This is a genomic window from Siminovitchia sediminis (genome assembly GCF_042680885.1).
Lineage (GTDB): Bacteria > Bacillota > Bacilli > Bacillales > Bacillaceae_C > Siminovitchia > Siminovitchia sediminis.
Genome location: NZ_JBHUEO010000009.1, coordinates 1 through 57,671, shown reverse-complemented (window position 1 = coordinate 57,671; position 57,671 = coordinate 1). Strand labels below are relative to the sequence as shown.

The 57,671-nt window shown below is 44.7% G+C and carries 56 protein-coding genes, 1 pseudogene, 1 riboswitch and 2 other annotated features (1 of these 60 running past the window's edge); of the genes and pseudogenes, 16 read left to right on the top strand and 41 right to left on the bottom strand.

What is annotated here, in order from left to right; all coding sequences use genetic code 11:
- The 5 genes from trpB to brnQ form a co-directional block, all read right to left on the bottom strand.
- Window positions 1–620, bottom strand: the 5' portion of a protein-coding gene (gene trpB, locus ACFSCZ_RS05430) for a tryptophan synthase subunit beta (protein ID WP_380772777.1). The gene continues 586 nt to the left of window position 1, outside the view; 620 of the gene's 1,206 nt are visible here — the first part of the coding sequence; the start codon lies at window positions 618–620; its stop codon lies beyond the left edge, outside the window.
- Between the two features lie 16 nt (window positions 621–636).
- Complete coding sequence (locus tag ACFSCZ_RS05425) at window positions 637–1,245, bottom strand: phosphoribosylanthranilate isomerase (RefSeq protein WP_380772775.1); 609 nt, start codon at window positions 1,243–1,245, stop codon at window positions 637–639.
- Complete coding sequence (gene trpC, locus ACFSCZ_RS05420) at window positions 1,246–2,034, bottom strand: indole-3-glycerol phosphate synthase TrpC (protein WP_380772774.1); 789 nt, start codon at window positions 2,032–2,034, stop codon at window positions 1,246–1,248.
- Window position 2,035: 1 nt separating this feature from the next.
- Window positions 2,036–3,061, bottom strand: a complete 1,026-nt coding sequence (trpD, locus tag ACFSCZ_RS05415) for an anthranilate phosphoribosyltransferase (RefSeq protein ID WP_380772772.1) — start codon at window positions 3,059–3,061, stop codon at window positions 2,036–2,038.
- Between the two features lie 71 nt (window positions 3,062–3,132).
- Window positions 3,133–3,382: a binding site (T-box leader), on the bottom strand.
- 39 nt (window positions 3,383–3,421) lie between these two features.
- Window positions 3,422–3,676: a binding site (T-box leader), on the bottom strand.
- A gap of 80 nt (window positions 3,677–3,756) precedes the next feature.
- The gene (gene brnQ / locus ACFSCZ_RS05410) at window positions 3,757–5,112 is read right to left on the bottom strand and encodes a branched-chain amino acid transport system II carrier protein (protein ID WP_380772771.1); all 1,356 of its coding nucleotides are present in this window, start codon (window positions 5,110–5,112) and stop codon (window positions 3,757–3,759) included.
- 197 nt (window positions 5,113–5,309) lie between these two features.
- On the opposite strand from brnQ, the gene ACFSCZ_RS05405 reads away from it, so the two are divergent.
- The 5 genes from ACFSCZ_RS05405 (at window position 5,310) to wrbA (ending at window position 9,159) form a co-directional block, all read left to right on the top strand.
- Window positions 5,310–5,759, top strand: coding sequence for a MarR family winged helix-turn-helix transcriptional regulator (locus ACFSCZ_RS05405; protein ID WP_380772770.1), 450 nt, complete (start codon window positions 5,310–5,312; stop codon window positions 5,757–5,759).
- Window positions 5,756–6,709: a ring-cleaving dioxygenase gene (locus tag ACFSCZ_RS05400; protein ID WP_380772769.1), complete on the top strand. Its 954-nt coding sequence runs from the start codon at window positions 5,756–5,758 to the stop codon at window positions 6,707–6,709. The genes ACFSCZ_RS05405 and ACFSCZ_RS05400 overlap by 4 nt, the downstream gene beginning before the upstream one ends.
- Window positions 6,710–7,324 carry a flavin reductase family protein gene (locus tag ACFSCZ_RS05395; protein WP_380772768.1) on the top strand — a complete coding sequence of 205 codons (615 nt, stop codon included), beginning with the start codon at window positions 6,710–6,712 and terminating at the stop codon, window positions 7,322–7,324. It abuts the gene before it with no gap.
- A gap of 18 nt (window positions 7,325–7,342) precedes the next feature.
- Complete coding sequence (locus ACFSCZ_RS05390) at window positions 7,343–7,951, top strand: alpha/beta hydrolase (RefSeq protein ID WP_380772766.1); 609 nt, start codon at window positions 7,343–7,345, stop codon at window positions 7,949–7,951.
- Between the two features lie 596 nt (window positions 7,952–8,547).
- The gene (gene wrbA / locus ACFSCZ_RS05385) at window positions 8,548–9,159 is read left to right on the top strand and encodes an NAD(P)H:quinone oxidoreductase (RefSeq protein WP_380772764.1); all 612 of its coding nucleotides are present in this window, start codon (window positions 8,548–8,550) and stop codon (window positions 9,157–9,159) included.
- Window positions 9,160–9,307: 148 nt separating this feature from the next.
- On the opposite strand, the gene ACFSCZ_RS05380 is transcribed toward wrbA, so the two are convergent.
- The 16 genes from ACFSCZ_RS05380 to ACFSCZ_RS05305 all read right to left on the bottom strand — a co-directional run bounded on the left by ACFSCZ_RS05380 (window position 9,308) and on the right by ACFSCZ_RS05305 (window position 25,329).
- Entirely contained in the window at window positions 9,308–9,529 is a 222-nt protein-coding gene (locus ACFSCZ_RS05380) for a hypothetical protein (RefSeq protein WP_380772763.1), read from the bottom strand.
- A 58-nt stretch (window positions 9,530–9,587) separates the two neighbouring features.
- Window positions 9,588–10,373, bottom strand: coding sequence for a TatD family hydrolase (locus ACFSCZ_RS05375; protein ID WP_380772762.1), 786 nt, complete (start codon window positions 10,371–10,373; stop codon window positions 9,588–9,590).
- Window positions 10,370–11,125 carry an ABC transporter ATP-binding protein gene (locus ACFSCZ_RS05370; RefSeq protein WP_380772760.1) on the bottom strand — a complete coding sequence of 252 codons (756 nt, stop codon included), beginning with the start codon at window positions 11,123–11,125 and terminating at the stop codon, window positions 10,370–10,372. Before ACFSCZ_RS05370 ends, ACFSCZ_RS05375 begins: the two co-directional genes overlap by 4 nt.
- Window positions 11,126–11,887 (bottom strand): ABC transporter permease, encoded by a 762-nt coding sequence (locus tag ACFSCZ_RS05365; RefSeq protein ID WP_380772759.1) that lies wholly within the window; start codon window positions 11,885–11,887, stop codon window positions 11,126–11,128.
- Window positions 11,887–12,177 (bottom strand): thiamine-binding protein, encoded by a 291-nt coding sequence (locus ACFSCZ_RS05360; protein WP_380772758.1) that lies wholly within the window; start codon window positions 12,175–12,177, stop codon window positions 11,887–11,889. Before ACFSCZ_RS05360 ends, ACFSCZ_RS05365 begins: the two co-directional genes overlap by 1 nt.
- Before the next feature lie 13 nt (window positions 12,178–12,190).
- Window positions 12,191–13,186, bottom strand: a complete 996-nt coding sequence (locus ACFSCZ_RS05355) for an ABC transporter substrate-binding protein (protein ID WP_380772757.1) — start codon at window positions 13,184–13,186, stop codon at window positions 12,191–12,193.
- A gap of 177 nt (window positions 13,187–13,363) precedes the next feature.
- Window positions 13,364–13,474, bottom strand: a riboswitch (TPP riboswitch).
- A gap of 229 nt (window positions 13,475–13,703) precedes the next feature.
- Window positions 13,704–14,942 (bottom strand): helix-turn-helix domain-containing protein, encoded by a 1,239-nt coding sequence (locus ACFSCZ_RS05350; RefSeq protein ID WP_380772756.1) that lies wholly within the window; start codon window positions 14,940–14,942, stop codon window positions 13,704–13,706.
- 60 nt (window positions 14,943–15,002) lie between these two features.
- Complete coding sequence (locus tag ACFSCZ_RS05345; RefSeq protein WP_380772755.1) at window positions 15,003–15,941, bottom strand: TIGR01777 family oxidoreductase; 939 nt, start codon at window positions 15,939–15,941, stop codon at window positions 15,003–15,005.
- Window positions 15,942–16,145: 204 nt separating this feature from the next.
- Window positions 16,146–16,601 carry a hypothetical protein gene (locus tag ACFSCZ_RS05340; protein WP_380772754.1) on the bottom strand — a complete coding sequence of 152 codons (456 nt, stop codon included), beginning with the start codon at window positions 16,599–16,601 and terminating at the stop codon, window positions 16,146–16,148.
- A 213-nt stretch (window positions 16,602–16,814) separates the two neighbouring features.
- Window positions 16,815–18,146, bottom strand: a complete 1,332-nt coding sequence (locus ACFSCZ_RS05335) for a (Fe-S)-binding protein (RefSeq protein WP_380772753.1) — start codon at window positions 18,144–18,146, stop codon at window positions 16,815–16,817.
- The gene (locus ACFSCZ_RS05330; protein WP_380772752.1) at window positions 18,143–19,549 is read right to left on the bottom strand and encodes an FAD-binding oxidoreductase; all 1,407 of its coding nucleotides are present in this window, start codon (window positions 19,547–19,549) and stop codon (window positions 18,143–18,145) included. Before ACFSCZ_RS05330 ends, ACFSCZ_RS05335 begins: the two co-directional genes overlap by 4 nt.
- 160 nt (window positions 19,550–19,709) lie before the next feature.
- Window positions 19,710–21,587: a sigma 54-interacting transcriptional regulator gene (locus ACFSCZ_RS05325; RefSeq protein WP_380772750.1), complete on the bottom strand. Its 1,878-nt coding sequence runs from the start codon at window positions 21,585–21,587 to the stop codon at window positions 19,710–19,712.
- A gap of 127 nt (window positions 21,588–21,714) precedes the next feature.
- Window positions 21,715–22,437 carry an amino acid ABC transporter ATP-binding protein gene (locus tag ACFSCZ_RS05320; protein ID WP_380772797.1) on the bottom strand — a complete coding sequence of 241 codons (723 nt, stop codon included), beginning with the start codon at window positions 22,435–22,437 and terminating at the stop codon, window positions 21,715–21,717.
- Window positions 22,438–22,451: 14 nt separating this feature from the next.
- A complete protein-coding gene (locus ACFSCZ_RS05315) occupies window positions 22,452–23,075 on the bottom strand; it encodes an amino acid ABC transporter permease (protein ID WP_380772796.1) in 624 nt (207 codons plus the stop codon).
- 114 nt (window positions 23,076–23,189) lie between these two features.
- The gene (locus tag ACFSCZ_RS05310; RefSeq protein ID WP_380772748.1) at window positions 23,190–24,017 is read right to left on the bottom strand and encodes a transporter substrate-binding domain-containing protein; all 828 of its coding nucleotides are present in this window, start codon (window positions 24,015–24,017) and stop codon (window positions 23,190–23,192) included.
- Between the two features lie 157 nt (window positions 24,018–24,174).
- The gene (locus ACFSCZ_RS05305) at window positions 24,175–25,329 is read right to left on the bottom strand and encodes an aminotransferase A (RefSeq protein WP_380772746.1); all 1,155 of its coding nucleotides are present in this window, start codon (window positions 25,327–25,329) and stop codon (window positions 24,175–24,177) included.
- A 374-nt stretch (window positions 25,330–25,703) separates the two neighbouring features.
- On the opposite strand from ACFSCZ_RS05305, the gene ACFSCZ_RS05300 reads away from it, so the two are divergent.
- Window positions 25,704–25,856 (top strand): hypothetical protein, encoded by a 153-nt coding sequence (locus ACFSCZ_RS05300; protein WP_380772745.1) that lies wholly within the window; start codon window positions 25,704–25,706, stop codon window positions 25,854–25,856.
- Between the two features lie 47 nt (window positions 25,857–25,903).
- Here the strand turns inward: ACFSCZ_RS05300 and ACFSCZ_RS05295 are convergent, their stop codons facing one another.
- From ACFSCZ_RS05295 to ACFSCZ_RS05250, 10 genes are all read right to left on the bottom strand, one after another.
- Window positions 25,904–27,544, bottom strand: coding sequence for a thiamine pyrophosphate-dependent enzyme (locus ACFSCZ_RS05295; RefSeq protein WP_380772744.1), 1,641 nt, complete (start codon window positions 27,542–27,544; stop codon window positions 25,904–25,906).
- Window positions 27,545–27,573: 29 nt separating this feature from the next.
- Window positions 27,574–29,157: an amidohydrolase gene (locus ACFSCZ_RS05290; RefSeq protein WP_380772743.1), complete on the bottom strand. Its 1,584-nt coding sequence runs from the start codon at window positions 29,155–29,157 to the stop codon at window positions 27,574–27,576.
- A gap of 23 nt (window positions 29,158–29,180) precedes the next feature.
- Window positions 29,181–30,464, bottom strand: coding sequence for a TRAP transporter large permease (locus ACFSCZ_RS05285; protein WP_380772742.1), 1,284 nt, complete (start codon window positions 30,462–30,464; stop codon window positions 29,181–29,183).
- Window positions 30,465–30,498: 34 nt separating this feature from the next.
- On the bottom strand, window positions 30,499–31,008 hold the full coding sequence (locus ACFSCZ_RS05280; protein ID WP_380772741.1) for a TRAP transporter small permease: 510 nt from the start codon (window positions 31,006–31,008) through the stop codon (window positions 30,499–30,501).
- 40 nt (window positions 31,009–31,048) lie between these two features.
- Window positions 31,049–32,098: a DctP family TRAP transporter solute-binding subunit gene (locus ACFSCZ_RS05275; protein ID WP_380772740.1), complete on the bottom strand. Its 1,050-nt coding sequence runs from the start codon at window positions 32,096–32,098 to the stop codon at window positions 31,049–31,051.
- Window positions 32,099–32,143: 45 nt separating this feature from the next.
- Entirely contained in the window at window positions 32,144–33,091 is a 948-nt protein-coding gene (locus ACFSCZ_RS05270; RefSeq protein ID WP_380772739.1) for a D-2-hydroxyacid dehydrogenase, read from the bottom strand.
- A 26-nt stretch (window positions 33,092–33,117) separates the two neighbouring features.
- Window positions 33,118–34,773: a M20/M25/M40 family metallo-hydrolase gene (locus ACFSCZ_RS05265; RefSeq protein ID WP_380772738.1), complete on the bottom strand. Its 1,656-nt coding sequence runs from the start codon at window positions 34,771–34,773 to the stop codon at window positions 33,118–33,120.
- A 5-nt stretch (window positions 34,774–34,778) separates the two neighbouring features.
- Window positions 34,779–36,200: an NAD-dependent succinate-semialdehyde dehydrogenase gene (locus ACFSCZ_RS05260; RefSeq protein ID WP_380772737.1), complete on the bottom strand. Its 1,422-nt coding sequence runs from the start codon at window positions 36,198–36,200 to the stop codon at window positions 34,779–34,781.
- A 4-nt stretch (window positions 36,201–36,204) separates the two neighbouring features.
- On the bottom strand, window positions 36,205–36,906 hold the full coding sequence (locus ACFSCZ_RS05255) for a FadR/GntR family transcriptional regulator (protein ID WP_380772736.1): 702 nt from the start codon (window positions 36,904–36,906) through the stop codon (window positions 36,205–36,207).
- 105 nt (window positions 36,907–37,011) lie between these two features.
- Window positions 37,012–37,977: a hydroxyacid dehydrogenase gene (locus tag ACFSCZ_RS05250; protein ID WP_380772735.1), complete on the bottom strand. Its 966-nt coding sequence runs from the start codon at window positions 37,975–37,977 to the stop codon at window positions 37,012–37,014.
- A gap of 392 nt (window positions 37,978–38,369) precedes the next feature.
- Here ACFSCZ_RS05250 and sspO point away from each other — a divergent pair, with 392 nt between their 5' ends.
- Together sspO and ACFSCZ_RS05240 are read left to right on the top strand one after the other, a co-directional pair.
- The gene (gene sspO / locus ACFSCZ_RS05245) at window positions 38,370–38,510 is read left to right on the top strand and encodes a small acid-soluble spore protein O (RefSeq protein ID WP_380772734.1); all 141 of its coding nucleotides are present in this window, start codon (window positions 38,370–38,372) and stop codon (window positions 38,508–38,510) included.
- A 178-nt stretch (window positions 38,511–38,688) separates the two neighbouring features.
- Window positions 38,689–40,359, top strand: coding sequence for a SulP family inorganic anion transporter (locus ACFSCZ_RS05240; RefSeq protein WP_380772733.1), 1,671 nt, complete (start codon window positions 38,689–38,691; stop codon window positions 40,357–40,359).
- Between the two features lie 97 nt (window positions 40,360–40,456).
- On the opposite strand, the gene ACFSCZ_RS05235 is transcribed toward ACFSCZ_RS05240, so the two are convergent.
- Entirely contained in the window at window positions 40,457–40,945 is a 489-nt protein-coding gene (locus ACFSCZ_RS05235; RefSeq protein WP_380772732.1) for a histidine phosphatase family protein, read from the bottom strand.
- A 150-nt stretch (window positions 40,946–41,095) separates the two neighbouring features.
- Here ACFSCZ_RS05235 and ACFSCZ_RS05230 point away from each other — a divergent pair, with 150 nt between their 5' ends.
- Window positions 41,096–41,725, top strand: coding sequence for an SGNH/GDSL hydrolase family protein (locus ACFSCZ_RS05230; RefSeq protein WP_380772731.1), 630 nt, complete (start codon window positions 41,096–41,098; stop codon window positions 41,723–41,725).
- Window positions 41,726–41,840: 115 nt separating this feature from the next.
- Here the strand turns inward: ACFSCZ_RS05230 and ACFSCZ_RS05225 are convergent, their stop codons facing one another.
- Both ACFSCZ_RS05225 and ACFSCZ_RS05220 read right to left on the bottom strand, forming a co-directional pair.
- Window positions 41,841–44,972 (bottom strand): MMPL family transporter, encoded by a 3,132-nt coding sequence (locus ACFSCZ_RS05225; RefSeq protein WP_380772729.1) that lies wholly within the window; start codon window positions 44,970–44,972, stop codon window positions 41,841–41,843.
- Window positions 44,969–45,418 (bottom strand): MarR family winged helix-turn-helix transcriptional regulator, encoded by a 450-nt coding sequence (locus ACFSCZ_RS05220; protein ID WP_380772728.1) that lies wholly within the window; start codon window positions 45,416–45,418, stop codon window positions 44,969–44,971. Before ACFSCZ_RS05220 ends, ACFSCZ_RS05225 begins: the two co-directional genes overlap by 4 nt.
- A gap of 137 nt (window positions 45,419–45,555) precedes the next feature.
- Here ACFSCZ_RS05220 and ACFSCZ_RS05215 point away from each other — a divergent pair, with 137 nt between their 5' ends.
- Complete coding sequence (locus tag ACFSCZ_RS05215; protein ID WP_380772727.1) at window positions 45,556–45,837, top strand: hypothetical protein; 282 nt, start codon at window positions 45,556–45,558, stop codon at window positions 45,835–45,837.
- A 413-nt stretch (window positions 45,838–46,250) separates the two neighbouring features.
- Here the strand turns inward: ACFSCZ_RS05215 and ACFSCZ_RS05210 are convergent, their stop codons facing one another.
- Together ACFSCZ_RS05210 and ACFSCZ_RS05205 are read right to left on the bottom strand one after the other, a co-directional pair.
- Window positions 46,251–46,805 (bottom strand): nitroreductase family protein, encoded by a 555-nt coding sequence (locus ACFSCZ_RS05210; protein ID WP_380772726.1) that lies wholly within the window; start codon window positions 46,803–46,805, stop codon window positions 46,251–46,253.
- 77 nt (window positions 46,806–46,882) lie between these two features.
- Complete coding sequence (locus ACFSCZ_RS05205; RefSeq protein WP_380772725.1) at window positions 46,883–48,175, bottom strand: pyrimidine-nucleoside phosphorylase; 1,293 nt, start codon at window positions 48,173–48,175, stop codon at window positions 46,883–46,885.
- Window positions 48,176–48,326: 151 nt separating this feature from the next.
- On the opposite strand from ACFSCZ_RS05205, the gene ACFSCZ_RS05200 reads away from it, so the two are divergent.
- From ACFSCZ_RS05200 to ACFSCZ_RS05190, 3 genes are all read left to right on the top strand, one after another.
- Window positions 48,327–48,860: a YceI family protein gene (locus ACFSCZ_RS05200; RefSeq protein ID WP_380772723.1), complete on the top strand. Its 534-nt coding sequence runs from the start codon at window positions 48,327–48,329 to the stop codon at window positions 48,858–48,860.
- Window positions 48,861–49,068: 208 nt separating this feature from the next.
- A complete protein-coding gene (locus tag ACFSCZ_RS05195; RefSeq protein ID WP_380772721.1) occupies window positions 49,069–50,397 on the top strand; it encodes a hypothetical protein in 1,329 nt (442 codons plus the stop codon).
- Window positions 50,397–50,630, top strand: coding sequence for a hypothetical protein (locus tag ACFSCZ_RS05190; RefSeq protein WP_380772720.1), 234 nt, complete (start codon window positions 50,397–50,399; stop codon window positions 50,628–50,630). The genes ACFSCZ_RS05195 and ACFSCZ_RS05190 overlap by 1 nt, the downstream gene beginning before the upstream one ends.
- A 255-nt stretch (window positions 50,631–50,885) precedes the next feature.
- Here the strand turns inward: ACFSCZ_RS05190 and mscL are convergent, their stop codons facing one another.
- Window positions 50,886–51,287 carry a large conductance mechanosensitive channel protein MscL gene (gene mscL, locus ACFSCZ_RS05185; protein ID WP_380772719.1) on the bottom strand — a complete coding sequence of 134 codons (402 nt, stop codon included), beginning with the start codon at window positions 51,285–51,287 and terminating at the stop codon, window positions 50,886–50,888.
- A 158-nt stretch (window positions 51,288–51,445) separates the two neighbouring features.
- On the opposite strand from mscL, the gene lepB reads away from it, so the two are divergent.
- The gene (lepB, locus tag ACFSCZ_RS05180; protein ID WP_380772717.1) at window positions 51,446–52,009 is read left to right on the top strand and encodes a signal peptidase I; all 564 of its coding nucleotides are present in this window, start codon (window positions 51,446–51,448) and stop codon (window positions 52,007–52,009) included.
- Between the two features lie 223 nt (window positions 52,010–52,232).
- On the opposite strand, the gene ACFSCZ_RS05175 is transcribed toward lepB, so the two are convergent.
- The 3 genes and pseudogenes from ACFSCZ_RS05175 to ACFSCZ_RS05165 all read right to left on the bottom strand — a co-directional run.
- Window positions 52,233–53,717 (bottom strand): GGDEF domain-containing protein, encoded by a 1,485-nt coding sequence (locus tag ACFSCZ_RS05175; protein ID WP_380772716.1) that lies wholly within the window; start codon window positions 53,715–53,717, stop codon window positions 52,233–52,235.
- Window positions 53,718–54,052: 335 nt separating this feature from the next.
- On the bottom strand, window positions 54,053–54,514 hold the full coding sequence (locus ACFSCZ_RS05170; protein WP_380772715.1) for a hypothetical protein: 462 nt from the start codon (window positions 54,512–54,514) through the stop codon (window positions 54,053–54,055).
- Window positions 54,515–54,619: 105 nt separating this feature from the next.
- Window positions 54,620–54,841 (bottom strand): annotated as a pseudogene (locus ACFSCZ_RS05165) (S-Ena type endospore appendage); the annotation flags it as partial.
- Between the two features lie 348 nt (window positions 54,842–55,189).
- On the opposite strand from ACFSCZ_RS05165, the gene ACFSCZ_RS05160 reads away from it, so the two are divergent.
- A complete protein-coding gene (locus ACFSCZ_RS05160; protein WP_380772794.1) occupies window positions 55,190–55,633 on the top strand; it encodes an S-Ena type endospore appendage in 444 nt (147 codons plus the stop codon).
- Window positions 55,634–55,694: 61 nt separating this feature from the next.
- Here ACFSCZ_RS05160 and ACFSCZ_RS05155 read toward each other — a convergent pair whose 3' ends face one another.
- Window positions 55,695–55,820 carry a hypothetical protein gene (locus ACFSCZ_RS05155; protein WP_380772714.1) on the bottom strand — a complete coding sequence of 42 codons (126 nt, stop codon included), beginning with the start codon at window positions 55,818–55,820 and terminating at the stop codon, window positions 55,695–55,697.
- Window positions 55,821–56,257: 437 nt separating this feature from the next.
- On the opposite strand from ACFSCZ_RS05155, the gene ACFSCZ_RS05150 reads away from it, so the two are divergent.
- Entirely contained in the window at window positions 56,258–57,520 is a 1,263-nt protein-coding gene (locus tag ACFSCZ_RS05150) for an N-acetylmuramoyl-L-alanine amidase (RefSeq protein ID WP_380772713.1), read from the top strand.
- Window positions 57,521–57,671 lie beyond the last annotated feature (151 nt).

Sequence of the window (57,671 nt, the reverse complement as noted above, 5' to 3'; positions counted from 1 at the left end):
CGGACAATTTGAGGAAACGGATGCGGTCCCACAACCGATCCTAAAATATAATGGGTGTCTTCTACATGTGCGACCCAATAGCGAAGCGCTTCGTTCACGGCATCTTTCAGGGTGCCGCTTCCCTGGGACACACTTCTTACTTCTGCTCCGAGCAGCTCCATTCGGAACACATTCAATTGCTGGCGCCGAATGTCCTCCTCTCCCATAAAGACGATGCATTCCAGACCCAGCAAAGCACAAACCGTAGCCGTTGCCACACCATGCTGGCCGGCACCTGTTTCAGCGACCACCTTCTGTTTGCCCATTCGCTGTGTCAGCAATGCCTGGCCGATGGTATTGTTGATTTTATGGGCGCCTGTATGGTTTAAATCCTCACGTTTCAAATAAATTTTTGCTCCGCCCAATTGTTCCGTCAGATTTTCTGCAAAATATAACGGGGTTTCCCTGCCGATATATTGTTTTAAATAATAGCCCATTTGTTTTTCAAATTCGGGATCTTCCATCGCCTCATGATAGGCTTCTTCCAATTCCAATACTGCCGTCATGAGTGTTTCTGGGACGAAACGTCCCCCAAATTGTCCATATCTGCCTTTTTGATCAGGTAACACATTCGCTGCCATCGCCTTTTCTCTCCTTTTAATCAATTGATTTTGCTGTTTGGATAAAATCAATGATTTTTTTCGTGTCTTTTTTTCCGTTCGTTTCTACCCCGCTTGATACATCAACAGCTGCGGGCTTCACCTGTTTGCAGGCATCTTTCACATTGTTTTGATTCAACCCTCCGGCAAGTATCAGCTTTTCCCGCTGCAGGTTTTCCCCCTGCAGCAGGCTCCAGTCAAAAGTGTTTCCGCTTCCTCCGCGGTATTTCATTCCGGGACTGTCTACAAGATAGTAGTCACAATCATAGGCAGCAAGTCTCAGTACGTCTCCTTTTTCACGGATCGTAAACGCCTTGATCACGGGATAGGAAAGTTGTTTACACAGTGCCGGAGACTCATCTCCGTGAAGTTGAACAACATCCAACCCGACAGTGCGGGCGATGTGCTCTATGGTTTCGACCGTCTCGTTGACGAACACCCCGACTGCCGAAACACGGGCAGGCAGTTGATCGACGATGGCCTTCGCTGCTTCAGGATCTATTCTTCTTGAGCTCTCAGCAAATACAAATCCGAGCATATCCACTCCTGATTTACAGGCCGTATCAGCTGCTTCCTGCGTCGTTATGCCGCATACTTTTACCTTCATTCAGCGCACCGCCCGCCCCAGCGGAATGCGTATCTCTCTCATGGTCGCCTTAATATCGTCTGCACGCATCAATGTTTCCCCGACAAGGATCGCTTTTGCTCCGGCAGCTTCTGCCTGCAGCACATCTTTCCTCGTGCGGATTCCGCTTTCGCTGACAAGCGCAATCCGTTCATCTTTGATCAAGGCAGCCACCCGTTCTGTAACAGACAAATCAACTTCAAAAGTTTTTAAATCACGATTATTGATTCCGATCATATCTGCACCGATCTTTAAAGCTGTTTCTGCCTCTTGTTCATTATGAACTTCAAATAATACGCCCACTTCCAACGACTTTGCATAATCATACAGATCTTTAAGCTGTTCTTCTTTTAATGCTGCTGCAATCAGTAAAATAATACTGGCTCCGTGATCGACGGCGGTGTCAATCTGGACTCGGTCAATCATAAAATCCTTGCACAGGAGCGGAATTTCCGGAAGTGCTGCTGCTACTGCGGACAAGTCCGCCATGGATCCGTTGAAAAACTGGCGGTCCGTTAAAACCGAAATCGCCGCGGCACCGGCTTTTTTATATTGCATTGCCTGGGCTATGGGGTCCACTGTCTGGTTGATGTCCCCTTTAGAGGGCGAAGCTCTTTTCACCTCTGCAATTACACTTATTGTATCGGATCCTTGAATTTGATCGTATAAAGATTTTCTTTTTTGCTTCGGCTGCTGTTTATAAGCATAAATGGCTTTCAGCTCGTTTACTTCTTTTTCTTTCTGTGCAATGATTCGATCCAATATGGTCATCTCATACCACTCCTCTGCTGATACGTTCACTTCGTTTGATTAAGTATTCCAATTTGCTTAGAGCTGCTCCGGAATCAATACTTTTCTTTGCCAATTGAATTCCTTCCCGGATCGTCTCTGTTCTCCCGCTTGCAAATATGCCTACACCCGCATTCAGTAAAACCGTATCGCGGAAAGGGCCATCATCCCCGCGCAAAATGCTCATCATGATCGCCGCATTTCTTTCTGCGTCTCCTCCGATAATCTCTTCCAGTGAATAAGATGGAAGACCGGCTTCTTCCGGAGTCAGGGTGACAGATTGCAGTTTTCCTTGATCTAAAATAACCATGTGATTTTCACCCGAAAGTGACAATTCATCCAGATGCCCGGCGCCATTGACAATGACTGCCCGCTTTCTTCCGAGCCGTTCCAGCACTTCTCCCATCAGCTGCAATTTATCACGGCGGTAAATTCCCATCAGCTGCGTTTCCAATTCAATCGGATTGGTCAATGGACCAATCAGATTGAATATCGTCGGTACACGCAAATCTTTTCTTACTTTCATCACTTGCTTCATGCCCGGATGGACGTATGGAGCAAATAAAAAGGCGATATGGTTTTCTTCCAGCAGTTCTTCCGTCTCTTCGGGAGAGAAATCCAGCGATACACCCAAATATTCCAATACATCTGCACTTCCTGTCTGGCTGGATACACTTCGGTTTCCGTGTTTTGCCACCTTGATTCCGGCTCCGGCAATGACGAATGCGGATGTTGTACTGATGTTAAAGCTTTTCGATCCGTCTCCGCCTGTTCCGCAGTTATCCATAATACTGCCGGCAACTGATTTGACCGGAACCGATTTTTCCCTGATGGCCTGAACGAGTCCTGCAATTTCGTCCGCTGTCTCTCCTTTTAGCGCCAAAAGTCCCAGCAGCGCCCCAGCTTCACTATCAGAAGCTTTTCCTGTAAAAAGAAGCGCCGCTGCCTCTTTCATCTCATCGATACTTAAATTTTCACCAGCCATCAATTTCTGGAGTTGATCCTTCATGTATATGACCTCCTGTTTATACGATTTTTCCATAAAAAAAGCCCTCTATAAACGCGCAAAAATATGCGTTTATAGAGGGCGGGATTTGCCGCGGTGCCACCTCTAATTGAAGATAATAGAGTAATGATCTTCATCTCTTTCGGGTACAGGATTTTTTTCCGATACCCTATCCCTGTAACGGGGGAAACCGTCTTTCCCTACTTGGTTCGGGAAATCTCTCATAAGCCCATTCCACAAAGCAGTCCGTGCCGGATTCCCACCATCTCCGGCTCTCTGAATTTGTCACCTGCCAAGTGTACTCTTCTTATTCATCGATTTGCTTATTCATTTTTTCTGACAAAACAAAAAGGGTTCCATCATCCAAAGGACGAGGGAACCCGTGGTACCACCTTTATTAGCTGAAATATCAGCCCACTTTGCCGGCAGCAAGCATCAATGCTTATTACCGCTCTCTTGTAACGCAGAGATTTACGTCAACACCTACTGGCTGCCTAAGGCAAGGTTCAGGTTGATGGCTCGGAAGTCCATTCACTGCTCGTGCACACCAGTTTGCACCACCCACTGGCTCTCTTGAGTGCTTCCAAAACAGCTACTACTCTTCGTCACTGCCGAATGATCCGATAAAGTTAATAATTAATTACAAGAATAACTCGTTGTATTTCAGATGTCAATAGAAATATGAAAAAATCGTCTTATCAGCTCTCTGCAGGCCGCTGATTTGCCATTCTCACCAATACGGCTGTGATGACCAAGACAATGAGGGCAGGCAGCAGCCAGCCAAGGCCTTCCGTATATGCCGGCAGATAACGATCATAAAACGAAACGATCGAAGCCAGCCAAGTGGGATAGGTGATCTCAAAAATATCGTAAAATGTTTTGATTCCGTCCACAATACTGATCAGAAACGTCACCGCAATGACCGCTCGATAGACCCATTTGGAATGGTTGAACAACGGAGACAAGAACGCCAGCAGCACTAATACAATGGCCAATGGATACAGGAACATCAATACTGGAATAGAGTAGTTGATGATGTTTGCAAGTCCAAAATTGGCAATCGTAAATGAAATCAAAGTAAAGATCACCGCGTACGTTTTATAGCTGATATTGGGCAGTAAAGTATGAAAATACTCTGCACATGCTGTCACCAGCCCAATGCTTGTTGTCAGGCAGGCCAAGAGTAAAATGATGGCCAGGATCACTGCTCCCAACCCTCCAAAGTAATAGTCAGACGCACTGCTCAGAACGGGTCCTCCTGTTTCAAAGATGCCAAACCTCTCGACACTGATTGCGCCGAGATAAGCAATCCCAACATATATGACACTTAAAAGGACAACTGCAACCAAGCCCGTTTTCAGGGTTGCATTCAGGATTCCTTTTTTCGTGGTGACGCCCATACCCTTAATGGCATGAATAACAATAATACCAAAGGCCAGGGCGGCGATCGCATCCATTGTATTATATCCTTCAGTGAAACCTTTCATAAAGGCTCCGCTGGTATAGGCTTCCTGAGGAGATTGAAAGGATCCCATCGGATTAAACAGCGCAACAATAATCAATACCCCTAATAATATAACAATTCCGGGAGCCAGCATTTTTCCGACACGGTCCACAATTTTGGATGGATTCAAAGAAAGCCAGAGCGTAATCGCAAAGAATAGGAACGAAAAGATGATCAGGCCGATTTGCTGCATGTCTTCACTTACGTAAGGAACGAAACCGATATCATAGGCTACAGTTGCTGTACGCGGGGTAGCAAAGAACGGACCGATCGTCAAATAGAGCAATGCGGTAAAAAACACGGCGTAAACCGGATGGACGCGGCTTGCCAGCTCTTGAAGATTCCGGCTGCCCGAGAATCCCATAGCCAGTACGCCAAGAAATGGAAGGCCGGTCCCCGTGATGAGAAAGCCAAAAACAGCAGGCCAGAGGTTCTCACCCGCATTTTGGCCGAGTGAAGCCGGAAAAATTAAATTTCCCGCACCGAAAAACAAAGCAAATAACATAAAGCCGATGGCCAGGTATGACGAAAAAGGAAGTTTTTCTTTCATAAATCATTCCTCCAAATAAAAGTAGCAATTTGTCGAAAATTGATAAAGAAGACTTTATTATCTTACTCTATTTAGGACTCAGATTCAATTCCAGGAATACTTTACAAGTTTGGATAATTGACAATTCGAGAAATGAAAGGTAAATTATTCTCAATTCAGGATATATGAATTAAAAATATATACCGGAGGTTTTCCTGATGGGGCAGGATTCGTCCTTAAAAGCTTTTGTTATCTTGATGAAAGCTGCTAAGTCGATACAAGAAAGAGTCAAACAGGATATGATTCGCTACGGGTTGAACCATTCGGAATTTGTAGTGTTGGAGGCCCTCTTTCATAAAGGACCCATGACCGTTCGGCAAATTTGCAGCAAGGTACTCATCGCCAGCGGTTCCATAACGTATGTCATTGATAAACTGGAGAAAAAAGGGATGCTCGACCGCAGGCCATGCCCTGATGACCGAAGGGTTGTCCATGTTATTCTGACAGATGCAGGAGAGGAGTTTATGAAAAAGGTCTTTCCTGAACATCAGCGATTCATTAAGCACCTGTTTGGGAATTTATTGGAAGAGGAAAAAGAAAGGCTGATTGGACTTTTGAAAAAAGTTGGACATCAGGCAAGTGAAACAGGAAAGGAGCCAAAATCATGAGCAAAAGCACAGCAGGTATTCACCATATTACAGCCATTGTGGGACAACCGCAGGAAAACGTTGATTTTTATGCAGGAGTTCTGGGGTTGCGACTCATTAAAAAAACAATTAATTTCGACGATCCCGGGACTTACCACCTATACTTTGGAGATGAGGGCGGACATCCCGGTACCATCATTACATTTTTCCCATGGGCCGGAGCTTATCCGGGAAAAACCGGAGACGGCATGGTAGGTGTCACAAGTTATGCAGTGCCGGAAGGTACTCTTCCCTTCTGGAGAGCAAGACTGCAGAAGTTTAAACTCTCTTTTAACGAAAAGGAGCGCTTTGGCGAGAAGGTTCTTACTTTCTCCGATCCCCAGGGCCTTCAGCTGGAATTAGTTGAGCGAAAAGCGGGAGAGCCGAACACATGGACATTTGATGGTATAGGCCCTGATGTGGCGATCAAGGGATTTGCCGGAGCTTCATTAAACTCTTCCAATCCGGCAAGTACTGCTCAGCTGCTGGAAAACATCATGGGGCTGGAAAAAATCGGAGAAGAGAATGGCTTGATCCGTTTCCGCTCTTCAGCTGATATCGGAAATGTTATCGACTTGAAAGCTTCAGCCGGCGGACCGGGTCAAATGGGCGTCGGTACCGTCCACCATATTGCCTGGCGCGCCGTGGACGATGAAGACCAGCTGGACTGGCAGAAATACATTGCAGAACACGGGTACAGCGTTACATCTGTGCGGGACCGCAACTATTTTAACGCCATCTATTTCAGGGAAAGAGGGAATATTTTATTTGAAATTGCAACGGATCCTCCAGGATTTGCGATTGATGAACCCTATGAAGCGATGGGCAAAGAACTGAAACTTCCTCCTCAATATGAAAAGTATCGTGAAAGACTGGAAAGAGAATTGATCCCCATTAAAGTAAGAAAGCTGGATAAGAAGGAGGCAGATTGAGTGATATCCATCGATCCGACCCAAAACAGCGAAAGAGATAATTACAAGCTGATGACCGGCAGCATTATACCGCGGCCGATTGCATTTGTGACAAGCCAGGCAAAGGATGGGACCCTCAATGGCGCCCCATACAGTTATTTTAATATTGTATCTTCCAATCCTCCGCTGATTTCTGTATCTGTCCAGCGGAAGAAAGGTGAACCGAAAGACACAGCCCGCAACATACAGGAACGGAAAGAATTTGTTGTTCATATCGTCGATCAGCAAAATGTACATCCGATTAATGAAACAGCAGCCTCCCTTCCTCCCGATCAAAGTGAGGTAGAGACCGCACAGTTAACCGCAGTGAAAAGCAGCAAGATTTCAGTACCGGGAATTCAGGAAGCCAAAGTCCGCATGGAATGTGTACTTGAACAGCTGATTGAATTGGGCGGTGACGGAATTACCGCCGGTACAGATCTGATCATAGGGAAAATTGTCCAATTCCATATTGATGACCAAGTATACTATGACCACTGCAAAATTGATCCGGACGCATTGGGGGCCGTCTCCCGATTGGCAGGAAACAGTTATGCAAACATCGGAAAAAACTTTGAGATAGAAAGACCCAAATAACCGAAAAAGGAGATCAACATGAAACATATTTTTAAAGAAGGAAACAGCTCTAGCCCAACCTTGCTTCTTTTGCACGGAACAGGAGGAACAGAAAAAGACCTGCTTCCGCTGGCAGAAATTGTTGACAAAGACGCCTCTGTTTTAAGTGTGCGCGGTAATGTTCTCGAAAACGGCATGCCCCGCTTCTTCCGCAGGCTGGCTGAAGGGGTTTTTGATGAGCAGGATTTAATTTTTCGTACACAGGAGCTTTATGAATTTTTAGGGGAGGCCTCAGAAAAATATGGTTTTGACCGCAAACGGGCCGTTGCCATCGGTTATTCCAATGGGGCCAATATTGCTGCAAGCCTATTATTCCATTATAAAGATGCCCTGAGCGGAGCCATATTACATCACCCGATGGTGCCGAGAAGAGGAATAAAGCTTCCGGATCTAAGTGGAACATCCATATTTATTGCAGCGGGAGAAAACGATCCCATGTGCCCTCCGGCTGAATCTTCGGAGCTTCAAGACCTGCTGGAAGGCGCTTCGGCCAATGTGTCCATTCATTGGGAATCAAACGGACACCAATTGACTATGACAGAAGTTCAAGCAGCAGCATCATGGTATAAAAACATTTACCGCTCATGAAGCAAAAGAAGGCCTAAAGAGAGGCCTTTTTTTACATAAAGGGCCCGGTCCGTCTGCCTATTGGGTTTGGATACCGTGGAGATGTTTCATATTTCGTATGTTATCCTCCGATCGTTTGCATCTGTCAAAAGGACTGTTTAGAAATTCAATGTAAGCAAAAAGCGTTTGTGCAATCAGGGGGAGGACAAAGCTTTTGTTAGAAACCCAAGCATCCCCAGCCGATAAAGAACTAAATGGAAAAATGACAGGTTCGTTGCTTATGGCCATTGTATCCATTTTCAGATGTTTCTAATAGGATTTGGGGCGATTCTTAGTACAGCCGGGCTATTACTTGGGATGACAGGCTGAAGAGAAACGAAAAAACGCAGGCAAAAGGGGATGAAATTAGCAGCCGCAGGCATCACTTTCAATTTTATAGGCATTGCCTGTTCATTCAATTAATTTCATATGCAGCGTTAGGACCTCTTGATAACTGAGGGTTTCACTGCTTTTGAAAATGAACAACATGAATGTTTAACAGCCCCTGCATAAAAGTGGGTTGAGTTTATGTAAAAAGGGAAAACATGACGTGTACAACGTTCAAGGAGGAGATTGGTATGCCCAATATTAAACTGGCAGTCATCTATTACAGCTCAACCGGAACAAACTATCAATTGGCCCAATGGGCTGAAGAAGCCGGAAAAGATGCTGGTGCGGAGGTTAAACTGTTAAAGGTGCCTGAACTGGCTCCGCAGGCAGCCATTGAGTCCAACCCGGCATGGAAAGCTCATGTAGAGGCAACGCAAAATGTCCCTGAAGCCACTTCGGACGACCTGGAGTGGGCAGATGCCATCATTTTCAGTGTACCGACACGTTTTGGAAATGTTGCAAGCCAAATGAAGCAGTTCCTTGATACACAGGGAGGACTCTGGGCTCAGGGAAAATTGGCAAACAAAGTCGTCAGCGCCATGTCTTCTGCCCAAAACCCCCATGGCGGACAAGAGGCTACGATCCTTTCCTTGTATACGACCATGTACCATTGGGGTGCGATCGTTGCACCACCTGGTTACACAGACCCTGTTCTCTTTGAAGCTGGCGGGAATCCTTATGGGACAAGTGTTTCTGTTGATCAGGACGGCAATATGATAGAAAACGTGGAAGGTGCAGTCAAACATCAGGCAAAACGTACAATTACCGTAGCAGAGTGGATGAAAAACGGAAGCCGGTAAGGGGATTTGCCGAGTTTGCATATATCGGCAAAACTCAGGACTTCCGTGGATAGTACTGTCTTACGCTTTTGCCGTCGAGGACCTTTAAGAAACTTCAACCATAATCAACCATAAAAAAACTGACCGGCGTACGGTCAGTTTTTTCCATTTATTCATCTTCCAAATCCCGCGGCTGATAGGTAGCGTCCTTGTCGTTTTCATATTTCTCCTGTTTCTCCAATAATTCATTGGAGACATCATCCACAGGCATGACGAGCTGGTCACGCTGTGCCTGCTTCTCTTTATCTCTATAAAAGGCTTCTTCTTTGTTGTTCCGTTCCTTTAGTGCTTTAGCTCTGTCAATCTGATCTTGGGCAGATTTTGATTCCATATTTATCCCTCCACTTCTTTACTGTTCTTTTTCCGTTAAATGGGAGGTTAAAACATGCTCACCTGCCGTTTAAGCGGTAAAATTCCTTTGTATTTGCGTACAAAGTCTGATACACAGCCTCTGGAGGACAACCCTTGATCGAGGAGATCTGGTCCACCGACTGGTGGATCATACGCGGATGGGTCATTTTTCCGGAGAAAATCCCTTCAAACCGCCAGGGCCCATCCGTTTCTACCATCATTTGTTTTAATGGATACCGCTGTACGAGTCCCCGGATTTCCTGCTCATAAAGCACATCAGGCGTGACTGATATAAACCAGCCATTTTCAGCGATGCGCTCAGTGGTTGGGGCATCACCTTTAAACCAATGAAAATGCGCCTTTTTCACTCCATGTTTTTCTAACAAATCACAAGCAGCAGGTGCATCATCATACACAGCATGCAGGACAATGGGCTTATTCCAACGCTTGGCTCCCTTAATAAATTCTTCGAGGAGCTCCATATAGCCCTGGAGTGAAAAGCCAGCCCCCTGCTCCATTCGCATGTAATAAGGCAAGCCGACTTCTCCAACCGCCACCATATCTTCTGCATGATTTTCCATCCATGAAAACAGCTGCGAAATCTCATGGTCTGACGGGAGTTCCTGCTCCGGATGAAATCCGAATGCCGGCCGGACTTGATGGTATGTCTCTGCCAGCTGTAAATTAATCCTGCACGAATCCAAATGATAAGAGACCGATATGACATCTGTACATTGTGCATTCTCCAAACCGGCCATGATCTCCTCTATCTCCGCAGCCTCATACAAATCCAAATGGATATGGGCATCAATGATTGGCTTCACTCTGCTCCCCCTCTGCTTTTTTCCCTGACAATCCAGCTGCCGATTTCCTGTTTCCACTCAAAAAATTCTTTTGAAAAAACGAGCTCTTTTGGCCGGGGCCAATCAAAAGGAAGAGTGAACTCCTTCCTAACGGATGCGGGCTTCGTTGATAAAATAATGATCCGGTCTGATAGAAAAAGCGCTTCTTCAATATTATGGGTGATAAATAAAATCGTCTTTTTGTATTCCATCCAGATAGATTGCAGCCACTGCTGCATATCCTGACGGGTAAAATCATCCAGGGCGGAAAAAGGCTCATCCAGCAATATCAGCGGCTGCGGACTTAACAACGCGCGGATAAAAGCAGCCCGCTGTTTCATCCCGCCCGACAAGGCATCCGGCAGCTCATGTTCATAGCCGGATAGGCCCGCTTTATCAATCATTGCCATCGCACGCTGTTCATCTTTTTGCCCGGTAATCTCCTGACCCAGCAGGACGTTTTGTAAAATGCTTCTCCACGGGAAGAGAGAATGCTGCTGAGGCATGTAGCTGATGTGTCCGCGCTCTCCCGTAATTTCTTTCCCATCCAAAAAAATACCCCCACCGTCAGGTGCAAGCAATCCGCCGATCAAATGGAACAGCGTACTTTTCCCGCTTCCGGAAGGTCCCAGAATTGTAACAAATTCCCCTTCTGCCACATGCAGTTGAATATCTTTGAGCACTTCTTTTCCCGCAAAGCTTTTGGTCAGATGCCTGATTTTCAAATGACTCATCTATTCGACCTTCCTTCTTCTCCATTTGACAAGTGCAGCTTCGGCTGCAGAAATCATCGCAAAAAACAGGAGGCTTAAGATCATAATTATAAAAATAGCTACAAACACCCGCTCTGTCCGAAAAGAGGAGGAAGCCAGCGTCATATATACGCCAACCCCGTTTTTTGCACCAAGCCACTCGGAAATTACAGCTCCCATCACGCTGTATGTAGCAGATATTTTCAATCCCGAAAAAACGGAAGATAAGGCGTACGGCCATTCCAGCTTTGTAAACATCTGAATTTTGGAAGCACCGGCCATTAGCATGTAATGTCTCATGTCAGGCGGCACGTTCCGGAATCCGTCCATGGCAGCAACGGTGACAGGAAAGAAACAGACGAGAGTGATCACGATCAGTTTGGGAAGCAGTCCAAAGCCAAACCAGATAACGAGCAGCGGAGCCAACACGATCGTCGGTACATTTTGCGACAGGATCAGGAGCGGATACACTGATTCCTGCACACCCGGCAGAAGGTGCAGGATGACGGCAGTCAATATCCCGACGGAACAGCCGATGATAAATCCGCCCACAGCCAGCATTGCCGTGGACTGGAGGTGCGGAAGCAGTTCCTGAAATCCCTGTGAGGCTTCCGATGCTATAACGGTCGGTGCCGGAAGAAGCCAGCCTGGAATATCGAGAATGTTCACCGCCACTTCCCATATACATAATAAAAGGAGGAGGACCGCTGCCGGCCTCCATCCTTTTTTTGCGATCCTGTCCATTATCGATATTTCTCCGTTAACTGGTCCATCGTTATTCCATCCGGCTGGTACAGTATTTTTACTTGGGAAATGACATTGGAACTCCCCAGCTCAATCATTCTTTCATTCATTTTCTGAATGACTCCCATCAGGACAGAAAAGTCCCCTTCCATTGTCGTCTCCAGCGGATGCACTTCGTGCCTGACGCCCGACTCTTGAATCACTTTGATTGCTTCATCCACATACGGGATGACATCTTCCCCATTCTTCGACTTTGGGATTATCTGAATGCTTACAAGTGTATCAGCCATGCCGGCTTGCCTCCTATTCGGGTAAAAATTCATTGGTAAAAGCTTGTTTGACGTCAATTTCTTTTTCAAGCAGATCTTTATCGAGCATCCAATCCATATAATTTTGCCATACTTCGGCTTTTTGCTCTCCCCAGCGGGCTGCATCATCCTGATAACGTGGAGCCAGCCATTTTTGGCTTTCTTTTACGAGTTCCGGATCTAAATCTGGTACAGCTTCAATTAAAATATCCGCTGCTTTCTCCGGTTCTTCGATGGCAAATTCATAGCCTTTTGTCACTGCAGCCATAAAAGCCCTGACCGTCTCGGGATTTTCTTCTATCATTTTTTCACTCGTTGAAATCACCGGAGTATAGTAATCCAGCTTGTCCGAATAATCTGTCAGGTAAATCATGTTGAGGTCCTCACCCCGGAGTTCGGCTTCCACTCCGGTCCATGCATAATAAATCCAGGCAAAATCAATATCCCTTTGGACAGCTGTAAAAAAGTCGGTATCCCCCATGTTGACAATATCCACTTTTTCAACATCGGCTCCTTCAGTATCCATCAAAGAAGCAATCACTGCTTTTTCAAGAGGCGCCCCCCAGCCGCCATAAGTTTTACCCTCAAAGTCCTTTGGTGACTCAATATTTTTTTCTGCAGGTGACGCAAATCCGGAAGTATTGTGCTGGATGACCGCTCCGATCGACACGATCGGTACATCCTGAACACGTGCTTCCGTGATGGCCTCCTGATAGCTGACGCCAAATTCAGACTTGCCTGAAGCCACGAGCTGATCAGTACCGGATTCCCCAGGCAGGATAATCTCTACATCCAATCCTTCTTCTTCAAAAAACCCTTGGTTCTGTGCTGCATATAAACCGGTATGGTTTGTATTGGGCGTCCAATCCAGCACAACGGACACTTTTTCCAGACTTTGTTCCTTGTCTTCCGAATCACTTGGAGCTTCTTCCTGCCCGCTGCACCCGGCAAGCACTCCCATCATGATCAAACCAACGATCCATTTTTTCATGTATAAACTCCCCCTTCTAAGCTGAACAAGAATAGCGCAAGGTATGCAGTCAGGGCAGCACTAACCGGAAAATGGAAGACCTCCTGTCAGCCCCTTCAAATCCCTTGCACCCTGCCTGGAGTCAGAGATGTATGAGGCGAAAAAGGCGCCCGGGAAGTTGAACCCAGGCGCCATCGCTTGTGTAAAATAGGCGTTCCCTTCGCTGGTATAAGCCAGATCAGGTTCAAAGGGTCAGCATTTTCCCGAATGCTATCTCAACCGGCCCCACCGGTTCCCCTACTGCATGATTTATTCAAATATCATTATACATTACAATCCGGTGGAACCAAAGCAGAAGCGCCTGTTCCCGTTTTGACGCAAATAAAAAACGCTCCTAAAAAGGAGCAGTGTTCCAACCGTTTTTTAGATTGGCGGGAAAATTGGCGGTGACTGTGGTCCAACACCACCTCCGATAATCGGAGCAACGTAAATCGCCCAGGCAACGCCTGCTGTCAGCATAAGCTTTCTCATTTTCTCATCACCTTTCTGCTATTTTTTTATAATAATAGAGTGCTTTATCTGTATCTATTGCTGCATAATATGAAGCCAGAGATAAAGCAAACTTATTATAATCCTCAATATAAAAGAATTTATCCAAATAGGGGAGGACTTCTTCCTCTAAATAATTCATCGCCTTTTCTTTCTGGCCTTTTAATGAATACTGATAGTACCTGAAAATAAGCTGCTGCTTCTTCATGGTACTCGCCTTCGTTTCGCGCAAGATTTTCGTGATATTTCGAAGCGCTTCTTCCTTTTTCCCCTGTGTGATCAGCAATTCAGTATAACTGCACAGGCTGAGCAAATATTCATAATCGGTTTTGGCATGTTCCATGGACAGAAGATAATATTTGAATGCATCTTCAATTTTCCCTGTTTTCTCCAGCAGCAAGGCATAGTTGTTATACATGGCAGATATTAGTTCATCCGCATTAATTAAATTCATATTTTTAAATATATAACTATACTGTTCTTCGGCATTATCATACAATCCCAAGTCAGTGTAGGCGATTCCCAGTAAAAATTGAGTATGCAAAATTCTCAAATAATTGAATGTCCTGGAATATTCCTCCAAAGCCTTAAGCCCATAGGCCACACAACTGCTGTTGTCTTTCAGATTGCCAAAGTTGAATGCGATAAAATAATACAGTTCCGCTTTCCACGAGGATGGGAGCAAATCATTGGCTTCCACCTTTAACAGGATATCCAAGGAAGTTTTATATTCCCCTTTGAACATGAAGAAAATCGCATTTAAATATTCGCTGAGCTCTCTTTCCTGGGCAGCAAGTGAGTTGGCAATCTGCCTGATGATCTCCTGCTCCTTCTCAGCGCTCTCAATATCGTTAACAAGAAGAAAGTATCTGTATAAATATAAATGGTAGCGTGCTATGTAATTGGAGAAGGTGATATATTCCCGCTGCTCTTCCACACGGTGATAACATTCCGTTGCCCGTTTTTTGTCGTAGGACAGAACAGCATCCAGCAAATGAGAGAGATCGGCTGCAATTGATTTTGATGCTCTTTGAATCGAATCCAACGAAATACCCAAACGCTCAAGCAAGAGCATAATCGTTTCCTGATTTACCTCTTTGTTGTAATTCTCAAATTTGCTCAAATGAGTGACTGAGCAGATGCCCTGACATAGTTCGGACTGGGTCATATTTCGCAGTTGGCGGTGATACTTAATCAAAGCTCCGATATTTATTTTCTCCAAATCCATTGTTTCATCCTCTAGTCATGCTACTTATAGATAAATAGTAGCATATTTTGGTAGATAAATCTATTTTTTCTTAAAAAACCTGTATTTTTCATCATTTTGTAAAGTATCTGAAAGGGCCTCGTTCAACTTCGGAAATTGAAAATCATACTGAAGTTGGATTGCTTTTTCAGGGATTACCTGCTGTCCTTGAACGAGCATGCTGCTCATTTCACCAAGAGCCAGCTTTATGATTCCTTCCGGGACCGGAAGCCAATGAGGCTTTCTTAGAGAAGCACCGAGTATCTCTCCAAATGTTTTCATCGTCACAGGATGTGGAGCGGTTACATTGAAAGGGCCTTCAACTTCCGGCGTATGGATGGCGAACTGAATTATCCTTGCAGCATCCTTGACGTGAATCCAGGATACCCATTGTCTGCCCGATCCCAGCGTGCCGCCTATTCTGAACCGGTACGGAAGAGCCATTAACGGCAGGGCTCCCTTTGTACCCAGGACAAGTCCAAAACGGGCAAAAACGGTACGAACACCCAGCCGGTTGGCCTCAGCAGCCCGTTCCTCCCACTTTTGAACCGTTTTTGCCAGAAAATCATCTGCTGTACTTTGGTGTTTCTCCGTATAACAGCCGGTTTCGGACATGCCATAATAACCAACAGCAGAAGCATTCACCAACACTTTTGGTTTAGGCTCCAGCTTTCCGAGCAGTTCCAGAATCTGATCTGTTGCTTTCAGGCGGCTTCGGACAATCCGCTTCTTTTTTTGAGTTGTCCATCTGAGTCCGTTTATGGACTCTCCAGCCAGATTGACCACAGCATCTACATCGTTTAATTTTTCTTCGGGCCTGCTCCCTTCATTCAGCCACTCTACAGCTTTCAGCCGATCCGACTGTTCAATTTTTTCCGGATTCCGTGATAAGACCGTCACATGATTCTCACGATGAGACAGCAGCGTTTCCTGCAAGGCCTGTCCGACGAACCCGCTTCCGCCGGCAATAACAACGTGCATCGGCACTCCCCCTTTGCTGGCCATATCCATGCAGACATAGCGCAGATACATTCCCTCTACCTATAACATACTACTAATTCATGAAAATTCCAAAATTTAACTATCCTGCATGACACTTTCGACAATATTCGATGAATTTCGGGGCGTGACAGGCACCTGTCGAAACGAAAAAAGCCGGCCCCTAAGTAAGGGCCGGTCCCAGTATTAGGCTATGGTGATGGTTTGCAGTTCTTCCTGTGTTTTTTCCGTGATCGTGAATCCCAGGTTTTCCAGTGAGCGGATGATGTCATGGCAATATTCTCTGTGGGCAATGAGGAAGGTTCGATCTGTTTCGATTTGTTCTTTGACGCTGGACAGCATGGAAAACAGCGCAGCGGTTTTTTCATAGGTTTCATCTTTCGGCATATCTTTCAAAAGAGATGTGGCTTCCTCTGTGACCGGCAAAATCCATACTTCGCAGGGATGCGGCAAATCCAGCAGCCGGTTAAATACATCCATTTTCTCCAATGGTGTCCTCAGCGTATAATCGGTCAGTTCATACACGCAGGTTGTTGAATAGTCGATATGTGGAAAAGGCGAAGGATCACCTTTTACAAAAGATTTGATCATTAGATTTGCTTCCTGTTGTTGATCAAGATAGTGAGATTGCGTTGTACTCACTGTAATGCCCCCTCTCCATATTTGTACAACTTGGGGCGACGGGGTTGCGGCCAACCCGGTTTGCTTGCCTCAAGCTGTTTGATCCGCCGTATGGCTCTTTCTTTAAAATACTACATACCCCTCTATTAAAAACGTTAAACATGAGGTGCCGGAAAGTTTCATAATAATAAAAGAGCCCTGTGCTGCAGTTCCCTGCAGCACAAGGCTGAGTAATCAATGAATATCACAGGCTTCCGCCAGCACTTCCACAATATGCAATGCTTCGGTCTCTTCCGCACCGCTTCTTTCCACCCCGAGTCTCATCTGCAGTAAGCAGCCGGGGTTCGTCGTGACAATCGTTTGAGCTTTCGTTTCTTTCGCCTTCTCCATTTTATCATCCAGTATTTTCATAGATTCATCAAAATGGATGAGGTTATAAATTCCTCCCGAAGCGCAACAGCGGTCACTTCCCTCCATTTCCACATACGTGGCACCCGGAATGGAGCGAAGGAGTTCCCTCGGCTGGTCCGAGACCCCTTGAACATTTCTCAAATGGCATGAATCTTGATATGTGATCATTCCCTCCCAATTTTTTTTGAACGGAAGAGGCCCGAGTTCAACAAGAATTTCCGTGATATCTTTCGTTTTTGCAGCAAAGTCTTTTGCCCGCTCATGCCACTCAACGTCTTCTTTAAATAAGTCATCATATTCCCGAAGCATCGCCCCGCAGCCTCCGGCATTGTTAATAAAATATTCCGCCCCCGATGATTCAAATGCTTCAATATTAGCTTTTGCCAGCTCCTTGGCTTCTTCCATACTGCCCTGATGGGCATGAAGAGCACCGCAGCAATTCTGTCTTTTCGGAATAAAAACTTCACAGCCGACGCTCTGGAGAAGTTCAATTGTCAGCCGGTTGATTTTGGACATCACCGCATCCATAATGCAGCCAGGAAAAAAAGCCACAGTCATTTTTTTCGATCCTTTGGGAGCATATACATCCCCGAATTTATATCGTTTCCAAGGCGACTCAACCCTAGGCAGCACCTTTTCAAATTGCCCCATCGGCTGCGACACCTTTTCCACCAGCTTCAGATTTTGAGCCATTTTATTGACGCCTGTTTTTTGGTAAAGCCACGTGGCATTGCCAAGAAACCGAAGGCGGTTTTTGTGGGGAAAAAGGTTGTTCAATACTTGGTTCCGCATTTTCATTCCGGCTGAAGTTTCTTTCTGTTCTTCTTTTTGCTGTAACGTGATGACTTCTTTTGCTGCCTCGTAAATATGGCCATATGGCACATTCACTGGGCAGGCTGTCTCACAGGCACGGCAGCCCAGACATAGATCGATCGGCTCTGCAAGGTCTTTTTGTAAATCTATTTTCCCTTCTGCAGCCATTTTTACAAGATTGATACGGCCGCGGGGGGACTGAGCCTCACTTCCCATGGATTCATACGTCGGGCAGGCCGGCAGGCAGTATCCGCACTGTACGCACATATTTGCCGCTTCATACGTAAGGTCATGAAGAAGTGAGACATATTTATTTTCTTGTTTGTCAGCAGTGATTGTCATAATAACGCCACCTTTGTCTGGCCGGGCTCAGGAAAAATTTTTCCCGGATTTAAAATTCCATTCGGATCCCAGGCATCCTTGATTTTTCGCATCATCATGAGACCATCCTTGCCCAGCTCCATTTCCATATACGGAGATTTGAGCGTACCGATTCCATGTTCACCGGATAAAGTGCCGCCCAGTTCAATGGCCGCCTCAAAAATTTCACTGACTGCGTTCTCCACCCTTTTCATCTCTTCCACATTACGTTTATCGGTAATAATGTTCGGATGCAGATTCCCATCACCGGCATGGCCGAATACAACGAGATTCAAATTGTATTTATCCCGGATCGCATGCAGCTTTTCCATCATTTTCGGGATTTCGCTGCGCGGAACAGTGGCATCTTCAGATATTTTTGTCGGTCCCATCTGTGTAATCGCAGGAGACACCATTTTCCTCGCTTTCCAGATGCCTGCCCTTGATGCCTCGTCCTTGGCAACCTTGACTTCTGTTGCTCCTTGTTCAAAACAGATTTTTTCACATCTGCTGATTTCTTCTTCAATGGCAGCTTCATGGCCGTCGATTTCCACGATGATGATCGCTTCTGCCTCGACAGGCAAGCCGCTCGGGGTGTAATTTTCCACTGCCCGGATACACGCATTGTCCATTAATTCCATGGCACTCGGCAAAATGCCTGCAGCCAGAATCTGCGTAATCGCATGACCTGAATCAACCAGTCTATGAAATGACGCCAATAATGTTTTTCTTGCCTGCGGTTTGGGGATGAGCCTCAAAGTCGCTTCTGTCACAATTCCAAGCGTCCCTTCGGATCCAACGATGAGCCGGGTTAAATCATAACCCGTCACATTTTTCACCGTTTTCCCGCCGGTTCTGATGATTTCACCAGTGGGGGTAACTACCTCGAGACCAATGACATACTCTTTGGTAGTTCCATATTTCAATCCCTTGGGGCCACTGGAGTTTTCCAGCAAGTTCCCGCCGATCGTCGATACATGTGAACTACTCGGATCAGGCGGGTAGAAAAGTCCGGCTTCTTCGGCCTGCTGATGGATATCGCCCGTAATCACACTCGGTGTCACAATGGCCAATAAGTTTTCCCGATCGATGACCAGTTTCTTGGTAAACTGTGACATATCCAGGACGATGCCGCCTTTGACAGCAAGCGAACCGCCGCTCAAGGAAGTGGCCGCCCCTCTCGGATATACCGGAATTTTATATTCATTTGCCAATTTGATCAAAGCAGCGATTTGTTCTTTATTCTCGGGCTGCACGACCAAATCGGGCAAATATTCCCCAAAGGAGGCATCAAAGCTATACGAATATCGGTTGGCTAAATCTGTTAAGATCCTCTCTTTAGGAAAGATCGTTTGTAAGGATTGAAGAATTTTCTCTGTTTGCATATCGGTCACTCCATCTATCAGTCAAGTGAATCATTCACCCTTTTAATAATGCAAATACCATGCCAATAAAAAATATTGCCACAGCCCGGCGAAACATTCACACTGTTGTTTCAAAAATTAACATTATGTTTCACAACGTTTCACTTCACCGCAAAGAGTTTCAGTCAATATCGATGTTCCACTTTTTCAGTTTTCTCCAAAAAGTTGTCCGGCTCATACCTAATGAAGAAGCAGCTTTGCCTTTATGAAAATGATGCTGTTCAAGAGCTGCCAATATTCTTTCTTTCTCGGACATGTAGGTGATTTCGGCACTTTGTTCAGCAGATCGAATGGGCAGATGTTTCTCAATGTCATGGACATCAATGACAGTCCCCTTAAAAAGAACAGTCAAGCGTTCGCAAAAATTTTGCAGTTGCCGGACATTCCCCTCCCATGGTTCTTTTTTTAATCTTTCTTTGGCTTTTTCCGTCAGCCTTTTGTGTTTCATAAAGGCTTCGGCCAATACGGGGATATCCTCGGGATGTTCACGGAGAGAAGGCAGAAGAAGGTCCAGAACACTCAGGCGGTAAAATAGATCCGCCCTGAATTCATTGTTTTTCACCATTTCCATCAGGTCCCTGTTGGTTGCTGCGATAATCCTCACATCAACAGGAATTACTTTATCATCGCCGATTCTCATAATTTCTTTTTCCTGCAATACGCGGAGAAGACGGCTTTGAAGGCTGGGAGATATTTCTCCAATCTCATCCAAAAAGAGCGTTCCCCGGTGGGCAAGCTCAAAAAATCCCTGCTTTCCTCCCTTCATAGCACCTGTAAATGCACCTTCCGCATATCCGAACAACTCGCTTTCAAGAAGGCTTTCCGGGAGTGCAGCACAGTTGATGGCAACAAAAGGCTGATTCCTCCGGGTACTGTACTGATGAATACTTTGGGCAAACATCTCTTTTCCTGTTCCGGTTTCACCGACAATCAAAATGTTGGAGTCCGCTTCGCTATATAATTTTGCAGTTTTCACGGTCTGCCCGATCAAATCGCTTTCATATAAAATATCTTCAAAGGTATACTTTGCCGTAAGTCCCCGTGAATGAATTTTTTTCCGTATTTTCCCTTCCATTTCCTGGATGCCGGTAACATCCTGAAAGGCCACCATATCTCCGGTTCGTTTTCCTTTTAAAAAAATACCGGCTTTTTTCACAGACAATTGTATGGAGTTATAGGTCACGATTTCTTCTTGAAAAGGATCGCCGCTCAACAACAGGTCAAGGAATTTTCCCTTCTTTAAAATCTCATCAATCGGGCGGCCAATCAAATTCTCGTTGGATATGGATAAAATTTGTTGTGCGGAAGAATTGAACACCGAAATTCTCTTTCTTAAATCCACCGCAATGACACCTTCGTAGGCATGATCCAGAATCGTTTGGTAACGCCTCGCCTTTTCCTGTTCTTTTCTACTGACCACTGCCAGGCGTTTTGCTTCGACAAGGGCTTGACGGAAGGACTCCTTTCCTGTTTCAATGAGCATCGTCTGAATCCCGATTTGTTTGGCATATTTATTCGTATTGAGCCCGCTTAATATAATTTCACAGCCATCTTTTACTGCCTGGTCAACGGTTTTGTCAGAAGACGTAATGTCGTCTAAAATATATTTTTGAATCGGAAGATCAATGATCTCTTCCAAATTTTCCACTCCGTAGATCATATTCGCCGCTCCGATCACTGCTACTTTTTTCCTGCCGAAACGTTTTTTGGATTCAACCAGACTTCGAATCAAGTCAATGCCCTGCACAGGGATATCCACTATGGGGACCGCTTCATGGTACTCTTTTAGAAGTTTTGTCACCAACCCCCTTGAGATGATAACGTCCGCATCCAATGTGGTTTCCCTGATCTGATCTGTTGGAATCACCACTTCCTCCAGTTCAAATTCCAGATGTTCCTCCGGGGATTCCTTGGCTTCCTGGCGAATAAATTCTTCAAAGCGGTCCTGCGCATGTTTGATATAGTTTTCAGCAGGCACAACCAATTTAATTTTGATCAAAGGTATCTCCCCCAACTTGCTTCTATCCCTAGTGTAAACCGTCTGAACAAGCGCTGCCAGTCCCATACATACAAAAAAACGCCTGTCCATAGGGATGGAGCAAACGTTTTGATAACAAATGACCCATTTACAGTACTTTACTTAAAAATGCCTGAGTACGTTCTTCCTTCGGATTTCCAAATATTTGTTCCGGAGTACCTTCTTCCACAATGCGCCCCTGATCCAGGTACAGTACCTTATCCGCAACTTCTCGGGCAAATCCCATTTCATGGGTAACGACAACCATAGTCATTCCTTCTTCTGCCAGGCTTTTCATTACGCCCAGCACTTCCCCTACGAGTTCTGGATCCAACGCTGACGTGGGTTCATCAAAGAGCATCACTTTTGGCTTCATGGCCAGGGCCCGCGCAATGGCAACCCGCTGCTTCTGTCCTCCGGATAAAGTCCCGGGATATTGATTGGCTCTGTCCAGCAATCCGACTTTTTCCAAATATTCCTCAGCAATGTCAGTTGCTTCATTTTTGTCCATTCCTTTGACATGAACTGGGGCTTCGATCGTATTTTCCAGTACGGTCATATGAGGAAACAGATTAAAGTGCTGGAAAACCATTCCAACCTGTTCCCGAACTTTATTTAAATTATCCTTTTTTACATCAATCAAATTGTTTTCGATATAAATTTCTCCGCTGTCTTTCATTTCCAGAAAATTCAAGCAGCGCAAAAATGTGCTTTTTCCCGATCCGCTGGCACCGATCAATACAACGACTTCACTCTTTTTTACTTCCAGATCCACGCCTTGCAGAACTTTGAGAGAGCCGAAGCTCTTATGCAGATTGTTCACCCGGATAATGACGTCTTTCTCACTCATGCTGCCATTCCCCTTTCACTCTTGGACATTCTGTGTTCCAGCCGGTTGACAAGGAAGGTTAAAATGAGAACTAATATCAAATAATAGATTCCTACAATAATATAGTTTTCCATGGCCAGACCCGTTGATGAGGTAAGCCGCTGAGCGCGGTTAAACAAGTCTTGGAATCCGATAAATGCCACGAGAGAAGAATCTTTTAAAGCAATAATGAACTGGTTGCCGAGCGGCGGCAGAGCTCTTCTGAGCGCCTGCGGCAATATAATGCGCCGCATAGCCAGATTCGTTGGCATTCCCAAGCTTCTTGCAGCCTCCGTTTGCCCTTTATCAATGGATTGGATGGATCCCCTGAATATTTCCGCAATATAGGCCCCATTATGGACTCCAAGGGCAATCCCCCCAGCCCACAGCCGGCCTAGGTCCACAAACTCTACGAGCCCAAAGTATAAAATAAAGATTTGTACAATGAGCGGAGTTCCGCGAATAATATATATGTATATATCAGCGATAATCTCCAATACTTTGATTTTAGAAACTTTTAAAAAAGCAAAGAACAGTCCGATAACCAATCCAATGATTAAACCAAGCAGTGTAATTTTAACCGTAGCCCAAACCGCATCCATATAACCGGGAATCGTTTGAATAAGCAAGTCCCAAAAACTCAACACCAGTCCCCCCTTTTATGAAAACGGGTGTGCGCTGCTTTCTTGCACACCCGAGCCCTTCGATGTAATAGATTATTCTAAAATGTTTTCCCCGAACCATTTATTACTGATTTCGTCATATGTCCCATTGTCGATAACTGCTTGCAAAGCACGGTTAAATTCCTTCACCAGTTCCTCATTGCCTTTCTTAAATCCGGCTCCGATTTCTTCGTCATTTAACCTTTCGCTGATCGGTTTAATAGGCATATCTTCTTCTTCAATTTGCATATGTCCCACAAATTTATCAACGATGGCTGCATCAAGCCGGCCTGTCCCGGCAGCTAAATCCTGCAAGGCAACAACGTCACTGCTGTATGTAGCCAGGGTGTCCTCCGTAATAAATTCCAGGGCGGATTGCTCATGAGTACTTGAGGCAATTACTCCAATTGTTTTTCCTTCCAAATCGTCAGTTGACTTGATGTCATTATTGTCTTTATGAACGTACACGACACCGCCGCCACGGTAATATGGATCGGAGAAGTCAATGGCTTCTGACCGCTCTTCCGTGATCGTCATGCTCCCCATAATGGCATCCAGGCGCCCGCTGTTCACTTCTTCAATCAAAGCACCAAAGTCCTGAGTCGCTACCGGATTCGGCTCCAATCCCATTTCTTTGGCGATGGCTTCTCCCAATTCCACTTCAAACCCTGTAAGATTTCCATCGATATCTTCGAAATTAAACGGTTTGTATAAGCCGCTGAATCCAAAAGTAAACTTTCCTTCTTCAATTGTTTCTACCGTCGGTTCTTTGCTGCTTGTTTCCTCTCCGCTTGTCTCCGATGCCTCTTCGCTTGATCCTCCACAGGCTGCCAGCATGAAGAGCAGACTCACTCCCAATATCATCATCCATATCTTTTTCATTTCCATTCTCCTTTCATATGTTAATTGTTTATAGAAACAGCATATATCCTCGTCTTCACCACCTCCTTTTTATAAGCGCTTACATCTTTTGCTATTCAGCACTATCCTTCATACTCAGGGAAGGAGAAAAGTGCTGTAGAATGAGGACAGTCCGTTATTAAACTGTGACCGTACGTTTTACAAATCTCTCCAGCCGGTCTGCGCCTTCCGATAGTTTCTCCATGGAGCTTGCGTAGGAAATCCGTATATACCCTTCTCCATAGCGGGAGAATGCATCGCCGGGCACGACAGCCACTTTTTCTTCTTCCAGCAGCTTTAATGCGAAATCCATAGATTGATAGCCAAATTCCTTAATAGAAGGGAAGATATAAAAAGCGCCTTCAGGCTTACTTACCTTCAAGCCCATCTTGATTAACCTGTCATACATATAGTCCCTTCTTTTCTTATATTCTGACTGCATACTGTCCAGATCTCCGGTTTCTTTCGTTAAAGCTTCCAGTGCTGCATATTGGCTGATGGAACTGGCACATGTCGTGCTGTAAAGCTGAAGCTTGGTCATTTCTGAAATAATCTTTGCCGGCGCCATAGCCATCCCCAGTCTCCAACCCGTCATCGCGTGGGACTTGGAAAGACCGTTCAGAATAATTGATTTCTCCTTCATCTCAGGTATGGAACCGATTGAAAAATGCTGTTTGTCATAAAGCAATTCACTGTAAATTTCATCCGATAACACGTAAACATTTTTATCTTTTAACAGATCGGCAATATCATAAATTTCCTGTTCGCTCAAAGTGCGCCCTGTCGGATTGGACGGGTAAGAAAGAATGACGCAGCGCGTTTTATCCGTCAGCTTCTCTTTGATCATGTCAGCATTCACTTTAAAGCCGTTTGGAGCGGTATCAATATACACAGGAACAGCACCGGATAAAGTGGTCCCAGGCTCATAACTTGGAAAAAATGGAGCCGGAATAATTACTTCAGAACCCTCTTCCAGAATAGTCCTTAATGCCAAGTCAATCCCCTGGCTGGCACCTGACGTAATTAAAATTTCATCTTCCGCCCGATAGGAAAACCCATATTTACGGTTCATGTATCGGCTGGCTGCTTCTCTTAATTCAATCATTCCCGCGGTATTGGTGTAGGCGGTCATGTTATTTTGTATGGCCTTCACGCCGGCCTCCTTAATGTACTCGGGAGTAGGAAAATCCGGCTGCCCCATCGTGAGGTTAATGACATCGGGGTCCTTTTCAGCCAAGCCGGCAATCACGCGGATTCCCGAGATATGAACATTATGTAAGCGGGGGTTTATCATTTATATAGATCCTCCAATAATTATAGAAATAATATATAGTTTGTAATATTTTCGTAATATTATAATGTTTCATTCTATGAATGTCAATGAGGTGTTGTCAAGAATAGATTTCCAGTAAAAATCCGTATACACAGTACCTGTCACGAGACACGCTGCCCTGCAACCGGATATCCCATCTACAATTTCGAGGAGCTTGCTTCTGCTATCGGAATTTCTCACACTACTCCCGCCGATTAAGCGGAACTTCTCTCTTGATCGGGAGGGGTTCTGTCCTAATCCCTATCGAGCGGCAGATTTCTTATTTGCTCTGTAAGATTTACACCTTAATCCTACCGAGTAACTGGATCCCTCTCTTGATCGGGAGGGTTTACACCGTGATTACCGATTTAGCAGGTTCCTCTCTTGACCGGGAAGGTTTCCACCATATTTCTATCGGGTTAGTATCCTCTTTTACCCTGCATCAGCTGATTGGGATTATGAAATATATCAAAAAGCATATCACCGCAATATTTGTATTTTCACGATGATATGCCCTATCAAAGCAATCTTGGATGTGTCCGTTAACCTATCAGATTTATTTTGCAGCCTGCGCAGCTGACATGATGTTTGGGTCTGTCTGAACCTCGATGACAAACGGTTTATCGCTTTGAAGAGCACGCCTGAAAACAGGAAGAAACTCTTCATTTGCTTGGACCGTCTCCCCTTCACAGCCAAATTGCTTAGCCACTTCTGCAAAGGAAGGGTTTGTGAGAGGTGTTGCCATGACACGGCCCGGAAAATGGTTTTCCTGGTGGGCACGGATCGTTCCATACATATTGTTGTTGACTACGATGGCCACCACTGGAAGGTTTCCCCTGACGGCTGTTTCCAATTCAACCAGCGTCATCATAAATCCGCCGTCACCCGAGAATGAAATAACGGTTTTGTCCGGGCACGCCGCCTTTGCGCCGATGGCAGCCGGCAAACCATAGCCCATTGCCCCTGAGGTCGGTCCAATGTATTGCTTTTCATCCGAGAATCGGAAATATCTGGCAAGCCATCCATAAAAGTTCCCGGCGTCACTGGTTAAAATACTATTGTCGGGAACTTCAGACATCACATCGGCCATCACCGCATTCATCTCTGCAAAATTTCCAGACTCCGATGGAGCTGGCGGTGTGGAAAAGGCCAGATACGCTTCATGACGTTCCTGTACCAATTGTTCACGTTTTGCATCTTTTACAGGTTCCGCAGTCTCCAGACACTTCTGCAAAAATTTCTTTGCATCAGACACAATCCCCATATCCGCCGAGTAAGCTTTTCCTATCGAATCCGGCGATATATCCACTTGAATCAGTTTGGACTCCTCATTCAATAACGTATAGTCCTGTGTTGTTATTTGAGAGAAACGAGTACCGACAGACAACACAAGATCTGCATTCTGTATATAGCGGACCAAACTTGGATCCAAGCCAAATCCCAGCCAGCCTGCATAATGGGGATGATCGTTGGCCAAGACATTGAATCGCCTGAAGGCTGAAGCAACAGGAACCTGAAGCTTTTCAGCCAATGCGGCCAGTTCGTTCTGCGCCCCGGAAGCAATCACACCTCCGCCCGCAATGATGATCGGCTGTTTCGCCTGGCTGAGTTGGTCCAATACTTTTTGTACAGTTGCGTCGCTTGCTTCGGGCACTTCAGCTTCTACAATCGTGCCTTCCTTATAGTCAATAACATCTTCCAGCATGTCGTGCGGCAGCGAAACCACCACGGGTCCCGGCCTGCCTGAACGGGCAACGTAGAAAGCGCGATGAAGAAGCTCGGGAATTCTTTCCGCAGAGTCGATTTCCACCGCCCATTTGCACAGGTGGCTGAAATATGCCGCAAAATCCACTTCCTGAAAAGCTTCTCTCTCTTTAAACGGTCTTTCCACTTGTCCAATTAAGGCAACAAGCGGCGTCGAATCCTGCATAGCTGTATGGAGCCCGATGGATAGATTGGTCGCACCCGGCCCCCGTGTAGCCATACATACGCCTACTTTTCCGGAAGCTTTGGCATAGGCTTCCGCCATAAAAGAAGCGCCGCCTTCATGGCGAGTTGAAATCAGTTCGATGGAAGGATGTTCGTATAGGCCGTCAATAACCCCAAGGTAACTTTCCCCTGGAACGCAAAAGGCCTTTTCAACCCCTTCTTTCTCTAAAACTTCTACAACAATATGTCCGCCTGATAAATTTTTCATATGGGCTCTAATCCTCCGGTTTGTTCATTTCATTTACTGTAGACAATTTCTCCCCCGATAATCGTCATTTCGACCTCAGTTTTTTTAATTTCATCCGCTGAAAAACCGAGAAAGCCTTCCGGAAGAACAACCATATCCGCCAGCTTGCCTTTTTCCAGTGAACCTTTCAGGTCTTCCTCAAAGGAGGCATATGCAGCATTCACCGTATACATACTCAAGGCTTCGCGGAGACTGATTCTTTGATCAGGAATAAACACATGATGTTTTACGGTCGTCCTGTCCATGGCTACAGCCATTCCCAACAGGGGAGAGCTTGGAATAATCGGGCAATCTGAGCTTCCCGCAGGTTTTAAACCGGCATGGATAAAATTTTTATTGGCAAAAACATTGTCTACCGCCGGTTCATTTAAGTTTTCCATGTATACGTCTCCGGCAAAATATACAAGGGACGGCTGAGGAACCGGGATGGCTCCTAATTTTTTCATACGGGCCAAGATTGCCTTATCCGTAACAGTCGAATGTTCGATTCGATGGCGAAGATTGGGCTTGGGGTCATCCTCATACAATTTCTCGTACACATCGAGCACCTGTTGAATCGTACGGTCCCCAATTGCATGAACTGCGATTTGTTTGTTCTGGCTGTGGGCAATCTTTGCCCTTTCGAACAGTTCGTCAAAGGTGTAGAGAAGCATCCCTTTTTCTCCGGGTGAATGCTTAAAGTCTTGGGACACAGCGGCTGTTTTTCCGCTGAGTGTACCATCGCCAAAGAATTTCATCGATCCCATTTTTAAACGATGGTCCCATTCATAGGAAGAATACGATTCCAGAAACTCTTCGAAAACATCTTGCATAACCATGACGTACATTCGAACATTTAATGTTCCTTCTTCTTTCATTTCCGCCAGAACATCAAATTCCTTAAAAGCATCTGAGAAAAAGCCCAGTCCTGCTTCGTGGACACTTGTAATGCCTTCCTTTACATATTGGTCGTTAGCCAGCTTTACAGCATGCTTCATCTGATCTCTTGTATAAGGAGGCATCACATTTTCAACTAGGGTCTTGCCTTGTTCAACAAGTACACCTGTTACTTCTCCAGAATCATCTTTTTCAATCATTCCGTTATTCACTGTGGTATCATTCGTTATACCGGCCAGCTCCAGTGCCCTATCATTGACCGCCGCAGCATGATGGCAATATCTCATAATATAAATAGGGTTTGGTATTCCCTCAAAATCGCTTTTATGGAGATTTCTCATTTCTTTAAAGCCGGCTTCATCATAGCCCCAGCCAATAATCCATTCATCCGGGCTGCTTGCTTTGGCTCTTTCCTTAATAGCTGAAACGACTTCCTCAATAGAATTTTTTCTGCAATTAACGTTTGCCAAGTTAAAGCCGAAATTAATCATATGCTGGTGAGCATCGATGAAGCCTGGCGTTACCGTTCTCCCCTCCAAGTCGATCACCTTTGTTTGAGGGGTGCTGTAGTGTAATATCTCATCATTGGTACCGGTTGCCATAATTTTTCCGTCTTTTACGGCCACTGCTTCCGCAAGGCGAAAATTCCGGTCCATTGTAACAACTGTCCCATGATGCATAATCAGATCCGGGTTCAATGTTCGGTACACTCCTTCTATCTCTATTTCATCAGGTTAGGGAGCCACAAGGACAATTGTGGTACATATGTGATGATCGCCAATGCAACGAGCATCGTGATAAAAAGCGGTACAATTCCTTTTGCCACCTGGTCAAACGGCACTTTCCCCACCGCAGACGCAACAAACAAGTTGACCCCGACCGGAGGAGTGATAAAGCCAATGGCCAAGTTGACGACCATAATCACACCAAAATGAATTGGGTCTACGCCAATTTGTACTGCAACAGGCAATAAGATAGGTGTCAAAATGACAATGGCTGCGACCGTATCAATAAAAGCACCAACTACTAGTAAAAAGAGATTGATTAATAGCAGAATCACAATCGGATTGTCAGAAGCTCCCATGATCCCTTCGGCAATCTTGGATGGAATCCGCTCGATTGTCAGCAAATAGGCAAAGGCGATGGACAAACCGACCATATATAAAGTGGCACCGGTAATTTTAACGGTTTCTATAATACTGTCATATATATCTTTCCATTTTAGTTCCCGGTAAATGAATACCCCTACAAAGAGTCCATAGACAATAGCGACAGCAGCTGCTTCGGTCGGAGTAAAGATGCCCGCATAAATTCCGCCAAGAACAATAATTGGAGTCAGCATTGCCCAAATAGCCTTGTAAAAAGTTTCCCATACCCTTTTCAATTGCATTTTTTCTTTTTCATTATCTACTTTTTTCAGTGTAATAATGATAAAAGAAACCACCATGAGAAGAATACCGATTAAGACACCTGGAAACACACCGGCCATAAACAGATCGCTGATCGAAAGGCTTCCGGTAACTCCTAAGAGTACAAACGGAATACTAGGCGGAATCACAACACCTATGGAGCCCGCTGTAGCTGTTAATGCTGGTGAAAAACCGTCGCCGTATTGTTTTGCCCGCATGGCAGGAATCATAAATGAACCGATAGCCGCAACTGTGGCCGGACCGGATCCTGAGATCGCCGCAAAAAACATACAGGCAAGAACCGTCACCATTGCCAAACCGCCTGTCATAAATCCCACAAGGGAGCCGGCAAAGTCCAAAAGTCTTCTAGAGACTCCGCCTTTCCCCATAAGAACCCCAGCGAGAGTAAAAAACGGGATGGCCATCAGTGGAAACGAATCCAAGGATGTAAATGATTTCTGTGCTATCGTACCAAGGCTGACATTATCCGCAGCAAACAAAATGGTAACGAGAGTCGACACACCGATTGAAATACCAATCGGTACACTTAAAAAGATTAAAAGAAACAAAGTTCCAAATAAAACCGCTATCGTCAAGGGGATCCTCCTCACTTGTCATAACCCGTAAGGATTATTGGTTTAAATCGTGTGGTGATGTGCTTTCTAATTGTTCCGGGTCTTTAAAAATCAGGATCGCCTGCTGAATTAAACGGATACCCATTAATACACCGCCAACAGGGACTGCCAAATACACAATCCACATTTCAGCCCCAAGAGAAGGACTTACCTGGTTTGTAGCTTGAACCTGTAGAACAAAGTTTGTTCCTTCAATCGCCAAAAACGCAGCAAACCCGAACCATATAATTAAAACGATCAGCTCTAAGATTTGTTTAATACGCTTGGAGAAGCGGTCTTTAAGAATTTCAACCCGTATATGGGCATTTTTGGTTACGGCATAACTGGCAGCGATCCACGCTATCCATATTAATAGATAGCGTGCCAATTCCTCGCTCCAGCCAAATGAAAAGTTCATTACAAACCTGGCAAACACTTGTCCAACCACTAAAACGACCAATAGGATCGTGCTTGCCACCAATATCCATTCTTCAAGCTTCTCATTTAGTATCTGTTTGAGTTTCATTGATCAAACTCCCTCTTCTTTTGAGAAAACAATACGATGCTTATTCGTTCGCTGCTCTTGCCATGTCGATGAGGTCTTCTCCAATGTCTCCGGAGTACTTATCATAAATTGGCTGCAACGCCTCAGCAAAAGCCTCTTTCTGCTCAGCTGTCAATTCATTGATCTCCAATTCTTGTTCCAACTCTGCCAATTTCTCTTCATCCTGCTGTTGAGTTGTTTCGCGCTGTGTTTGGTTGTACACATTTGTCATGGATTCCTGCAGAATCTCTTGCAGGTCTTCCGGCAAGCTGTCATAGAAATCTTTATTCATCACTGAAATGATTGGAGCAAATGTATGGCTGCTCAATGTCATATATTCTTGTACTTCATAAAACTTCATAGAAGAGACAAGTGATATCGGGTTATCCATTCCGTCGTATACCCCTTGCTGGAGAGCTGAATATAATTCACCAAAAGCAAGCGGAGATGAATTTGCCCCCAACGTATTAAACATATCTTCGTAAACTTTGTTTTCCATAACCCTCATTTTAAGTCCTTGCATATCCTCCGGCTTTTCAATCGGACGCTTGCTATTCAAAAGATGTCTGAATCCGTTCTCACCATATCCCAAGCTTACTAATCCAATTTCACTTACTTTTTCGTTTAAAGCATCACCCAAATCGCCATCCATCGCTTTATAAGCAGCTTCTCTGGAATCAAACAAGAAAGGTAAATCAAAAATTGAAAACTCAGGTGTAAAAGTTGCCATTGTCGGTGTTGCAACAACTGTCATTTCAATGTTATTTAATTGAACCGCCTCAACCGCTTCTCTGTCAGATGCATACAACTGGCCGTTTGGATACAGCTCAATTTGAATTCTTCCATCAGACTTTTCCTCAATATCTTCTTTAAATGCCAAGCCAGCAATGTGAGATGCATGGTCTTCAGGTACAGAATAGGCTACCCGGATTGTATACGTATCATCAGAACCACTGTCTCCGCTGTCACCGCCAGCCTCTTCTGAACCACCGCCGCATGCTGCAAGCACCATCGTCATCGATAGGAGTATTGTAAGAACGAGCATAAATGGTTTCTTCTTGAAAATTGTCATGTTTCTTTCCCTCCAATTAAATGGTTTTAATTAAATGTATGTTTATTAATATCCTCGAACAGGGTCGATGAGAAATGTTAATTCCTTTCCATTCTTATAAGCGGGATAGTTCTCTTCGAAAATATTGATACTTCGCTCAAAGAACCGAACAGACTTGCCTGATAAATGTGGGGTAATAAGGATATTTTCTACATCCCACAATGGACTGTCCTCTGGTAGGGGCTCCTCATCAAAGACGTCAAGGGCTGCTCCTTTTATGTCTCCATTCACGACGCTTTGGATCAGAGCATTGTCATCAATTAGAGGCCCCCGTCCAATATTGATCAGATACGCATCTTCTTTCATCAATTTCAATTCTTTTTTACTGATGAAATTGCGTGTTTGTTCCGTTTCCGGAAGAAGCAATACGACAAAGTCGCATTGTCTGAGCATCTCGTCTTTGCTATTCCATGTATACACTTCATCAAATGGCTCCACTGGACGGCCGGATGTGTTAAATCCCAACACCTTCATATCGAAAGCTTTTGCTTTATTCGCCACTTCCTGACCAATCGTACCAGTCCCAAATATCCCCATTGTCTTGCCTTTTACTTCATCCACCAGTTTAGTTCTGTCAAATTTTCGGAGCTTTTGGTTGCGGATAAAGCGCTCAATATCACGTGTCACGTACAGCACAATGCTCATGACATATTCTGACATGGGAGAATTGTAAATCCCTCTTACATTGGTCAGCATAATTCCCCGTTCGCTTACCGCATCCAAAGCGATATGTTCCACACCAGTCTGAAACACTTGAATCCATCTCAGAGCCGGCATGCGATCAAGTAAATCTGCATTTATATTCTCTAAACCGTAAGTGATTAAGATCTCGACTTGATCTAATGGAGCGATTAAGTTTTCCAAATTTGGATCCACGAGGACCGGCATGTCCACTATCTCTTTAATTCGTTCTACATGCTCATCAGGCATATCATAGACGGTGATCAATAGCATAGGAATACCCCCTTTTCTCCCACAGATTATTTATTTAATACTTTTAAACAATAATTCTTTAATAAGGAAGGCAGTACACCGAATGTATAAGGCTTATAGACACGCTCTGTCTTTTTATGGGCATCCTTGCCCCATGTGCCAAAGTTCATGGCCGGTATGTTGAGCTTCCTAATTTTTTCAATCGGTACAGGGTATAAGGTGTCCATTCCCGGAAAATTGCTCTTTAGCACTTTGACCTCTTCATCCGTATCATCCAGACATAAATAGCTGCTGTCAGTTAACGATGGGAAGAATTTATGGACTGCAAATGTATCTCCCGTCTCGGCTTCAGTTTCCTGGATGAGCGCATTCAATTTTTCCAGCAAATCTTGTTCTTTCTTCGACTTTCCTTTAACAAAGTTTCTTGGAACGTACGGGGTGGCGAAAAACAACACGATGACCGGTGACTGGTCGTTGTCGAGCAACAGCAGCTCTTCCACCATGAGACGTCCTACTTCTCTAGGATCCAACTCTTTTGCATGTTGGTCCAAGATCCTGTTCAAACGCTCATTTACTTTTTCACCATGAAGATCGAAAACTTTGTTATACAGCTCTTCATACGTGACCACTCTTGTCTTCCATGACAGCTGCTTATACTGCATTCCAGACCTCTCACAGTGTCTATTGTACTGGGTATTCAACGTTTCAATCACATCATCAAAGGCTTCTCTGGCTATACCCTGCAGCTGATCCAAAATTTTATCAGGCGTAATTTGATGCACATAATAGTTAAAATACACGAAACTTGAAATAGGTGTCTGGACGTTATAGGTTGGCTTCAAATCTTTTTGCTTCAGGGTAACCGGCGGCTGAGTCACTTCACCTTCTGCCTCATCCGCCAAGTCGGCATTTAAATCTATTCTTCTTGTAATCTCGGAAGCTATTAAATTAGGATCCAATCCTTCATACGCCTGTCCCACATGTGTTTCTTTGCCTCGGATATAAAAAGACGGCAGCAACTTTCCAACAGATCCCAAATAGATATACCTGGTCAAATCTCCCTTGTATAAAGGACCCACGAAGTCCGTATTAATCGCACATTCAAAGTCGATCTGCTCTTCTGACTGCAGCCTTTCCAACTCCGGAAGGACATCGATGATTCCCCCGTGTGTTGTTTCTTCGATCGGGTTCGTCATGAATAAAATATTCCCTGTAAATACGTGTCTGTTCTCAGATAAATACTTTAGTACGAGTAAATGTGCAGCTGCTCCGCTTTTCATGTCAACCGAGCCGCGCCCAAAGAGCCAGTCACCTGATTCCAGGTCCGCCCTAACCTCTGGCAGCAGATCAGTTTCTTTCAGTCTCTCCATCAGCTCATAGGGATGTGCAGCGTATTCTTTCAGGCTCCCAAAATCATCAATGGTCACTGTGTCGGTGTGTGCATGCAAGAGAATGGTTTTATCGGACGGTTCCTCACTTTTTAAAAGGGCAAGCACACTTTTTCTCTGCAGGGGATCGTCGTCTACTGTTTTTGTCCATACCTGCTGAGGGTGTTCCTCAAAATAAGGATAACTTCTTAATATATTTTCAATTTTATCCGCTATCTCAACTTCACCCGCTGTACCGTTTACACTCTTGACATTGACCAGCTCTACGGTCAGTCTTTCCATTTCTATTGCAATCTCATTGACATCCCAACGCAATTGATTCACCTCTTATACTTAATAGCCACCAATTTTTCCTCTAAATATCCTTCGATGCCATGATGGCCGCCTTCTTTGCCCATCCCGCTCTCTTTCACACCGCCAAACGGGCTTTGAACAACGAACGGAAGAGGATCGTTGACTCCGACCATTCCATATTCCAGTTTTTCAGAAATCCGGATGACACGGGACATATCATTAGAATATAAGTAAGCTGCCAATCCGTATTCTTCATGGTTAACAACTTTAAGCAATTCGTCTTCTGAAGAGAAGGTAATGATCGGTGCTACCGGACCGAAGGTTTCTTCGGTAAAGATGTCCATCTCCTGTGTCACGTTCGTCAATATAGTTGGATTGACAAAGTTTCCTTTTTCCAGGTCTGCAGCTAATTCAAATTCATTGGCAATTACGCTGGCACCTTTGTTCACAGCATCATCAATTTGGGATTTGATTTTTTCCACTGCATTGCTATCGATGACAGGCCCTACGGATGTCTCATCATCCAAGCCATTCCCTACCTTCAGGTCTTTTACGATATTGGCCACTTTTTCAGTAAACGCTTCAGCAACGCTCTCTGCTACAAAAATACGGTTTGTAGATGTACACATTTGGCCTGAACATCTGAATTTCGTTGCCAGCAGGTCCTGTGCTGCCTGGTCCAGATCTGCATCTTCAAATACGATGAACGGAGCATGACCTCCTAGCTCCATGGAGATGCGCTTGACTGTTTTTGCTGCCTTTTCCATCAGCATCTTTCCGACTCTCGTAGAACCAGTGAAAGTGATTTTCTTTACATCTCTGCTGTTCATCAGTTCTTCAGTCACTACAGATGAAGGAGCCATAACAAGGTTGAACACGCCTTTTGGAATGCCGACTTGTTCAAAAATTTTAGCCATTTCAAACGCAGATTGCGGTGCTTTGCTTGACGGTTTCAGAACGAGTGTACAGCCGGCAGCAAAAGCAGGAGCTACTTTTCTGGCAATCATGGAAAGCGGGAAATTCCATGGCGTGATTGCACCGACAACACCGATGGGCTGCTTGATGACCATGATCCGCTTATCAGGTGCGCTTGCAGGAATAGTTTCCCCGTATACTCTGCGCGCTTCTTCTGCATACCATCTGAAATAATCGATGGCAGACTGGACTTCACCGCGGGCATCCCTGATCGGCTTTCCCATTTCCTTTGTAATCACTTCTGCGAGTTGTTCTTTCTTTTCCAGCATGCTGTGATAGATATCAAACAGCAGGTCAGCTCTTTCAATGGCTGCTTTTTCTGACCATGCCGGGAATGCATCCTTTGCAGCTTTGATCGCTTCTGCGACATCGCTTTCATTTCCGGAATATATTTGATACTCTGTTTTGCCTGTAGCCGGATTCACTACATCAAGCGTTTGATCTGTTTTTCTCCATTCACCATTGATAAACATCGAATCACTCCTCATTTAATAATCCTTGTTCTTTTAACATCTTTATTTCATCTCTCAACAAACCCATATGCTTTTTAATGGTACTGACCGCCAGTTTCTTGTCTCTTGTTTCAACTGCCTCCAGCAGCTGTGCATGATGCTCCTGAGCTTCATGGACGCTGGATGGTGTATAGGTTGTAATATTAAAAAGCTCTCTTTCTGTCAGATCAAAAAAAGAATGGATCAGTACATACAAGGCTTTATTTTCGGTGGATTGTGCCAGTTTCAAATGAAACTCAGCATCGCATTCAATAAACTTCTGGATGTTGCGCTTGCTTCTATCCATTTCCAAGAAAATCTTTCTCAGTTCCTCCACGCCCTTCGGCCGGGCGTTTTCAACAGCTGTTTCAATAATTAAAATCTCCAGCTGCTCACGGACATCCAATATATTTTCAAGGGTAACCCCATTTGTATGAAGTACTCTTTGCAATGACTCGGTGACAATATCTTCATTGGGCTTGGTGACATAAACCCCTTTTCCCGGCTTGATTTCCACCAGCCCCTTGACTCTTAATTCAGTCAGGGCTTCCCTGACTACATTCCGGCTAACGCGGTAATGGGCAGCCAGTTCTCTTTCTGATGGCAGTTTGTGGTTTTCCTGAAATTCATGAGTCATAATTTTTTTCTCAAGCTCTCTTACAATGTCACTGTATAATAAATTATCCATTTGTTTCTCCTTTATGGCTAAAGCAAAAACAAAAATTGGTATGACCGGTAAGACCAATAAGGTCGAATGAGAGTAAAGATGGAAGATTTCTACTCCTGTTCTTCATTATTTTGTTTTGCTTGTTACCTCATTTACAGCCCACCTCGGTATTTCTCCTTTGAGAGCCTCATCCACTTGCATCGCTGCATGCAGAGACATTCGGGCTGCTCCCTCTGTTGAAAGGGCTGCGCTATGCGGTGTTAAGATGGCGTTGTCCAAAGAAAACAGCGGGTTGTCCGGATTGGGCGGTTCCTGCTCAAAGACGTCAATCCCCGCTCCGGCAATTACACCTTCTCTCAGAGCTTTGGCTAAATCGTTTTCATTGACGACACCGCCTCTCGCCGCATTGATCAGATAGGCGGAAGGTTTCATCCATTTAAACTGCTCACTGCCGATCACGCCTTTAGTATCTTTTGTGAGCGGAAGATGAAGACTGATAAAGTCAGAGTTTTGTAATAACCCGTTTAGGTCTTCAGTTTTTTCTATTTCCGGTATGGTCGCCGTCATGTAAGGATCATAGCCGATAACTTTCATATCAAAACCATACCGTGCTTTTTTTGCCACAAGACGTCCAATTCTCCCAAGTCCGACAATTCCGAGCGTTTTATGCTCCAGATCAACGCTGAAGCGTTCAGTCCGGTAAGCGAAGTTTCCTTTCCTAAGTTCTTTGTCCATGGGGAGTAAGTTTTTGGAAAGTGCCAGCATCAGTGCCATCACATGTTCGGCCACAACATTCGCATTAGCCTCCGGTGTATTGGTGACATAAATGCCCCTTTTTGTCGCCGCTTCAATATCAATATTGTCGAGGCCGACTCCATACTTTGCAATTACTTTGAGTTTCTTGCCTGCATTGATCACATGCTCCGTAATCATCGCATTGGACCTTGTAAGAATGGCGTCACAATCCTTGACCTCCCTTATTAAAGTTTCCTGAGAGAGATCAGATCCGATGATATAATCATATCCTTTTTCTTTTAGGAATTCCTTCCCCTCTTTTTCTATATCCTGCGGTATGTAAACTAGAAAACTCATAAAACGCCCCTCTCTATCAACCTCATTTGCTTGTTTAAAAGAATGCGCTTCCAACATGTCCAACTGGTAGGACCGGTATTACTTGTAAACATCATAATTCGAATGTCGATCCTTGTCAACGCTTACAAGTAAATTTTTTCTCACTATTAGATCAAAAGGTATAGGAAAAAGGGCTTCTAAACCTGATAAACTCCCGATTTTTCACATTTTCAGACCACATAAAATTTTATAAAAAAAATTAGGTTCAGCTATTGGATCCGTGATTATTCTTCCAACAACCATCTCTACATTTTCGTTAGGCTATATTGTTAATTCTGGTTTGTAACAATCCGGTTTCAGCGGCTGGAATAATTCCTGCCCTTTTGGGAAAAAATACCTTTTGGAGGTGATGCATGATGGACAAACGAACATCTAGCAATATTGAAGGCATGAATCCCGAAAAGAAGCAGAACTTTGGGGCAAAGATCGAAGAAAATGAACCATTAACCACTGCACAAAAACTTCATAACAAAAAAAGAAAAAAGAATCAATGAAAAATCCAGGAAGCGGAGTTGTCTATCGCTTCCTTTCTCATTTATACATTATTTTGTATGTTTATTAAATAATCTTATTGATTTTCCTGTGTTTTCAATGTATAATGGAATGAGTTATACAAATTACATTCATTTTCTATTAAATTTATAGAAAAGATTGCTATTGAGGTGTTGTGGATTGTTTGCTGACGATCGGTTCCGAGGTTACCAGCCCGCAAGCCTCCGCAAAGATTTCATTTCCGGAATTACTGTCGGTATTGTAGCCATTCCTCTTGGAATGGCTTTTGCCATGGCATCCGGCGTCAAGCCGGAATATGGTATATATACGACGATTATTGCCGGGTTCATTGTATCTTTGCTCGGCGGCTCACGCTTTCAAATTGCAGGTCCTACTGGAGCGTTCATTCCGATTTTACTTGCCATCGTCCTTCAGTATGGCTATGAGGATCTGCTGATTGCCGGCTTGATGGCCGGGGTCCTGCTCGTCCTCATGAGTTTTTTCAAACTTGGGAACCTGGTTCATTTTATCCCGAGATCAGTAACAATCGGGTTTACAACCGGGATTGCTGTGATCATTTTTTCAGGCCAGCTGGGAAACTTCTTTGGACTGCAGCTCGACAGTCATGAATATTTCCATCAAAACATGATTGAATTTGTCAGCGGCCTTGGGGATTTTAACGGGTATAGTGTTTTGACTGCAGCCATGGGGCTTCTTGTCATACTGCTGGTTCCAAGATTCTTTCCGCGTGTACCTGTATTGCTCGTCGGATTGGTGATCCCCACGATATGCGCAACACTCCTCTTTCCGGAGCAGGTTGAAACCGTAGGTACCGCGTATGGAGGTATTCCGCAATCCTTGCCAGAGTTTCAATTCCCGAACATCACATGGGAAAAAATTGTTACGCTCTTTACTCCAGCGCTCATCATTGCTGCACTCGGAGCAATTGAATCCCTGTTATCCGCCGTTGTTGCCGATGGGATGACAGGCGACCGCCATCGGTCGAACCGCGAACTTTTTGGGCAAGGCGTTGCAAATATTGCTGCGCCACTATTCGGAGGAATTCCGGCTACAGGTGCCATTGCACGGACAGCCACCAATATTAAGTCAGGAGCTGTCAGTCCATTGTCGGGTATGATCCACAGTGTTTTCGTGTTATTGACATTGCTGCTGTTCGCACCTTATGCTTCCTATATCCCGCTTGCAGCCATGGCACCGCTGCTCATGCAAGTTGCCTGGAATATGAGCGGATTACAATCATTCAAGCAAATCCTGCAATTGAGAACGGGCGACTCAATCGTTTTGTCAGTCACTTTTTTGCTGACTGTCTTTGTCAACTTAACCGTTGCTGTTCAAGTCGGGCTTTTGCTGGCTATCCTTTCTTTTGTAAAAAAGAAAAGCGAGCAGCTGCAAATTGTGGATCGGGACGTACAGCGCCAGGAAACCTTGGATTTAACCGCCCACTTCCAAATCAAGCGGTTCACCATCCGCGGACCCTTATTTTTTGGGACGGCCCAAAGCTTTGAACATTCCTTGATGGCTTCTATTCAAAGAATGCCGCGAGTAATCCTTCTGGATATGCAGCATATCACAATGATCGATGCGACCGGGGAAGATAAGCTTTCGATTATCATTGATAACATCAAGAAGGCCGGGAGTACCGTCCTTGTTTCAGGTTTGCCGGATTGGGGAGTAGATTTGTTTAAAAAGAGCGGTTTATATCAAAAGATCGGCGCCTCCTCCTTCTTTCCGGATGAGGCTGCCGCAAGAGAGTCTTTTTTCCGAAAACATGAAATAAAAGTAAGTGGTGAAGGGGAATTGCTTATCCGTAAACAGGAAACGGCTGAGTGATTCCCGTTTTCTTTTTTATTACTAAGGGAACGGTTCCGTTCCAAATAGCCGTCAATTTGCCGTCTCTCCCGCATGCTCGTACTGCAGAATCTCCCGGTCAACTCATAGCTTGGCGGGATTCTCTGTTTTCTGAAGTTCCGCCTTTTTCATAGACAGAGAGTTCTCCATTTCGGAATCGCCTTTTTCGGGGACCCGTGTACCCTTTCTTTTCCAATTCTTTTGCCAGGACATAGAGAAAAAATCCATGGGTAACAACCAAACTGCTTTTTCCTTCTTTTTCAATGAATGCAACGGCCTTCTTCGCGCGTTCGATTGTTTGTTTTCTTGTTTCCGGCTGCGAAGAACATGAGCCGAGCCAGGCAAGGCGGCCTGCCATATTCCAAATTGGATAAGGAACCTTTAAACTCGTTTTTATGAAAGGGACCAGCGGGACCTCCCGGAGCAGCGGCAGCTTAACGATCGGACAGGATGCCCTCTGTTCAGCCGTATAGACAGCGCGCGGCAAATCACTGGAAAAACAGCACTCCCACGGAATCTCCTCCTCTTCCTCCATTTGGTAAACGTCTGCTTCTTCATAGCGGCGCACCCATTCTTCAAACTGCTCTGATGACAGTCAAAACCCGGGCTATTCGGCCCGTATCTTGAAATGCCTCATCAATCCGACACGTATACAGCCTCTCCCTTCCTCAAATGATATAATAGCATAACAGAGCAGGTATGGAATGGAGGGTGCGGTATGTTTAAAAAGCATAGATCCCACCTGGCCGGAAAAAAATGGCTGATTATTGGTGACAGTATTACAGATCGCAAACACCATCCAAAAACAAAAAAATATCATCAGTGGATTCAGGAGGAAACCGGTTGCGAAGTCCTTAACTACGGTATTTCCAGAACGGGCTTTACCGTCCAGGAAACTTTCTTGGAAAGACTCCAGCGAACTCCCATTGAAACCGATTATGTGACCGTGTTCGGCGGAACAAATGATTTTCGCCTTGGCAGCAAATACCTCGGTACCTTTCAGGATCGGCACAACGATTCTTTTTACGGTGCTCTTCACCTGTTTTTTCAGGCTTTAGTAAAAAAATATCCGACAAAACAATTGAGTGCTATTACTCCGCTGCCGAGATGGAGGAAGGAAGAAGGAGAGTGGAACAGCCGAGGGGAAACATTAAGGCAATATGCCGAAGCGATAAAGGAAGTAACGGCTTTTTATGGCATCCCTTGCAAAGATATGTATTCAGAAGGCGGGATTTATGCAAAAAACCCCGTGTTTCGTTCAACCTACATGCCGGATGGACTGCACCCGAACAGTGCCGGCCACCAATATTTTTATTATAAAATATTAAGCTTTTTGGAAGGATTGTAAAAAAACGGGAGCATTCGCACTCTCCCGGCCCACAAATGTAAAATCAGGAGGAGAAAAACGATCCGATTTTCTCCTCCTGATTTATTTTAGGGGCTTTTTAGACAGCCCCTTTTTTCTATGCATCATTTTTCCTTTGAATAAAGGGCCACCAGTTTGCTTTCCCCAGCAAGTTCACCAGCACGGGTACAAACAGCGGCAAAATGATCAATGCGTAGAACAGTAATCCTGATAATACTAATGTGGCGATCTGGAGCATGGAAAGAACTCCTGACGGAAGCATCGCCGCAAAGGTACCTGCCAGAATAATGGCTGCACTGATAATCACGGTCCCCATGTTTTTCATGGCAAGCAGAATACCTGTTTTCACGTTCAGCTCCTTGTATTCCGAAAATCTGTCCATAAGAAAGATAGAGTAATCCACGCCAAGGGCTATTAAAATGACGAATCCAAAGAACGGAGTCACCCAGTTGATTCCCGGATAGCCCATGATGTTTACAAAAATAACTTCAGTAATGGCAATGGATGAAAAATAGGTCAGCAGCAGCGATGCAATAATGTAGATCGGCATGATCAGTGACCGAAGCAGAATAATCAAGATCAGTACGATCCCGGTCATCATAAAGGTGACCGTCTTCGTATAGTCCGAGTCAGACATAGACTCCAAGTCCCGGTTCATGCTGGTCACACCGCCGATACCAATATTCGCCTGTTCCAATTTCGTATCTTTGACTGTCTTGGCAATCGTATCTTCGATGTTTTCAATCATATCCATGGATTCCTTCGAGTAGGGATTGGAATCCAGCACGATATCCATGGTAGTAACTTTTCCGTCAGGTGACATGTAAATATCGTACACCCGCTGGAAATTAGGATCTTTCAGCAATTGATCGGGAATGTAGATGCCGGATTGCTGAAGGTTTGTATCCGCTGCGATAAGATCCAGGTGGTCCTTCGCCTCTCCAAATCCGTTCTCGATTTTATCGAGTCCTTCACTGCTTTGCGACAAGCCTTCACTTAACTGGTCAAGCTGATTACCCATTTCCCCGAAGCCGGACTGAAGCTGTTCCTGCCCTTTAGCCATTTCGCCCATCCCGGCGGCAATCTCAGGCATTTTTTCCACTACCTGGTGCTGGCCATCGGTTGCCTGCCCCAGGCCCGATTCCAATTGGGCCAAGCCGTTTTCAATTTCCTTCAAGCCTGATGAAAACTGTCCCAATCCGTTGATAACTTCCAAAAGGTGTCCGTTGGCTTCTGCCAAGCCTGACCGGACTTTACTTAATTCTTCGTTGAGTGCAGAGATTGTACCGCCTGCTGTGGCTACTTGTCTTGTCGCATTCTCTAACCTTGACTGAATATCAGCCAAGTTGGGATCCGACGCAATTTCAGGATGGTTCTGTATAAGGCTGTTGAGCGGCTCGCCCATTCCCATAAGCTGCTGCTGGGCCTGTTCGAGGCCGCCGGGTACTTTTTCATACTCAGCCATCAGCTGGTTCAGGCCTTTTTGTGCTTCTTCATAGCCGCTGAGGAGTTCCTGAACCCCTGACTGAAGCTCTGCTGCCTGTTCACCTGCCCGGGCTGCCCCAATTTTTAATTCACCGGCACCTGTACTTCCTTGGCGGATTCCTTTCTCTATTTCCCTTAACGCAGACTGAAGCTGTCCAACACCGGACTGCAGCTCTTTTGTCCCCGCCTGCAAATCTCCGATGCCGGCTGCCGCCTGTTCCAGGTCAGGTTTGGACCCTTGGATGGAGGAAGCTGCTTCATTCAGGCCATCCTTAATTTTTGAAATGCCTTCTGTCCCTTCACCAATTCCTTTCCCGAGCTCATCAGCCTGCTTTTTAACATAGATGTCTTCAATTTTATCTCCCGTGGGTCTCATGACACTGCGGACTTTATCTATGTGATCAAGCTTTTCAATCTGATTTCCAATCGTTTCGATCAGAGTTAAATATTCTTTTGTTTTCATAGAATCGTCGTTTTCCAGAACTACTTGAATCGGCATAATTTCACCGGGACCAAATCGATCGGCAACTAGATTGAATCCTTTTACTGAATCGTACTCTTCACCAATCTCATCCAAGGAATTAAACGACAGTTCGCCGTCGTAGCTGACCAGGAGCGGAACGGTAAAAATGGCGACGATACCAAGCGCAATCAAAGGGCGCGTAATGGCCAGGTTCCCCATCCATCCCCATAAGCCGCTTTCCTTGTGGGAAATATCTTTTTTTACAGGCCAAAAGAGTGCTTTCTTTAAAGTCATCATAAAAAACGGAACAAGCGTAAACAATGCAATGATCAGAACAAATACGCCCACCGCTACACCGACAGCTGATTGATACAGCTTAAAGGTTGCAAAACCGATGGATGCGAAACCGATCATCACTGCAACTGCACTGTAAATGACAGTTTTTCCAGCTGTTTTATATGTCGTTACAATAGCAGATGGAATGTCCTGTCCCGCGGACAGCTCCTCTTTATATCGGCTTAGAAGCAAAATACAGTAGTCGGTTCCGACCCCGAACAGAACGGCAACCATAAAAGTTTGGGTAAAATTGGATACCGGAAAATCCATTAAATCCACCAAAAAGGCGACAGCGGTAGAACTGACAAGATATGTCATTCCAACAGTTACGAGCGGTACAAACGGTGCCACAGCCGAGCGGAAAACAAGCAGAAGAACAACCATAATGAAAATAACTGTGATGATTTCTGTTTTCTTCAGGCCTTTTTCCGAACTAATAATGACATCTTCATTAATCAGTGCGTTGCCCGTCATGTAAGTGTCCACTTGACTCGTTTGGATGGCAGCCTCCAACGGTTCCCGGAAATCACTCAACTCCCGTCCTTCCATTTCCACGTCAAGCAATACAATCACTGTACTTCCATCCTCGGATACAAGCTGGCTTTCCAGTTCCTTGTCGTCAAAATGAGTAGTGATTCCGTGAATCCCCAGCTCAAATTTTTCCTCCTCTACATGGTCCAGCGTTGATTGAATATTCTTTAACTGTGCCTCCGAAAGCTGTGTATCATCATGAAACACAGCGACGAACGATTCCGTCCCTTTGTCATCCGAGGAATGCCCGGTTATAATTTCTGAGGCAATTGACGAAGGATAATCGTCAGCAATGGCCAGCTGGCCTTTTTCCCTTACGAGCTGATTCATATTAGGGGAAGTCATGACTAAGATCACAGCAGCAATTACCCATAAAGCTAAAACCACCCAGCGGAAACGTAAAATGGCCTTCATGACGGTTCACCTTCAAACCTTTCAATATAAGAAGCAATAGTCTCAAACACATTTAAAAAATTTTCCATATCTTCTTTTGGAATATCTTGAATAATCGATCCTACAAATTCGTTAATCTTTTTTTCCAGTGTTTCGTAGTAGGTCTTTCCTTTTTCGGATACATTTAAAAATACATTTCTGCGGTCTTCCTCATCTCTTTGGCGTTCCAGCAGCCCTTTTTTAACAAGCTTGTCGACTCGGACAGTGATCGCGCTTCTATGTACAAAAAGCATATCTGCCAATTCTGATGCGCGGATGGGCCCGTTCTTGTACACGAGGCGAATCAGCTGAAACTGCTCAAGTGATAATTCCTCCAACAGCTGGTCAGGTACCAGAGTTGCCATGCCTTTCCTTCCGTGCAGAATGATCATCATGAATCGATCAAACAACAGCTGGTGATTACTCAAAATTAGTTCCCCCTATCAATAATTAACCCCCTCAACTATATAAAAAAGAAATGGCTGAGTCAATGAAAAAGGTTTGACAGAATCCCTGTAGAATGGAGGAATGTACATTTGGATACTAACTGGAGAGCGGCTGGCATTTGCCCTGGCCGGTGGACAGTAAACAATATGAGCGGACAGTACCTGTGCTCCGTTGGGCAGTATTTTTTACTGTGGACAGAATCCACGCTACATTGGACAGTATTCTGCAGACAGATGACACTGCATTGGATCGTATTTTCTTTGATACGGACAGTAATCTCACTGCATTGGAACGTATTTCTTCGATGCGGACAGTAATCTCACTGCATTGGATTGTATTTTCTTTGAAGGGGACAGTAATCTCACTGCATTGGATCGTATTTCTTCGATGCGGACAGTAATCTCACTGCATTGGATTGTATTTTCTTTGAAGGGGACAGTAATCTCACTACATTGGAACGTATTTCTTCGATGCGGACAGTAATCTCACTGCATTGGATTGTATTTTCTTTGAAGGGGACAGTAATCTCACTACATTGGAACGTATTTCTTCGATGCGGACAGTAATCTCACTGCATTGGATCGTATTTTCTTTGAAGGGGACAGTAATCAGTATTTCTTCCCTTGTGGACAGTAAATGCTTTAAGTCGGACAGTATTTCTCCCTAGTACAGTATCCACGATACATTAGAAAGTATTTCTTCCTAGCGGACACTTTTTTCCTCAGCAAGCACCTTATAGCGATGAAAGTAATTAGAGTTTCTTCAACAACTTAAAAAACCCTGCCCCCTTTCAGGGCAAGGCATAGATCAAATTTAAAAAGCAGTCATTTTTGCAGCGGGACTCGTTCGGTTCCGCTTTCTTTTTGCAACAATTTCTTTATCAAAATACCCAATGTGGATTATACCGACAATTTTTTCCCCCGGCTGGACTCCGAGCGACTCTCGGAATGCAGGCTCATAAATATATGGTGGCGTTTTCCAGCAGACGCCCAGTTCTTGTTCCCAGGCGAGCAACTGAAAGTTTTGCAGCAGGCAGCTCGTGGCGGCGAAATCCTCTTCCCACACTTTTTGGCGCGGATCGGCATTCATTACTGTTATTAGGAAGGCAGGTACCTCTCCCAGCTTTCTTCTCGTCGCTGAATGTTTGGCCGGTTCCTGGCATTGAAGTACAGCTTCAATGAACACCTCTTTCCGGTAGCCGCTTACAAAAATAAAACGCCATGGTTCCCTAGTTTTGTGTGTAGGTGCCCACACTGCATCTTCCAGCAAGGACAACACAAGTTCCTGGCTCACTTCTTTATCAATAAAGCCGGTTTTCACTGTAGTTCGGTTGCGGATGATCTCCGCAATGGAGTTTGTTGCAAGCACTGTTATCCTACCTCCAAGCTGTAATTGAGAACTTCTTTCAATTATCATATCATGAACGGACAGCATTAGAAAGGGATTCACTCCTTAATCAGCGGAATGATGTTGGGTTTTGTGCTTGAGAATTGGTACGCCTGTAAAATTTTCTGTTCAGAAAGCCCGATATGATCCGTTTGACTGTGAATGGTGGCGATGACCTCACCTTTTTTCACTTTGGCCCCTATCTTTTTATGTAAAACAAGACCGACTCCCAAGTCAATCACAGCATCTTTTGTGGCTCTTCCTGCTCCAAGCAGCATTGCTGCCATACCGATTTGATCTGCAGCTATTTTTTCCACAAACCCATCTGCCGGAGAACAAACATTTATTTTGAACTCGGCATCCGGCAATTTTTCCGGATAATCGACAACCGATGCGTCCCCGCCTTGCGCTGATAAAAAAACCTTGAATACTTCAAGAGCTTTTCCGCTGGTAATGGCTTCCTCCAGGAGAGTCCTTGCTTCCTGCTCCGACTCTGCTTTTCCCGCAAGCATGACCATTTTGCAGCCGAGAACCAAGCAAAGCTCATGTAAATCAGCAGGGCCCTTCCCTTTCAGCGTGTCGATCGCCTCCTTCACTTCCAGTGCGTTTCCGACCGCATAGCCAAGCGGCTGGCTCATATCGGAAATCACGGCTGCTGTTTTTCTTCCCACTTTCTCACCAATTTCCACCATGGCGCCGGCCAGTTCACGCGCACTGTTTATATCTTTCATAAACGCTCCCGATCCTACTTTCACATCCAATACAATAGCGTCTGCACCGGCGGCAATTTTTTTGCTCATAATCGAACTGGCAATCAATGGGATAGAATTAACCGTAGCTGTTACATCACGCAAACCATACATTTTCTTATCAGCCGGGGCAAAGTTGCCTGATTGGCCGACAACAGCCACCTTATTTTTATTTACCATTTCAATAAATTCCTGTTGGGGCCATTCTGTATGAAATCCGGGAACTGCTTCCAGCTTGTCAATGGTCCCTCCTGTATGCCCCAGTCCCCTGCCTGACATTTTCGCAACAGGGACCCCGGCCGCCGCAACCAGAGGGGCTAATATTAATGTAGTAGTGTCTCCGACCCCGCCTGTAGAATGTTTGTCCACTTTTATCCCTTTAATGTTTGATAAGTCTACCTGATCACCGGATTGAGCCATCGCCATCGTGAGAGCCGCCGTCTCATCCGCGGTCATTCCTTTAAAAAATACTGCCATCATCCAAGCGGACATTTGATAGTCCGGGATTTCATCCTTTATATATCCATCAATAATAAATTGAATTTCTTCGTCTGTTAAAACGAGACCATCCCTCTTTTTTTCAATAAGATCCACCATCCGCATTTCTTTCACACTCCCTTTGGAAAATGATGTTTACTGTGATTATCAAGGGAATGGAATACATTGTCAAAAATGGCTTTACAAACAAATAACCATTAACTATAATAAGTATATAAGCTTACTTTATGTAACCAATTAAGGAGGAATGTGTAAAATGGCAGTCTCAACATGGAATCTTGACAAAGCACACAGCGAGGTACAATTCTCGGTCCGGCACATGATGATTTCAAGAGTAAAAGGTGAATTTAAAGAGTTTAGCGCTGAAATCCAAGCGGACCCGGAAGATCTTACAACAGCAAACATTCAATTCACCATTGATGTATCAAGCGTTGATACCGGAAATGAAGATCGGGACAATCACCTTCGTACAGAAGATTTCTTTGATGTTGAAAAATATCCAAACCTGACATTCAAATCTGCTTCCGTTGAAAAACAAGGAGATCAATATGCTATCACTGGGGACGTTACTATGCACGGCGTCACAAAAACCGAAACATTCACTGTCACATCAGGGGGAGTTATGAAAGATCCTATGAGTGGTGCCGAGAAAGCCGGTTTTAGTGTAGAAGGCACACTGAAGCGCAGCGATTACGGCTTGACTTGGAATGCCCCGCTGGAAACCGGCGGAGTGCTTGTCAGTGACGAGGTAAAAATCAACATGGAGATTCAAGCTTCCAAAGCTGAATAATAAAAATAATTATTAATTGGACCCAAAGTGCAAAGTTCGTGTCATAGCGCGAAGTCAGGGTTCAAGGTGCGAATTTCAAGTCCATAGTGCGAATTCTGGATCCATAGTGCGAATTTCAGATCCATTGCGCGAATTCCGGAGTCCATAGTGCGAAATTCCGATCCATTGCGCGAATTCGGAGTTCATTGCGCGAATTCCGGAGTCCATAGTGCGAAATTCCGATTCATTGCGCGAAATCCAGATTCATTGCGCGAATTCCGGAGTCCATTGCGCGAATTCGGAGTTCATTGCGCGAAATCCAGATTCATTGCGCGAATTTCAGATCCATTGCGCGAATTCCAGATTCATTGCGCGAATTTCAGATCCATTGCGCGAAATTCCGATCCATTGCACGAAATCAGAGTTCATTGCGCGAAATCCAGATTCATTGCGCGAATTTCAGATCCATTGCGCGAATTCGGAGTCCATTGCGCGAATTCGGAGTTCATTGCGCGAATTCCGGAGTCCATTGCGCGAATTTCAGATCCATTGCGCGAATTCAAGATTCATTGCGCGAATTTCAGATCCCTTGCGCGAATTTCAGATTCATTGCACGAATTTCAGATTCATTGCACGAATTCCAGATTCATTGCGCGAATTTCAGATCCCTTGCGCGAATTTCAGATCCCTTGCGCGAAATCAGAGTCCATTGCGCGAATTCGGAGTCCATTGCGCGAATTCCGGAGTCCATAGTGCGAAATTCCGATTCATTGCGCGAAATCCAGATTCATTGCGCGAATTCCGGAGTCCATTGCGCGAATTCCGGAGTCCATTGCGCGAAATCAGAGTCCATTGCGCGAAACCGGAGTTCATTGCGCGAAATCCAGATTCATTGCGCGAATTTCAGATCCATTGCGCGAATCCGGAGTTCATTGCGCGAATTCGGAGTTCATTGCGCGAATTCCGGATCCATAGTGCGAAATTCCGATCCATTGCGCGAATTCAAGATCCATTGCGCGAAACCGGAGTTCATTGCGCGAAATCCAAATTCATTGCGCGAATTCCGGAGTCCATTGCGCGAATTCGGAGTTCATTGCGCGAATTCAGAGTCCATTGCGCGAATTTCAGATCCATTGCGCGAATTCGGAGTTCATTGCGCGAAATCCAGATTCATTGCGCGAAATCTGGATCCATAGTGCGAAATTCCGATCCATTGCGCGAAATCCAGATTCATTGCGCGAATTCCGGAGTCCATTGCGCGAAACCGGAGTCCATTGCGCGAATTCCGGAGTCCATTGCGCGAATTCGGAGTTCATTGCGCGAAATCCAGATTCATTGCGCGAATTTCAGATCCATTGCGCGAATTCGGAGTTCATTGCGCGAATTCGGAGTTCATTGCGCGAAATCCAGATTCATTGCGCGAATTTCAGATCCATTGCGCGAATTCAAGATTCATTGCGCGAATTTCAGATCCATTGCGCGAATTCGGAGTTCATTGCGCGAAATCCAGATTCATTGCGCGAATTCGGAGTTCATTGCGCGAATTCCGGATCCATAGTGCGAAATTCCGATTTATTGCGCGAATTCAAGATCCATTGCGCGAAACCGGAGTTCATTGCGCGAATTCCGGAGTTCATTGCGCGAAATCCAGATTCATTGCGCGAAATCTGGATCCATAGTGCGAAATTCCGATCCATTGCGCGAAATCCAGATTCATTGCGCGAAATCAGAGTCCATTGCGCGAAATCCAGATTCATTGCGCGAATTCCGGAGTCCATAACGCGAAATTGAATTCCAATTTCATAGTGTAAAACTCGAACCCAAAGTGCCGGAATCCAATTTTAAAGCACAAACTTCAGTTACAAAGCATAAGATAAGTCTTCAAAATATACAAAAACGCATATAAAAGCAGGTCCAGCAACTTATACTGCGTTGCGGTAAGATAGCTGCCTGCTGACAATAGAGAAAAAAAACCACACGGCAGGGACTGCCCCCAAAAGGGTAGTGGAACATCTAACTTTTGGGGCTGTCCAAGTGTGGTTCTTTTTATTCTGTTCCTTTCAATTTGTTTTCTTCTTTCAGCAAATCCCGAATTTCGGACAGAAGTTCAATTTGCGGATCAACCTCCGCCTCTTCTTCCTCCGTTTTAGTCTCTTCCTTTTGAAGCTTCAATCGCACCAGTAGCTTAATCAAAAGGAAAATCGCTAAGGAAATAATGAAAAAGTCTACTACACTTTGAATAAACGCTCCATACTGGATTACGGCATCGCCGATGGTCACGGATAGGTTTTCAAAGCTATAGCCGCCCAGCAGGACACCGGCCAGCGGCATAATGATATAATCTACCAAGGAAGAGACAATTTTTCCAAACGCCCCACCTATGACAACTGCGACAGCCAAGTCCAGCACATTTCCTTGTATGGCAAATTTCTTAAAATCTTCCCACATGTCATTCAACCTTTCACTGAGTCATAATGATATTCTACAAAATCATACACATTCCACAAGGTGCTGCTGAAAAAAAGATGATGGAATTATTTGCAAGTCATCAAAGTTTCGGAGAAAATATATATAAAATACGAATTACACGAATGAGGAGATTTGTCATGCATCGTAATCAGGCTCCCAAAAAAATCATCAGCTGGCTTCCGCCCATCGCGCTGGCTCTTGCTTTGGTGTTTGTCATCAGAACTTTTTTATTCTCCCCCATGGTGGTGGATGGAGCTTCGATGGAGCCGACCCTTCATGACCACGAAAGAATTATTGTCAGCAAAACGGTTTCCTGGACAGGAGACGTACAACGAGGCGACATTGTCATTATTAAAGGAGATGAAACAAAAACGAATTATGTCAAAAGAGTTATCGGTCTTCCCGGCGATCAAATCACAATGGAAGATGATCAGCTTTTTATAAATGGAGAACCGACAGAAGAGCCTTATTTACGGGACCACAAGAAGGCTGCACAGCAGCAGGGAGTAAAGTTAACCCAAGATTTCGGCCCACTCATCGTCCCGGAAAATTGCTATTTTGTCATGGGGGACAACCGCTTTAACAGCATCGACAGCCGCATGCAGTTCGGTTTATCATTAGGATTTATTGAAAGAGACCGGATTATCGGAAAAAGCAAATTTGTCCTGTTTCCTTTTAAAAATATGAGATTAACGGAGTAGCAGATTCAGACGTCTGGCCCCACAGTCCATGTCAGTGCGGCTCCATAACCTGAAATGGAGACAACCGTTCATCTGACATTTCACTCAAAGAGGATTTTTAAAAGATTGTACTTTACCCTCTGTTTGGAAACTGACGATCTTAGAGAGCAGATCCCATGGACTTTATCAAAAAAGAGACTGAGCTAAAAATCCAGCGGTTGCCGGAATTTGGCACTGTCTCTTTTTAACTGCTCATTTTAAAAAAATGATATTGGTTCTTCCCATTTTCTTTGGACTCATAGAGCGCTTGATCTGCCTTATCATACAGGCTTTCAACGTCATCTTTCTCACTTGCCATGGCAATGCCGACACTGATGGAAATATCAATTTGATATTTTTCACGGATACTCCAAAATCGGTCATACATTCGATCAATGAGCTTTGAAGCGAGATCTTTTAAACTTTCTTCGTCTATGTCAGGATAAATCACGACAAACTCATCCCCGCCGAGCCTCGCAGCATGATTGCCTTTTCCTATCGTTGCCAGGATTTCCTGAGCGGCTGTTTTTAAAATTTTATCTCCTTCTTTATGGCCCAACTGATCATTCACGAGTTTAAAATTATCCAAATCAATCATCATTAAAGCAAGATCGCCTTTTCTTTTCGCCTGGTATTCTTTGAGCAGCTCTTCAAAAGCCGCCCGATTTTCCAAGCCAGTCAGACTGTCATGAAAAGCGAGGTACATCGGCCTGGCAATCTGGCGTGCAATCAGCAGTGAAATAAGAATCGCAGCCGCGAAAATGAGAATCAGCTGGGCGAAGAACTCTTTCAGACTCTGATTTAATGCGTCATTCAAGTCATCTTTGTTATAAGCTATTTCTACCACCCGTTTAGTCGAATAACCTCTTTCTGTTTCTGCCTTATACGGAACATAATGATACGTAATTTTTTCGCCGTTGATCTCCTTGACGATTTCCGTCACTTCCCCGCTCTTTAAAGCATTGCGGAAAGTCTCCCACCGATCTATAGAACTTCTAAGGTCTTCTTCACCTTTATTCGCGCTGCCCAATATAAATCCGCCACTATTATATACATTGATGGACTCCACCATGGGAAACCGTTCTTCCAACTCTTTTCCGACATTTAAAAAATTAAAATGTTTAAAGATCCTGCCGTTTTCCAAGGATACGCCCAACTCAATCATGTACTTTTTATCAGGTGTAGGAATGTAGCTGAATTTTTTCAATTCACCGCTGCCCATAGATATATCCATTCCATCATGGGTAAATTCTCCTTCATGCCGGCGCTGTTGCAGCAGGTTGGAAAAACTTGCGCAGCACTCGCGAAAGTCAATGCCGACATCGCTCTCATCACTGCTGTGTATCACAACATTATTCTCATTTAATATGTATATATCCATCCCATACTTCTCTTTTAACTGCTGAAAATTCCAATCATTAAAATCAGGATTCTTTTCGTATAAGCCGATCAGCTCTCGGGAATTGGCTTCCATCGCCGCTGCCATATCCTGATCAAACAGCATATACGCCTGATCAATTGAATCAAGCGAGCTGAGAATATTGTCTTCGATCATACCCAGCTTCAATTCATGCTCCTGTAAAATACTGTTTCTTAATTTCTTCTGGTCGATGAGGGCTACAACAAAGGTGATAAAAATAGAAAACACAATCATAATCAACGTGAGCCGGAGCCGGAAATTTTTTTTCAAGGAAGGCTGCCCCCCTTTTGGAACGATCTGGTCAATTAGGTCTATTATACTACCTTGTGAAGGAAATAGGAATTTCAATTAGTATAAAAGACTTGGAAATATGAAGAGAATATGGAAGGAAAAGGACGATTTGTAGGTATATTCAGACAAATATATAACTTTGATTTTTTTCCCATGATCCATGCGGCAAGGAGGGCAATCCATTATTCCCGGTTACCAACTTGTAAAGTTTATATTTATTGATGATTGAATTTAAACGTAAGTCATGCATGCCTTTGTTTTCTTAATGGGAAACATCTCTGGATTTTTTATTAATGGCTGCCTTCTTTAAATCGCTAATCAAAAACAATGGCATTTAATGAGCGGGTTTCTACCGATAAGGTGGTCGTACTATTGGCACGTTGAAAATATTCAACGGTCACGGTATATGTGTTCACTCCGGCGAGAGACCCACTGTCCCCCCATGTATTAGGAATCTGTTCTCTCCGAACCGCTGCACTAGAAGAGTTTCTGGCTCCACTTTGTTGAAACGTTTGGGTAGCAAGCAATATTCCATTTCTTCTTAGGCGAACACGAACTCCATGGTCAACGTTACTGCTCCCTTGTGAAATTGAAAAGGCCAGTTGAACTGCATAGTCCAATTTGACATTTTGCAAATCAAATGCAGTAGTTACAGGAAGTGTAAGGACAGTCGTTTCAACACCTGCACCAAATGGGACAGGTAAAGTACCTTCTGTTTGAGAAAAAAAGTACTGGATTTGGGGAGAGGAAGATGAGGAACAACAGCAATGCCCCATAATGTTTTCTCCTTTCCTTTGGGATGGTTGTCCATTCCTTAAAGGTGTAGTCCCAAAAATTCAGTTGAATTTTAGGGATTAGCCAAGGGTTTTTTTCTTAATAAATTAAAGTTGATAATTCGCCGTTATACAGTATTTGCCGGTAGCCCCGGCAGTATCAATTGTAACTGTATCAATATCTTCAAAGGTCTGTGAAATGGTGTTTCCACTGGGAATTGTAAGATTCGTTGTTCCACCGGTACTATCCGTTACCGTAGCTGTAATCGTATCGGGTCCGCCACGTTCATAATAAAGACTGACCGTGCCTGATATAAAAAGGGACGGATCTTTCGTATAGACAGGTCACCGGAACAGTCGCCGGGGTATTTGTATTAAAATTACCTCAGATTTCATCCGACACAAACGGGCGGTCCGGGCTACAATATCCAGCACACATTGTATCCCTCCTTTCTGTGGCCTGGCACTTGTCTGCCAAGCTTCCATATCATTGGCACTAATTTAGTATACTGATCAAAATTGTTTTTGCTTGTACGTGTATCCCAGTGTCGTCTGAGCAGGAACTGATTGAAGTGGGCCCTGATTTTTTTGGTAACCTGCAACTGCCTAGACAGACCCTATACAGACACTTTTTTCATATCATGAGCATAGATGCTGACAATGAGGTATATAGAGGTGATGAACATCAGAAAACAGAATCACTCCATTCCGCCTATTCACTGCCACGATGTTCCCCATAAAGTAACAGCATGTAAGAAGAGATTGGTCGGGAATGAAATTTGTGGAAATATAAAACAAGACTGCAATGGGGAGTTTGTAACCTACTGGAAAGCCATTGGAATCACTCCTCTCCCCTCCGGGTCGGTTACCGTGATGAATAAAAGCAATTGTGTGATGACGGTAGGGGCTAATTTGGACTGCTATGGGTGTTCATGCGATGGCAGCTGTACAAACGTGAAGTTATTTACGTTAACAGAAAAGGACCAATCAAAGTCAATCACTTTAGGGTCCATTGCCTGTCTTATGATCAGTTGTGATGGGGAAGTCAATCAAAAAGCCAGTGGGAGGTTTTGTATTGAATTGCATTACGAAAAGGATTGTTTACCAGGTGAGGCAGACTAGAGTTCTTCTTAGGATATCCAGATTGTATCTCTCAAATATTTTACTCTCCGGCAAATGGGACCTATGATTTCGGGAAGTCATTATCAGCTTCCCGAAATTCCGGAAGGAGCTGGAAATCTTTATAAGAAATCCACGTCTGGAGCACAGAATGATTTCTCCCGTTTTTGCACTCATGTTTATCATTCATTGAAACGACCCTCCCAATATCTTTTATTCTCATCAAAAATATGTCACCGGCAAAACAGCTGCCTCTTTTATTTCTCATTTTGCCTCAAAGTTTCTGGCTGATGACTAACATAAGGTTGCGAGCATTTCCACTGCTCCTCAACAAAATTTACAATTTAGGAATAAACAGAATCATAGTGACTCGTCCACCTAAAATGAAATCAGAACCAGACAAAAACAGGTACATCGAAGCAGTCTGTCTGGCTTACCTTCCTGCGGCAGCCTGCTATGAGCGGGACGGTACAGATCTATGACCTAGCGTCCCACCTGACTTTTTACTTAATTTTTTTAAAAGTATATTACTTTTCGTTACAAAGCGACAAAAAATGCTAAAATCATAACTAATCCTTAAATAGGTGGTGAAGCCAGATTAGAAGATTCATATTTTACATAGTCCCTTTGCTCATTGTTTTATTACATATTCCCTGGATATCTGCTGATGCAGCAGGCGGTACTGTACAAGTAGCTGTTCATAAGGCAAACATCCGAAGTGCACCATCCGATACAGCCAGTGTGGTTGCACAGGCAGACCGCTATGACCGTCTAAAAGTTCTCCAAGAAAAATTCGGGTGGTATCAAGTTCAGCTTACCAACGGTACTACAGGCTGGGTGGCCGGCTATATTGTAAGTCCGGGAGGCACAGCAAACAAAAATAAAGATACAAACCGAGGACAACAAGCGCAGGTAACGGCAAACGATGTAAATGTCCGGAGCCATCCTTCATTATCCGGAGCGATTATCGGAAAATTGCATTCCGGCGACCCGGTCACGATCCACAGCGAGAGCAACGGGTGGGTACAGATTACGTATCAAAACCAACAGGCCTGGATCAGTAAGCAATTTATCCGTTTTGCAGGGGAGACAAATCAACATCCATCCGCGGGCTTTGCCTATATTTCTACAGACAGCACTAATTTACGGGCAAGGGCCGATCTATCTGCACCAGTTGTTACGAAAGGCTCGGCCGGTGAAAGATACCCGATTGCCGGACAGGAAGGTGACTGGTATAAAATTACACTTGCAAGCGGGCAGACCGCCTATGTGGCCAGCTGGGTGGTTTCAACTGAAAAAACAGCAGCACCTGCCAAGTCGGCCGGTCATTCTTCCTCTTCTGCAGGTACAGGCCTGGCCGGGAAAACCATTGTCATCGATGCAGGCCACGGTGGTTACGATCCGGGCACATCCAATAGTGCCGGGGTCACAGAAAAACAGCTCACAATGCAGACAGCCCAGCGGCTGAAGGAGAAACTGAAAGCTGCAGGCGCCAATGTGATTCTGACCCGGACCGGGGATTACTTTGTTTCGCTGCCTGCCCGAACGTCCACCTCTCACAGCTACAATGCGGATGCTTTTATCAGCCTGCATTATGACAGCTCTCAGCATAGGAGCGCCAACGGTGTGACCGCCTATTATTATCATGGATATCAGCATGATTTAGCCAGAAGTATCAATCAAGTGCTTGATAGCTCTCTCCATATAAAAAACCGGGGAACCCGTATAGGGAATTATCAAGTGATCAGAAATAACAACAGGCCTGCCGCCTTGCTGGAGCTCGGTTATTTGAGCAACCCCTATGAAGGGCGCTATGTAACAACCCACTCTTATCAGGAACAAGTAGCAAACAGTATCTATCATGGTTTACAATCCTATTTTAATCAGTAAAAAAAACGAGGCGGGATTCCGCCTCGTCAGGCTGTCGAGAAACCCTCGACAGCCTTTTTAATTATTTATAATATTTGTTCTTTCATCGTTTTAATTTGTTAAAATAAAAATAACAAAATATGGCGGTGATAAAGTTGCTCCATACAAAATC

Coding starts and splice junctions, on each gene's coding strand:
- ACFSCZ_RS05390 (WP_380772766.1), top strand. CDS start 7,343: ATGAAACATATTTTTAAAGAAGGAAACAGCTCTAGCCCAACCTTGCTT.
- ACFSCZ_RS05315 (WP_380772796.1), bottom strand. CDS start 23,075: ATGGATGCGGTTTGGGCTACGGTTAAAATTACACTGCTTGGTTTAATC.
- ACFSCZ_RS05365 (WP_380772759.1), bottom strand. CDS start 11,887: ATGGACAGGATCGCAAAAAAAGGATGGAGGCCGGCAGCGGTCCTCCTC.
- ACFSCZ_RS05275 (WP_380772740.1), bottom strand. CDS start 32,098: ATGACAATTTTCAAGAAGAAACCATTTATGCTCGTTCTTACAATACTC.
- brnQ (WP_380772771.1), bottom strand. CDS start 5,112: ATGAAAGAAAAACTTCCTTTTTCGTCATACCTGGCCATCGGCTTTATG.
- ACFSCZ_RS05400 (WP_380772769.1), top strand. CDS start 5,756: ATGAGCAAAAGCACAGCAGGTATTCACCATATTACAGCCATTGTGGGA.
- trpC (WP_380772774.1), bottom strand. CDS start 2,034: ATGACCATATTGGATCGAATCATTGCACAGAAAGAAAAAGAAGTAAAC.
- ACFSCZ_RS05230 (WP_380772731.1), top strand. CDS start 41,096: ATGTTTAAAAAGCATAGATCCCACCTGGCCGGAAAAAAATGGCTGATT.
- sspO (WP_380772734.1), top strand. CDS start 38,370: ATGATGGACAAACGAACATCTAGCAATATTGAAGGCATGAATCCCGAA.
- ACFSCZ_RS05380 (WP_380772763.1), bottom strand. CDS start 9,529: ATGGAATCAAAATCTGCCCAAGATCAGATTGACAGAGCTAAAGCACTA.
- ACFSCZ_RS05255 (WP_380772736.1), bottom strand. CDS start 36,906: ATGGATAATTTATTATACAGTGACATTGTAAGAGAGCTTGAGAAAAAA.
- ACFSCZ_RS05170 (WP_380772715.1), bottom strand. CDS start 54,514: ATGGGGCATTGCTGTTGTTCCTCATCTTCCTCTCCCCAAATCCAGTAC.
- ACFSCZ_RS05250 (WP_380772735.1), bottom strand. CDS start 37,977: ATGAGTTTTCTAGTTTACATACCGCAGGATATAGAAAAAGAGGGGAAG.
- lepB (WP_380772717.1), top strand. CDS start 51,446: ATGCATCGTAATCAGGCTCCCAAAAAAATCATCAGCTGGCTTCCGCCC.
- ACFSCZ_RS05155 (WP_380772714.1), bottom strand. CDS start 55,820: ATGAATGATAAACATGAGTGCAAAAACGGGAGAAATCATTCTGTGCTC.
- ACFSCZ_RS05405 (WP_380772770.1), top strand. CDS start 5,310: ATGGGGCAGGATTCGTCCTTAAAAGCTTTTGTTATCTTGATGAAAGCT.
- ACFSCZ_RS05280 (WP_380772741.1), bottom strand. CDS start 31,008: ATGAAACTCAAACAGATACTAAATGAGAAGCTTGAAGAATGGATATTG.
- ACFSCZ_RS05205 (WP_380772725.1), bottom strand. CDS start 48,175: ATGCGGATGGTGGATCTTATTGAAAAAAAGAGGGATGGTCTCGTTTTA.
- ACFSCZ_RS05260 (WP_380772737.1), bottom strand. CDS start 36,200: ATGTTTATCAATGGTGAATGGAGAAAAACAGATCAAACGCTTGATGTA.
- ACFSCZ_RS05345 (WP_380772755.1), bottom strand. CDS start 15,941: ATGCACGTTGTTATTGCCGGCGGAAGCGGGTTCGTCGGACAGGCCTTG.
- ACFSCZ_RS05270 (WP_380772739.1), bottom strand. CDS start 33,091: ATGCTATTGATCACCGTCTATGATATGCCTGATGAGCATGTAGAACGA.
- ACFSCZ_RS05330 (WP_380772752.1), bottom strand. CDS start 19,549: ATGCAAACAGAGAAAATTCTTCAATCCTTACAAACGATCTTTCCTAAA.
- ACFSCZ_RS05295 (WP_380772744.1), bottom strand. CDS start 27,544: ATGAAAAATTTATCAGGCGGACATATTGTTGTAGAAGTTTTAGAGAAA.
- ACFSCZ_RS05335 (WP_380772753.1), bottom strand. CDS start 18,146: ATGACAATCACTGCTGACAAACAAGAAAATAAATATGTCTCACTTCTT.
- ACFSCZ_RS05360 (WP_380772758.1), bottom strand. CDS start 12,177: ATGGCTGATACACTTGTAAGCATTCAGATAATCCCAAAGTCGAAGAAT.
- ACFSCZ_RS05305 (WP_380772746.1), bottom strand. CDS start 25,329: ATGATAAACCCCCGCTTACATAATGTTCATATCTCGGGAATCCGCGTG.
- ACFSCZ_RS05425 (WP_380772775.1), bottom strand. CDS start 1,245: ATGAAGGTAAAAGTATGCGGCATAACGACGCAGGAAGCAGCTGATACG.
- ACFSCZ_RS05370 (WP_380772760.1), bottom strand. CDS start 11,125: ATGAGTCATTTGAAAATCAGGCATCTGACCAAAAGCTTTGCGGGAAAA.
- ACFSCZ_RS05350 (WP_380772756.1), bottom strand. CDS start 14,942: ATGGATTTGGAGAAAATAAATATCGGAGCTTTGATTAAGTATCACCGC.
- mscL (WP_380772719.1), bottom strand. CDS start 51,287: ATGTGGGAAGATTTTAAGAAATTTGCCATACAAGGAAATGTGCTGGAC.
- ACFSCZ_RS05225 (WP_380772729.1), bottom strand. CDS start 44,972: ATGAAGGCCATTTTACGTTTCCGCTGGGTGGTTTTAGCTTTATGGGTA.
- ACFSCZ_RS05200 (WP_380772723.1), top strand. CDS start 48,327: ATGGCAGTCTCAACATGGAATCTTGACAAAGCACACAGCGAGGTACAA.
- ACFSCZ_RS05355 (WP_380772757.1), bottom strand. CDS start 13,186: ATGAAAAAATGGATCGTTGGTTTGATCATGATGGGAGTGCTTGCCGGG.
- wrbA (WP_380772764.1), top strand. CDS start 8,548: ATGCCCAATATTAAACTGGCAGTCATCTATTACAGCTCAACCGGAACA.
- trpD (WP_380772772.1), bottom strand. CDS start 3,061: ATGAAGGATCAACTCCAGAAATTGATGGCTGGTGAAAATTTAAGTATC.
- ACFSCZ_RS05160 (WP_380772794.1), top strand. CDS start 55,190: ATGAACATCAGAAAACAGAATCACTCCATTCCGCCTATTCACTGCCAC.
- ACFSCZ_RS05310 (WP_380772748.1), bottom strand. CDS start 24,017: ATGAAAAAGATATGGATGATGATATTGGGAGTGAGTCTGCTCTTCATG.